Origin of the sequence: Flexithrix dorotheae DSM 6795 (assembly GCF_000379765.1) — a bacterium.
GTDB lineage: Bacteria > Bacteroidota > Bacteroidia > Cytophagales > Flammeovirgaceae > Flexithrix > Flexithrix dorotheae.
The window spans coordinates 230,686-288,356 of sequence record NZ_KB903432.1 but is presented as its reverse complement, the minus strand read 5'-3'; the positions used below and the strand labels follow the sequence as shown (position 1 = coordinate 288,356).

Below are 57,671 nucleotides of genomic sequence, written 5' to 3'. Positions count from 1 at the left end.
ATATAAAATAGGGCCCAGAAAGGACTTGGCCCTTATGATAATTTTGAAACTTTTAAATCACTTTTTTAGGTAAGACGCCAATACTATTGGCAGGAATCATTTACTTCCTGGTAATCAGATATTGACAACGATGGAATAATTTGACCACTTTCTATTTTAATACAGTTTAAATGGGGATTTCTATCCACCTTTAAATCAATGAGGTTTAGATTGTTACTCACATCTAAAGAAGTAAGTAAATTACTGGTTATATATAAGTAGGTCAAGTCATTATTCTCTGCAAGGTTTATGAATTGCAATTGATTATCAGAAACTAACAAGGTTTCTAATTTTTTATTTGAAGAGATGTCTAAACTAGTAAGCTTATTAGAAGTTAATAATATGTTTGTAAGATTTAATGCAGCGCTGAAATCCATAGAAATCAAATCATTATTGCTCATGTGTAGGATTTCTAAGGATTGGTTGTCAATATTAATTTCTTCAAAATAATTAAATGACAAATCCAAGTCTTTTAATTTTATCAACTCAGACAATCCACTTATGGCAGTAAGCTCATTAGCTCCCAAATCTAAAAGTTCTAGATTGGTATTTTTACTTACATCAATCTTTGAAATATAATTTCCAGCAAGATAAACTGTGTCTAAAAGAATATTAGAACTCAAATCAATTTGCTCTATATCGTGTTGATTAGCAATTAGCTTTTTTAAGTTGCTAAAACCTTCAATTCCAGATAAATCATTAATAGCACCATGTTCTAAAGTACCTAAATCTAATTCGACTACAGCTTCTGCCTCTACTCTCAACATTTGTTGATTAATAGTACTGTCTGAATCTATTCCTTTATTTATCAATATAGCCTCAAAACTAGCATCTTGTATTTTTAAATATTTATTGGAATCAGAGTTGTTTTCAATATCATTTGAACATGAAAATAAAAAGCATAGTGTTGTTAATAAAATTGTAATTAAGGCGATATTTTGTTTCATATTATTATAATAAAGTTATAGATTAACCTTTAAAATGGCGTTAAAAATTAAAGCTTATTTATAGGGAAGTGAACTAAACTCTTCTCCGGTAAAAATACATTGAAAAATCTCAAAAAAAGGCTTCAACTTCAATTAAAATCTCCCTACGGAAAAAGTATTACTGCAAACAAGAAAGAATTGAAATTACAATGGATCTATTTAGGACCTAATCCCCATTAGGTTTGTTCAACAGTAGGAAAAATTAAGTAGAGTCCCCAGGACCACTTGTATTTGATCCATTTTGATTGGCAGTAGTTTTTTTTTCTTTACAATTTGACCTTTGTTTGTAAAGTAGGTTTAGTTCATTTTATACTTTTCCCTGTATGCTGTAGGACTAATGCCTTCTTTCTTTTTGAATAATCTTGAAAAATATGGTGGGTATTCAAAGCCCAAATCGTAGGCTACCTCTGCGATAGTTTTCTTGGGGTTTAACAATAAATCCTTGGCTTCATCAATAAGGTATAGATGCAGATGCTCAGTTGTAGTTTTTCCTGTTTCCTTTTTAAGTGTATCGCTCAGATAGCGCTGTGAAACAGACAGCTTATCTGCAATTTGCTCAATGCTGGGAATACCGTTTTCTTGTAACTGGCCAGATTCAAAATAGTCTTCCAAATGATGATTAAAGCGGTCCAGTAAGTCATTTGAAAGTTCCATTCGATTGATGAATTGCCTTTCATAAAAGCGTTGAGCATATTTCAACAGCGTGCTGAGATGAGAAATAATGATGTCCTTGCTAAATGAATCTTGATTGTTCTGGTATTCAAGGTCGATATTCTCTATGATCAACTCGATTTGTCTCTCTTCTTTGGGTGAAAGATGCAGGGCTTCATTTGCAGTGTATGAAAAGAAACCGTACTTCTTGATCTGATGAGCCAGCTCAGTTCCTTTCAGAAAGTCTTCATGAAAGTTGATGGAAAAGCCTTTTTGCTCAAATACTGCGCTGCCATCCCATTGTAGCACTTGTCTTGGGGCGATAAAAAACAAAGCACCGTTGGTAAAATCATATTTTGTTCGTCCATAAACTAAATCGCCCTTTACGAATTTCTTAAAGCTAATGGAATAACAGTCGTTTGTAATGGGAGGCGAGCTCTCTTTTGGACATGGCAGATAATTTTCACCCATAGCAGTGAACATACTAAACATGGGGTGCTCAGGCCGAGGAAGTTCTAGGTAATCTAAGTAAGCTGATAAGGTTTTGAAATGCTGCATCTTAACTCTTAGTTTCTTGTTGGGCCTTTAGTAATTGTTTGTTGTATTCATCAATTCGGGCCTGGGCCAAGCCGTCAATAAACAAAATAACCGCCAGCATAGCAATGGCGGAAATCATACTTGCACGCCAAATAGGGGTGTTTACAAAGAAAAGGACCATTGCACAAGCCATTATGATGAGCGGAATCGCAGTAAAAACAATGTTTTTATATTCCTTTAATGTAGCATCCGCACGCTCCAATTCTGAAGTTACAAATGCCACTGCATCTTCGTGGTAGTCTTTTTCAAACTGAGTAATTCTGGCCTTATTGGTAAAGAACAATCCAAGACCTATAATCATCAATAAAAAACCTGCTACTAAGGTAGGTATGATGTAAGCTTTGGCTAAGTCAGTTTTACCTAATTGCCAAAACCCCAGGCTTGCTGCCATAAAAGCCACTCCAAAAAGAATGAAGAAGGGTGTTGAAATAAGTTCGGCTTTTGCCCAATCTGTAGCTGCTTTTAAGATGTCCATATCTAATATTTTTTAAGGTTTCTAATTTAAAAGTTCCACTTAACCCCCGTTTCTTTTTCCGAAAGATCCCATAATTTTTTGGCTACCGCATTATCTTTAGCATGTGGTTCAATATGATGTGCTCCAACCGGACCAACCCAATTGCTCCTTCCTGTAGGGCCATAAAAAGCTTTCTGATCCAAATTCACTTCGGTAGCACACATTAATTCAGGGTAAGCACCTTTTTCAGCTGATTGAGTTAATGGTGTCATTAAGTAGAATAAAATTCTCATCATTATACTACCACTTGTACTAATAAGGGATGTTCTGGAAGCACCTGGGTGACATGCAAAAGCTTTAACATCGGTTTTACCTGCTTTTTCCAATCTATTCTGTAATTCGTAGATAGACATGATCTGAGCGAGTTTACTTTGGCTATAGGCATTGTTAGGAGTGTAATTCTTATCCCAGTTTAAATCATCAAACTTGATGGTTTTGATACCCATATCATACCCCATACTACCAACTGTTACAACCCGTCCTTTTGATTTTTCAATCAATGGATATAGTAGGGCTTGCAGTGTAAAATGTCCGAAATAATTCACTCCCATCTGACTTTCCCAACCATCCACAGTTTTCTTTTGAGTTGGCACTTGTGCTATTGCACCATTACATATCAAGGCATCAATACGTGTAACTTTCTCCAAAACTTCTGTGGCTGCTTTTTTTACAGAAGCTTGTTCGGCTAAGTCCATTTGAATATTTACAACATCAATAACATTACCAAGTTTTTGTTTCAAAGCTACTAGGGTATCCTCGGCTTTTTTAGGGTTACGGTTTAGCATCACCACTTTAGCGCCCTTTAAAAGAAGTATCCGTGAAGTTTCAAACCCCGTTCCGCTTGTAGTGCCAGTAATTACATATGTTTTACCACTAAGGTCTTTTATTCTGTCGGGGGTCCAACCATTGGTCCCAAATTGATTCGTTTTCATGTTTGCCTATTTTTTTAATAATTAAAAGAATAAGACAAAGGTCGGATGGAAGTAGCCTTATGTCCCTATACAGATTTTCGAATGTCGTATACTTTTTGGTTGATTTTAACCCTAAGATAAAAACTGTGTGGGTTTAACAGCCTCAAAAGCCCCAGACACAAAAACATTAAGTTAAAAAAAGCTTTCCAATTCGATCAAGCCCAGCATGTTTTTAGTATTTGTTGATCCAAACCTAAAGGTAGCAAAACTGGGTAAAAACTGAAATTACATAAGGCTTATTCTGGACCTAAACTCTATTATAGGACTGTTCTACACAAGGAAAAACTCTGTGGAGTTCCTAGGCCTCACCTGAATTTAATCCTTAAATAATTAGGCTTAGTTTTTTATTTATCAATTCTTATTTTGTCGAAAAATGAAATCATTTGTTGTAAATACTCAGGAATCAAAACGCCAGGCCCATGTTTACCCCCTTCAACTGTAATAAACTCACAATAAATATCAGATTCATTTAATTTTTCATATAAATATTCACTCTGACAAAAAGGGACTAAAGGGTCCTTGTCTCCATGAATAATTAGAAAAGGAGTGGCGTTTTTACTGATATACGTTACCGGGTCAGCTAAATGACATTTATTTTTATTGGACTGAATTGCTCCTCCTACTAATGATGATTCTGGTGATGTATCATTATCATGTTTCATAGTGCTACCACAGTTATCCATTACCAGAAAGTTTGTAGGACCAAACCAATCCACAACGGCATCTACCTGGCTACTGAATGAGGTGTGATTACCTAAACTTCCTTCAATATCAATAGTGTTTCCATTGAATTCAAAAGTAGTGATATTGTTACTAGTACCTGCAAATGCAGAAAGATGTCCTCCTGATGACCAACCTGTTATTCCTATAAAACTTGTATCCAAAGAAAATGCTAAAGCATTCGCCCTAACAAATCGAACAGCGGCTTTTACATCTTGTATTTGAGCAGGGAATTTAGCATCAGAACTAGCTCTGTGATTAATAGTGACGACTGCATATCCTGCTTTTAATAATGCTTGCCCTATACCTACTGCGAAGGTGGCTCCTTTTGAGTTATTGCTGAACCAGGCACTGCCGTAAATACTGATAACAACAGGATATTTATCAGACTCTTTATCAGGAAGATGAATATCCAGCCTATGTCCAATGTGTCTATCACCAACATAATCTAAATCAAGCCAATGTTTTAATGAAATAATCTCAGAACTTTTATAATCGTTTTGCAGATGTTGAGCACTTAAAGTAATAGGTAATATTAGTCCGACAAAAGTAATTATCCAGCTGGTTTTTCCTTTAAATAGGTTCGTCAAGGTCATTTTCGGTTTAAATTAAGTGTAGCATTTATGTAAATCATATGTAGTTAATTTTCCATACTACTATGCTCAAATATCTAAATGTTCCAGAGGACTTACAATCTTTTAATCCTTTTTTGGGGTGAAAGGTTACAGTTGGAGCCCGCCTTAGAATTATTTATTTTTAATTATTCCTTCATTAGTCATTTCTATAAAACTACTTCTACTCAGGGCATTTTTGAAAAGTAATTAGTTTTTACGGAAAAGCTCATATACCTGGCGATTCCTTTGGCTTCCAGTAGTGATAAGAAACAAATTTTTTGGTTTGCCCAATGTCTTGAGGGAATAGAAAAAAGCGAAATCCCTGGTAACTAGAATGAGCTATTGTTGATCGGGAAATGGGGTAATTTCTAAATCAATAGTTTTAGGGTTTAAAAAAATATTCTATAGGGTTATCAGAATAAAAAAGGGTTCAAGGTATCAATGGAAATATATGGAACATTTTCAAAAAGAATAAAACGACATTGTAATAAAAAACCTCCATCTGAAATAGTCTTGTTACTTTTTACATATTTTGTCAGCTAACCACACTAAAATATTGTTCTGATTTTATGTTACTTTTCAAAATATAATTAAATATTAGATTGAGTTGGATTTTGTCTGATTTGGATCCTCTATAAGGCTGATAATTATAAGAAAAATGAGTTGTTGCTTTTAAGCAGTTTTTTGAAGATTTTACGGAGAAGCAAAAAGGACTTTTGTGTCACAAATGTCAATTTTTTGCTTAAAAAAAGCAGCTTTAATGCCGTAATTTTATTTTACTGTTTTGGAATACAATCCCATAATTATTTTCCTGAATTTAAAAAATAAAGGCAGAATAATATTCTTTAAAAACTAATATACCGGCAAGTTTAAATGCAGATCTATATGAGGCAGCATTACTTTTATCATATTTAAATCAATATCTGAAATTTGAGTTTGAATTAAATACAGACTTTTAAGGTTAGTGAGGTTTTTAATTCCATTAGGTACAATTTCTATTTTTCCATAGGAAATTTCCAGCATTTCCAACCCCGACAATTCCCCAATTGTTTCTGGAAGCGTTCTTAGTTGTAAACCATCCAATCTTAGCCGCTTTAATTTTTTAAGATGGGATATTTCTTCAGGCAATTCGTGAAAACGATTAAAGCTTAGTTGGAGATAAACTAAATTTTTAAGCTGTCCAATTTCAGGAGGAATTCGGTCGATTAGGTTAAAACTGATATCAAGACTTTCAAGATCGGTCAACTTTAATATGCAGTTGGGAATTTCTTCAAACCGATTTCCATCTATTTTTAAAGAGGTCAGGTTTTTCAAATTACCAAAATGTTCGGGTAAATCCTTTAATCCGGCATTATTGGTAATTATGGGGTCATATGTTCTTCCTTCCATTAACATTTCAAGGTAGGCTTCCATTTCCGGTCTTATCAAATCGGAAGCACTGAATATTAGTAATTCTGAAAGATTACCTATTTCCTTTGGAAGGTATTCAATCGGGTTGTCTGATAAATCCAAAAATTTGAGGGATTTAAGCTCCCCTATTCTTTTGGAAACTTTTTTAATGGCATGATTCTTTATACTTAAAATTTCTATTTCCGATAGATTAGTGAAGTTTTGGAATGGAATTTTTGTCAATTTAATGGCTTTTGATTTGAACAAATCATTATCTAGTCTGATGTACCGAGGATCCTCTTTGCCGAAACTGGCCATCATCTCCTCAAAAAATTTGTCCATTTTTCCCACCGAACAATTTATTTTTTATAGATTAAAAATTCCAACTTTGTTCCTAAACTGAATTTACCGATTTGCCTCGCCTTTTATCAGTTTTGAGAGTTAGATGTTAGTAAGTTTATTCCATTTTTCACGCTGATCAGGAATATAAAAATAACAATATTCACTGTGTTATGAAACTGGCCTTGTCTTACCTCCTTCATTTTTAAAGGGTCAAAATATTTTTCACCCTAATTATAATTTTTGACCTTAATGAAAAATACTATTTTTAAAATACCTTCATTTTATTTTATCATTTCCTAAAAGCACCTCAAAAAAAATTAACAAGGGGTAAAATTACTTTTGAATACCTCCGTTCATCAAAAGACTAACCGTAAGGAATTTACACTTATTAAGACTTAACCAGACCTCTTCAAACAAAATTGAAGAATCAATTACTACTACTTATTTCAAAAAACTAATTCAATTTTTAATTGACTGATTTTGAAGACTTTTTCATTTAATATAATCTAATTACTACTAACATTTTTTTAATTTTTTTGAAATAACCTAATGGAAAATACTGTAAAGCGAAGCAGAACCAGAAATGCTCAAACCAAAAATTCTGGAAAGGAAAAAGATGATCTATTCCTGGAAATGTCTGCTCAAATAAATGCCATTAACGCTGCATTTGCACTTATAACTTTCGATCTAAAAGGCAATATTTTATCCGCTAATGATACTTTTTTGGAAACCATGGGATATTCCTTAGAAGAGATTGAAGGAAAACCTCACAGTATTTTTGTCAATCCATCTTACGCTAAAAGTATTGAATATAAAAACTTCTGGAACGACCTGAAAGCAGGACAACCTAAATCAGGAGAATTTAAAAGATTTGCCAAGGGGAAAAAAGTAATCTGGCTTCAGGCCTCATATTCCCCGGTAACTGACCAAAATGGGGATATTGTTAAAGTGGTAAAACTAGCCTCTGATATAACCGCACAAAAATTGATTTCCGCTGACTATGGAAGTCAGGTTGATGCCATACAAAAATCAAATGCAGTAATTGAGTTTAACCTGGATGGTACTATAATTTCTGCAAATCAGAATTTTCTAAATGCGTTTGGCTATAAGTTATCTGAAATTGAAGGCAAGCATCATCGTATGTTTTGCGATCGGGAAACAATCAATTCTCCTGAATACAAAGCTTTTTGGGAAAGTCTAAATCAGGGAGTATTCGATAGTGGTGAGTATTTGAGGTTGGGGAAAGGTGGAAAAGAAATCTGGATTCAGGCTTCCTATAACCCTGTTTTTAATCTTGAAGGAGAACCATATAAGGTAGTGAAATATGCCACTGATATTACCAGACAGAAAGAGATTGAGAAAGATACTCAGGCAATGAATGAGAATCTTCGGGCTACGGAGGAAGAATTAAGACAGAATATGGAAGAGATGAAAGCCACACAGGAGGAGATGGAAAGAAGACAGACGGAAATAAACGGGCAGATGGCGGCAATCAACTCCACTTCAGCATTTATCGAATTTGATATTAATGGAAATATTCAAAATGCTAATGATATTTTCCTCAATGCGGTTGGTTACACACTAAATGAAATTCAAGGAGAACATCATCGAATTTTTTGTGAAGAAGGCTATGCTCAATCTGGTGAATACCAGCGTTTTTGGAAAAAGCTAAGTCAGGGTTTTCCACAAACCGGTGAGTTTAAAAGATTTAAAAAGTCTGGTGAAGAATTGTGGTTAAATGCCAATTATACTCCAGTGAAAGATAAGGATGGAAAAGTGGTGAAGGTGATTAAACTGGCTAATGATATCACAGTTGCTAAGTTGGAGCAGTTGGATGTAAATGGAAAAATTAGTGCGATCAATCAATCAAATGCAGTTATCGAGTTTACTCCAGACGGTCATATTTTAAACGCCAATGATAACTTTCTGACTTTAACCGGATATGATTTTAGTGAAATTGAGGGGGAACATCATGAGATTTTTTGTGAGGAAAAATATGTGAAAAGCCAGGCTTATAAGAATTTCTGGAAAGCATTGAAAAACGGAGAATTTCAGGGTGGTGAATTCAAAAGATTTACCAAAAAAGGCGATAGTTTCTGGATTCAGGGTACTTACAATCCCATTTCCGATTTAAATGGGAAAGTGATAAAAGTAGTGAAAATTGCCAGTGATATTACCAGCAGAAAAAAACTGGAATTTGAAGCCCATAAATCTGCTGAAAATCTAAAGGCACAGGAAGAAGAATTGAGGCAAAACATGGAAGAAATGCACGCCACTCAGGAAGAAATGGCCAAAAGACAGGTGGAAATGGATGGACAAATGGCAGCGATTAATTCCACTTCAGCATTTATTGAATTCAATATGGATGGAACTGTTGTAAGGGCGAATGACAACTTTCTGTCGGCAATGAAATATAGCATTGATGAAATTACAGGAAAGCATCATCAAATGTTTTGTGATCCGGATTTTATCAGAACAGCTGAATATCTTAACTTCTGGAATGATTTAAGAAATGGGAAACCACAATCAGGTGAATTTAAGCGGGTGGATAAAAATGGAGAGGAAGTATGGATGATGGCCAATTATACTCCGGTTTTTGATCAGGCGGGAAAACCTGCCAGGGTAATTAAACTGGCCACAGACATTACAGAAAGCAAACTGAAAAATGCCAATTATGAAGGTCAGCTCAAAGCGGTAAATATATCTTATGGCGTAATTGAATTTAATCTGGATGGGACTGTAATTGAGGCAAATGACAATTTTCTCAACCTGATAGGATATGATTTGGATGAAATTAAAGGAAAACATCATAGAATGTTCTGTGAGAATGAATATGCCAATTCATATGAGTATAAAGCTTTCTGGGAAGCATTGAACAGAGGAGAGTTTAATTCGGGTACGTTCAAAAGGTTAGGTAGAAATGGAAAAGAGATTTTTATCCAGGCGACTTACAACCCAATTTTCGATTTGGAAGGAAAGCCTTACAAAGTGGTGAAATATGCTACAGATATCACCGAATTTACTGTAGCACTAAATGCAGTAAGTGAGTTTGTAAGTGAATTAAAACAAGGAAATTTTGAAGCTCAATTAGATTTGAAGGCTGAAGGAAATGTGGGAAAAATGATTGAAGATAATATTAGCCTGAGAAATACCCTGAAGGAAATTGTAGGAGAAATAAATAGGGTGGTAAAAAAGGCGGGTGATGAAGGAGACCTGAATACCCGATTGAATTTAGAGGATGCAGAAGGGACTTGGAAAGATTTGGTAGAGTCCTTAAATAGTTTGTTACAATCCATTGCCGAACCTGTTTTGGAATTTAATTCTATTATTTCCGAAATGGCAAAAGGAGACCTTACACATCAGTTCAGGATGGCAGCTAAGGGAGATATCAAGAATATGGCTGATTCGCTGAATACGGCAATTGCCAACCTCAACCAGTTATTAGGTAAAATTGGAAATACTGCCGAAGAAGTAAGTGGTTCTTCTGAACAGGTATTGAGCAAAAGCGAGGTTATCAACAGAAGCACTTCTGAAGTAAGTACAGCTATTAGCCAAATGGCTCAGGGTGCTCAGGATCAGGCTGCTAAAACAGATGCTTCTTCCAGACTGGTAAATCAGGTAAAACTCTCTGCAAATGAAATGGAGCATAAGGCAAGTATTATCAATAAAACTGCTGAAAATGGCAAGAAGAAAAGTGAGGAAGGGTTGAGGACAATTAAGGATTTGGTGGAAAACATGAGTAATATTAGCACTTCTGCAGGGCTTACTTCAGATTCTATTAATGTATTAACGCAAAGGGCAGAGGAAATTGGGAGAACGCTTAATGTGATTACCGATATAGCTGCCCAAACGAATTTACTGGCACTAAATGCTGCAATTGAAGCTGCCAGAGCTGGTGATGCAGGAAGAGGGTTTGCAGTAGTAGCGGACGAAATTCGGAAACTGGCTGAAAACTCCCGAAAGTCGGCCGTAGAAATAGAAAAGATTATTTCCGATGTACAAAAAGATACCATTTCTGCAGGGAAAGCTATAGAGACTATGGGCTTGAATGTGGATAATGGAAATAAAGCTACCCGGGAAGCCGAAGAAATCTTTGTGGAAATTTCCAAATCTAGCGAATATACTTTTAGTTATTCAGAAGAAATTAAAAATGCGACTGCACTACAAAAGAAATCAATTGATTCGGTGGTGACTAATATTGAGCAAATTGTGGTGGTGGCAGAGCAAACTGCTGCCGGATCGCAACAAGTTGCAGGTTCTGCCCAGCAGTTGAATATTAATATGGATGAGATTACCGCTTCAAGTACCAGGTTATCTGAAATTGCAGCTGATCTGAAAGAAGGAATTAACCAATTTAAATTGTCAGGAGAATAAGTATTATAAACTGATTTCTGGAAGATCAACAGATTATATCAGTTTTTCCTAACTAACATTGAGATTTAAAAACTATGGAATCAACTCAATTAAAAGAATCGGTTAATCAACTTTCGGAGGAAGAAATTAAACATTTGAAAACCTTCCAGCTTATTGTTTTTCGATTGGGTAATGAGGAATACGCACTCTATATCCATCAAATAAAAGAGGTGGTCCTTACACCCAATATCACCAAAATGCCGCAAACTCCTGAGTATATAAAAGGAGTGGCAAATATTCGGGGAAATATCATTGCCATTCTCGATCTGGAAGAAAAGCTGGGAATAGATAAGGCAGAAGGAAATGCACCGCATGGATTTTATACCCTTGTGGTGGAAAGTGAAAATTTAAAGTTGGGTATTCTTTCAACCGAAGTCCCAAATACCCTTACGGTTACTGAAAATAATATAGAAGAAACCGGAAATCTGGTGCAGAATGAGCAGGGAGGTGGATATATACAAGGAGTAGTGAAGTTGGAGGAACGGTTGATAATACTCATTGATATTTTCAAGGTAATTTCCGAAAATGAGCTGAAAAATTTGCAGTAATTCTGAATCAGTTTACTTATAGAACATGACCAGATATTTTCCAGAATATATACTTTCCATGGGTGAAATGAAGGTTACAACAGAACCTAGTTATATTACCTGTTTCGGGTTGGGTTCCTGTGTTGCTTTATTTTTATTTCATGCCGGAAGGCAAATTGGAGGAGGAATTCATTTAATGGTTCCGGAAAATGCTACGGGCAAATCAAAGCTTTCTTCCACCTGTTTTGTACAACCAGGGATAGAGGCATTACTCAAAAAGTTTAATGATTTTGGAATAAAACCCGAATCCTTAAATGCAAAAATTATTGGTGGAGCCAATCTTTTTATTAAGTTGGATAATAACATAGGACAACGGAATATTCAGTTCACTAAGGAGGTTTTGATAAAAAATAAAATTTATATAAAAGCTATGCATACTGGAGGTAACTATCCAAGAACAGTCAAATTTAATACACTCTCGGGAATGGCTGCGGTAACTATCAATGGTAAGGAACAGGCTTCAATGATTTAATTATTGATTTTAAAAAATATGAGTATGTCTAAAAATGTATTAATTGTCGATGATTCGCTTTATATGCGGACCGTAATTAAAGATGCCCTGGAAAGCAATGGTTATACCGTAGTAGGTCAGGCTGCTAATGGTGAAGAAGCTATTGATCTGGCATTTGAACTTGAACCAGACTTTATTACTCTTGATAATATCCTTCCTGATATGATTGGAACAGATATATTGAAAGTATTCAAAGATGAGGGATTAGACTTTAAGGTGCTGATGATCAGTGCTGTAGGTCAGGACAATGTGATTCAGGAAAGCCTGGAGCTTGGAGCAAAAGGATACCTGGTAAAACCTTTTACTTCAGAACAATTAATTGGGAAATTAGCTGAATTATAATTGGGTCAATTGATATAAATTCTAATGGCAATAAAGGAAATCAGGACAGTTTTAATTGAAGATTCGGGGCTCATGCGCATCATGATAACCGATATCTTAAGGCATCAGGCTAATCTGGAACTTATTGCCACGGCTAAAAATGGAAAAGAAGGGGTAGAAAAAGTAGCTCATCTACGTCCAGATTTGGTAATTACTGATATGGTCATGCCAGATATGGATGGATTGGGGGTTGTGAAAAAAATTATGAAAGAATTTCCTACTCCTGTAATCATCCTTAGTGCATTGGATAAAACCGATCCTTTAGTATTTGAAGCCTTAAATGCTGGAGCTTTTGATTTTATTGATAAGCCCCGGTTTCAGACGACAATTCATCGTCAGGAAATGGGGAATTTATTAAATTCCATCGCTCAGGAAGCTGTAAAAAACCGGCAGAAAATACATCATCAACCTCAGTTAAAAATCAACCAAAATGATCATGTTTTTGACAGAGCGTCTAATTATGAAATTTTGGGAATTGGAGCATCCACTGGTGGCCCTAAAGCAGTAGAAAGTATTATCAAAAGACTACCCGGAAATTTGCCTATTCCGGTAGTGATCGCCCAGCATATGTCGGAGCATTTTATAGTTTCATTCGCGGAGAGGCTGAATCAACTGACCCCTTTAGAAGTAAGGGTTCCGGCTTCTGGGGAAATCATAAAAAAAGGAATGATATACATGGTTCCGGGACATAAGAATACAAAAATCATAAGGAAATTGAGGACCAATGAGCCTGTTGTCAGATTTACAAATGAGACTTTTGAGGCCTTTAATTATCCCTCAGTAGATTGTTTGTTTTCTTCACTGGCTTCCACTTATGGTGATAAAACTCTTGCTGTAATCCTAACCGGAATGGGAAAAGATGGAACAGAAGGATTGCAGGAAATAAAAAAGGCCGGAGGTTTTACTATTGCCCAGAGTGAAGCTTCTTCCCTGGTTTTTGGTATGCCCAAAAATGCCATTGAGCAAAACGTAATTGATCGGGTGATCGATTTAAATGAAATACCAGTATTCGTAGTAGGGTGTTTATAAAAGGGTAAATTTTTTTAACCTATGAAGTCAAAAGAAGAAGAATATAAAGAGATTTTTTTAGCAGAAGCCCATGATAACATTGAGGAACTAAATAAACTGCTCACCCAACTCGAAAAAAATAAAAAGGACAAAAAGATCGTAGATTCTATTTTCAGGATTACTCATACGCTTAAAGGAAACGCAGGTGGAATGGGTTTTTCTGAGGTGAACGAACTTACCCACACTATGGAGGATTTCTTTGATGAAATCCGAAAAGACATTATTCCACTCGACCATGAAATTTTTCCGGTAATTTTTAAATCAATTGATGTCCTCAGTAATTTAATTGATTCCATTTCCAGCAAAAAAAGAGTGCAATTCCGGGGACTGAAAACCCGGTTAGAGGTAATTATAAACAGGCACAGAAAAGCAGCCGGACTGGAAGAGGTAGATCATGCCAAAAAGAATCCCGACAGGAAGGAAACAAAAAAAGCCTCAAAAGCCTCGGGAAATCCTACTCCTAAAAAAAGAACAGTTCCTGATACAAAAGAACAAATAAAAACACCATTACCTGAAGTAATAGAAGAGGTCAATAATGAAACGGAACCCGAGGAAGAAGTTTCCGAAATCAATAATAAAATCACTTTTTCTGATTTGGTGCAGGTTCCTGTAAGAAAGTTGGATCAACTGCTTAATTTAGTTGGTGAATTAATTATAGAAAAGGACAGGATAATAACTTCCAACCCTGAATTGGCTGCTTCTAATGAGTATTCCATGCTTAGCCGTATTTCTTCTGAATTGCAATATTCGGTTATGGATGTTAGGCTGGTACAGGTGGGATTTTTGTTCAACAAATTTCACAGGGTAGTGAGAGATGCGGCCAATCTGGAAGGAAAGCAGGTTAATTTAAAACTGGAGGGAACGGAAACGGAGATTGACCGAAATATTTTACAAATAATAAGTGATTCATTAATTCATTTAATCAGGAATGCGATTGGGCATGGAATAGAAACAGCCGATAAAAGAATATCTGCAGGCAAAAAAGCTGAAGGTATCATAACTCTGAGTGCACAGGCGGAAAGTGAAGGAGTAATCATGAAAATCATAGATGATGGGAAAGGAATTGATGTAAATGCCATTAGGAATAAAGCCATCCAGCGAAAACTGGTAAATGCCGATACTGCCAGACACCTCAGTCATTCAGAAATTATTTCCTTTATTTTTGAACCAGGATTTTCTACGGTGGAAGAAATCAATGCCATTTCAGGAAGAGGTGTAGGGATGGATGTGGTAAAAAATGCGGTGGAGTCGGTAGGCGGGAGTATTTTTGTAGAATCTGAAGTGGGAAAAGGGACTACCTTTACACTAACCCTGCCTTCGTCAATGGCCGTGAAGGGCACTTTGCTTTTTGAACTGGGAAATACCGAATATGCCATTCCGCTGAATTATACTGAGGCAGTTGTAGCAGTGTCAAAATCTCAAATCAAAAAATTAAACAGGGGACTTGCAACAGTTTATTCGGGGAAAACTATTAGTGTGGTATTTTTGAAGTCCATTTTTAATCCAAACCTGCCAGAAAATGATCCTGACCTGTTATTCAATCAGTTAAATGAAGAAGAAAAGTTAAACCTGGTAATTGTAGCACACAATAACAGAATGGTTGCAATAGTAGTGGACAAATTATTACAGCAAAAGGAAATAATTGAAAAACCCCTGCTTAAACCTCTCGATCATGTAAAATATATCAGTGGAGTAACCATAATGGGAAACGGACATGTTTGTCTGGTGTTGAATGTGCCTGGAATTTTGAATAATCTTTTTAAAATGACCATTAAAAAGGAAAAACTAAAAGAAATTACAGAAGATAAAGTTTAACTACTAAAGATTTGATACCTATGGAAACCATTGATAGACATAAACAGAACATAACTCTGGAAATTATTGAGAAAGGGTGTTATAAGGCTGCCCAGGCATTTGGGAAAATGCTGGATAAAAATATAGTTTGTAATGCTCCAAACGTAAAAGTTTCTACTTTACCTGGTTTGAAAGCAAAAGGAAATGAAATACACCTGCTTACTACGGAAGTTATTGGTCAGATTCAGGCGAAAAGTTATTTGATTTTTTCCGAAAAAGAAGCTGAAGAAATTGTGCGTTATTGTTCGAAAAACGGAATGGGTTCCGTTGATTTTGAAATGAGTATTGAAATCTTAAAAGAGATAGATAATATTTTGTCGGCAACGGTAATAACCGAAATATCCAATCATTTCCAATTAAAATTATATGGAGATGTTCCTTTTCATTTTAAAGGAACTTCAAAGTACATCGAAAAGGTGATTTCCCAGGAAATAAACGAGAAACAGGATAAATATAACCAGGTATTGTTCGTTGCTCATACAAATTTTAACATTGAAAACAATCTACATTTTAAGCCATATTTTTTCTGGATTTTTTCAGATGAATTTATGAAAAGTGCTTGCTAGGAATAATCACCGAATCCATTAGGAAATGTTTAACGTCAGAAGAAAACAAATAAGACCGGAAAAACTACTGATGATTTTCATCAGTCTTATGGTGATAATAATTGGTATTTCCCCTTTTACCTCTTTTTCTGATAGTCCCTTTTTTATTCCACTTTTGTCCTTGATTATAGGTGTTCTTGTTTTTTATTTAAGAAGAATAAAAAACAGGGAATTTAGTAGAATTGCTAATTTAAGTAAGCAACTTGCAGGTGAAGTTAAGTCGGAAACAAGCCACACCATTTCAGATAATTTAAGCAAAATTGCGGAAAAACAATCTCATTTGCTGGAGATAGTAAATAATCTGCAAAATCCTGGGTATAATTTTATTCCTTCCAAAAATTCTCCCATAGAAAGTGCGCTTTTTGAGTTAAATGAAAAATTAAAAAATTATACCAAAGAGGAAAAAATAAGAAAATGGAATATTGAAGGAGCGAATATTTTAAATAATATTCTAAGAGCCAAAAATAACGATGTGGAAAACCTTTCCATTGAGGTGGTAGGCCAAATGGTGAAATTCCTGGAATGTGCCCAGGGCGCAATGTATATTGTGGATTTTGAATCTGAAGATGAGCCGTTTCTGGAATTGAAGGCCTGCTATGCTTATGGCAAAAAGAAACATGTTACAGATAAACTTTATGCAGGAGAAGGGTTGATTGGACAAAATTTACTGGAAAGGGAAACGGTTCTTTTAACTGAAGTTCCGGAAGATTATATCCAGATTACCTCAGGATTGGGAGAAGCTTTACCCAGGTGTATTGTAATTGTTCCTTTATTATTAAATGATAAATATTATGGCGCATTAGAACTTGCTTCTTTTAATGAATTTACAGACTACCACATTTCTTTTTTGGAAGAATCCTGTAAAAATCTGGCTTCAGTAGTGGGGTCGGTATTGATGAATTCTAGTACCAAGTCCTTATTGGAAGAAGCCCAGATCCTTACCCAGGAATTGGAATCTAATGAAGAAGAAATGCGGCAAAATCTGATGGAACTTGCTGCTACCAAGGATGAAATCCACCATAAACAACAAGAGCTTAATGGCATTTTCACCTCTCTTGATAATTCTATGGTAACTATGGAATTGGATGGTGATGGGAAGGTCATGAAAGTCAATAAGAATTTTGTTGATTTATTGGAATTTGAAGCTGTAGAGCTAATGGAAAAAACTACCGATATATATTGGTGTGAAAAGGATCAGTTTCAAACTTTATGGAAAAATCTGATTGAAAACAAACCGCAAAAAGGAGATTTTAAGTTCAGGTCAAAATCAGGGAATGAGTTGTGGCTGGATGCCTCATTCACCCCAATTTTAGGGAAAGATGGGGAAATTGATAAAATCATGATGATGGGCCATGATATTTCTGAAAAGAAGATGGCCGAAATTGAATTTGAAAAGTTATCTCTTGTGGCTGATAATACGGATAATTCTGTGATCATTACCGATAAGGATGGATTCATTGAATTTGTAAATAAAGGTTTTACCAGGCTAACGGGCTATACCTTTGAAGAAGTTAAAGGGAAAAAACCGGGATCATTTCTTCAGGGAAAAGGGACTAACCAGGAAACCGTAGAAAACATTCGGAAAAAGTTGAAGGAGAGATCTTCTATTAATGAAGAGATATTAAATTATACCAAAACAGGTGAAAGTTATTGGGTTTCACTTGCTATTAGTCCAATACTAAATGAAGCAGGAGAGTTGGAAAACTTTATTTCAATTCAGGCGGATATCACTGAAACAAAAAGAAAATCACTTGACTTTAGCAATAAACTAAAGGCTTTTGACCGATCTAATTTAATCGCTGAATTTGATACCGAGGGAGAAATTCTTGAAGCCAATGATAATTTCAAGTCTAAATTTCAAATTTCCAATGCATCATTAAAAAATTACCATCACCAAAGTTTTACTGCTCCACATTTGTTGCCTGAAAATGCTGAAAAAATTGCTGCAGGACAATATGTTTCAGGAGAATTTGAATTTGTATTATCCAATAATACCAAAATCTGGCTTAGAGGTACATATAATCCCATTCAGAATATTTCTGGGAAAATTTATAAAATCATCTTGTATGCCTCTGATATTACAGCAGAAAGACATTTGGAATTAGACCACAAAAAGAAAAAAATAGAATTGGATGGTCATATGGAAGCCATCCATAAAACAATAGCCTCTGTTGAATTTGATCTTTCTGGGAAAATTCTTGGGGCCAATAATATATTTTGCAGCATTACCGGATATCAACCGGCAGACCTTATTGGGAAAAGTGAAAGTGTTTTACTATCTGAGGAAGAGCGGTTAAAACCTCAGCATAAAATAATGTGGGAAAACCTGATTGCCGGGCAATTTTTCTCTGGAGAGTTCAAATTTCTGAGCCAATCGGGTAAGGAACTGTGGCTAAACGGAACATTCAATCCAATTCTTGATATTGAGGGTAAACCTTATAAAATCATGATGTTCGCCCAATTTACTACAGATGAAAAAGAAAAACTTCACGAGCTGAATGCCACCCTGAAATGTTTCAACAGGTTAATTCCTATTCTTGAATTAAACCCAAATGGAACCATCAAATCCTGTAATGAATATTTCTCGGAAAAGCACGGTTTTAAAAAATTCTCTCTGAAAAGAAAATCAATCTGGGATTTGACAGATGGAAGGTTTTCTCAGAAAGCCTTTGAAAAGGTAAAAAATGATCCCAATCCTGCATTTAAAATCAACTTACAGACTAAAGATGGAGAATTCCTCACCTATGATAAGGTCTCGGCTTATCTGGTGACTAACTTTGAAAGTCAGGTGGTGAAAGTCATCTTTGCCCTTCAGTAATAAGTTTAAGTTTCTCATACATTCTACTCCATTGTTTCATTTTTTAGTTGGTTGGGGTTTTGGAGTTAATATAGTTCAAAAACCTAGTAAATAAGTGAAAGCTTTTCATTTTCATCCCTGATAATTTTAGGAAATTTTAGCTTCCTGGCACTTCTATCCGTTTTGGGTCTTAAAACTTGAAAATGAAAAAAGCACACAATTTTATCCTTAATTGTATTTTATTTTTGGTATCCTTCAGTGTACATTGTCAAAGTCTGCCAACACTTCAGGACTATTCTTTAGGGAAATTTTACAAACAATACTGGTACCAGCTTGGAGAGGAACATCATAACCCTAAAGCGCTTAGAAGGATGCGTATTAATGCTCCCGAAACTGGATTGGGTAAATTCCGGGACCGGATTGAAGCAAAGGAAAATGGATTGGTTATTATCCCTTTGGAAGAGGATTTGGTTAATTTGGAAAGTGCTTTCCTTTATGCTGAGGTTTGGGGAGGTCATCCTGGAACGTTAAATAAAAGGTTTTCCCTTAATGCCAGAAATATTTATGAATTACCAAACGTAGGCACCGAACACGAAAACTGTACTTACAACTATCCTCTTGTGCCTTTAAAAATCACTGATTTGATTAATGGGCTGAATGCTCTGCAATTTACCTGTGATCAGGGAAATACTTTTTGGGGGCATTTTTTAGTAGATAATGCTTGTTTGAAAGTAGGGTTGAAAAAGGATCATCCTGATTTGGTAAAAATGAATTTGGTTGATTTTAATGCGGAAGTAATGGTGATACCATTGAAAGGCAAAAATGAAGAAGGATTTGAATTATTCCTGGAGTCTAATTTTCCGAAAAAAATTGCTAAAGTTGATTTTCTTGGATTTTACAAAGGTTATGATGAAAATGGTAATACGGAGTGGAAAGATTGGCACGGCTTCACAAAGGCAAAAGCTTATGAGGGACACATTGGATCTATTACAGGCGCAGGGAAATTAAAATGGAGTACAAAGATGTTGATTGCCCAGGAGGATGTGGCGGTGAGAGCAGTGGTTACCTTTAAGGGTAACAGCAAATTATCTTTTGAAACCAAAGCAACTTTAATTGATATTCCTATGAGGAAGAATGAATTTGTTTCAGTTATTAAATCTGAAAATGTCCCCGCTCCTTTTTGGTCCCGTGCTGGAAACTTGAAAACTTGTACACTTAAGTTAGAAACGGATCCTAAAAATATTCAAGAAGCTGAATTGCATGTTGTAATTTGGGATGGAGGTGCCGGAGAAGTAAAAGAATATTTTAAGCTAAATAATTCGTTTTTACCCATTTTGGATGGAAAATCATCTCATGATTTATTTTATAGAATTCTAAAAATTGATCCTTCTCAGCTTAAGAAAGGTGAAAATAAAATTGAGTTGCTTTCAGATACCCACCACCATGGGATTGAAATTATTTTACCTGGCCCTGCTTTAGTGATAAGATGCAAAAGGAATAATTGATTTTAATCATACTACAGCGGAAAACCTGTATTCTTTTCGGTATTCCATTGGAGAAAACCGGGTAATCTCTTTAAATTTTCTGTTGAAGTAAGACAAGTTGTTATAGCCACATTCAAAACAGACCTCAGAAACTGTAAGGCCTTTTTCCATAAACAATCGGCAAGCGTATCCAATTCTCAGTTCATTTAAAATTTGGGAGAAGGTTTTCCCGGTTCTTTTTTTTAGAAATTTACAAAAAGCTGAATTACTCATATTTACATGATCAGCCACGTCCGACAAACAAATGTCATTTAAGAAATTTTTGAGTAAAAATTCAAAAACAGCATTTATTCTTGGAGCATCCTCCTGGTTAAAAGTATTCTGATAACCTATTGAAGAAAGGTGTTCCAGTTTTTCAGCATGGGAAATTTCCTGTAGAATATTAAGCAAACTTATAATTCTGTGGTAGCCATTCTGCACCAAAAGTTTTTCAATTTTAGGAGCAATTTTTTCTCTGGTTTTTCCGCTTATACGAATTCCTCTGGAAGCCGATTGCAGTAGTTTTTTAATGGAAATCATTTCAGGTAAATGAAAAAACTCATCTCCAAGAAAGTTTTCTGAAAAGTGAATAACCACAGCCCTGATACGCAAATTTCGATCATTTTGATAGAAAATCGGATCATTTCTCATAAAATGGGATAAATGAGGACCAATTAGAAATATATCCCCGGGTTGAAAATAATCAGTGTAATCTCCAATAAACAGCCTGCCGGTACTTTCGGTGAAAAGGGTAAGTTCGAATTCAGGATGGAAATGCCAGCCAATTTTGATGTAGGGCAAAATTTCTTCCTTTACAGCAAAGGAATGTTTAGAACTTATAGTTACTTTTTCTAATACGGGATCCATAATTTCCTTATCCTCTAAATTCCGCTTTTCATTTTCAATCTATTTTATTGTTCGCATTATCATCTGAACAATATTGCTGAAAATATAGAATACTTTTTTTAAATCCTTCAATATAGTTCAAAAATAACACAAAAAAGTGTGTGCAATTGGGACATAACTTATATAAATTTACTTTATCTGTTGGATATGCTGATAAATAGAAAACTGGTTGGGCAAAATTCAAAAGACATCTTTTTTAATATTTTGCTTATTTGAAAATGAAAATAATTCAAGATTCCTGGGGGTTTCTCTCTCAATTTCCTAGCGACCTGCCAGGCAATGAAAATTCAGGATTTATTAACCACTGGTCACTGGGCCTTGGTTTTAAAGGCATAAAAAAATCTATTTTCTACCTCAACAAAGCAGTTTCCTCCTTAAACTTTTGTGATTAGATAAGTATTAATTCAAAATTAACCGAGTATTATTTTGCCATAAAAGACTGATAGAGAGATTACTTTTTCTCGAAAATAATATTACCTGGAGTGGTCCACTGGTGCTTAAACGGACAGCTCAAATAAAACAACTATGAACATGAGTAAAAACGCAGCTCAGATAAAAGTGGGGCTTATTGGAACGCAGTTTATGGGAAAGGCCCATAGCAATGCCTACATGAAATTGCCTCATTTTTTCGATCTTTCCGCCAATCCAGTATTACAAGCAGTTTGTGGAAGAAATGAAGCAAATCTTAACAAACTCAAAAATCAATTTAATTGGGTAGGTGGAGAAACAAATTGGCAAAATCTGGTTAACAGGAAGGATATTGATCTGATTGATATCAGTACACCTAATGATCTCCATTATCCCATTGCCATTGAGGGGGCTAAAAATGGCAAGCATCTATTATGTGAAAAACCAATGGCATTAAATACTGATGAAGCATTTTCTATGTATGAAGCTGCAGAAAAAGCAGGGGTAGTTCATATGATGATTTTTAATTACCGTTTTGTCCCTGCCATTGCCTTGCTGAAAAAAATGATTAGTGAGGGCAAAATTGGGGAAATCAGACACTTTAATGCCGTATATTATCAGGATTGGCTGGTTGATCCGGAATTTCCCTACCTCTGGCGACATGATTCAAAAACCTCTGGCTCTGGAGCTCATGGTGATATGAACGCCCACATTATTGATCTGGCGAGATTTCTTGTTGGCGAATTTGAGGCTGTAAACGGAGAACAAAAAACTTATATTAAGGATAGGAAAAAACCAGATGGATCGGGATTTGGAAAAGTAACCACGGATGATGCCACCGCATTTATGGCCCGATTTCAAAATGGAGCGATGGGTTCATTTTTGGCTACCAGAATGGCCACAGGAAGGAAAAACTTTTTGAGGTTTGAGCTATTTGGAAGTGAGGGAGCAGCTGTTTTCAATCTGGAAAGGATGAATGAATTACAATATTTTTCCAGAGAAGATGAAGGAGATATTCAGGGTTACAGAACCATTCTTGTTACAGAAACCTCACAACCATTTATCGATGCCTGGTGGCCACCGGGCCATATCATTGGATGGGAACATACCTTTATCCATCAGTTTAAAATTTTGATGGAAGGCATTTCGAAAAAAGAAAAAGTCAGCCCGGATTTTTATGATGGTTTCCGTTGTCAACAAGTGCTTGATGCCGTAGAGCACTCTGCAAAAAGTGAAAAATGGGAAAAAATTGAGCCGGTGGACAGAATTAAATAAACAGATTCAGGTGACTATAAATAGATTGAAAGAAATCAAATGAAAAAGGCATGGATTATTCTCTTACAAAGACTTCTGGTTCTGATTAGCTTATCAGTAATCTCAGGTTTTATGGTCTTTTATTCATTGGAAAAGGAGCAGGTAGAAATCGAATTCTGGTATGGTAACAATCAGTATTTTGGAAAATTAGGACAGCCTCAAAAGTGGATCAATATTCTTGGAAATATTTCCGGCAAAAATATGGTGGAAAAGGTAACCTACACCCTAAATGACGGGCCGGAAAAAGCTCTTTCCCTAGGCACAGATCTCCACAGGTTAGCCTTTGAGGGTGATTTTAATATAGAAATGGACTGGGAAGAAGTTTTGAAAGGAAAAAATAGGCTGGGCATTTTAGTTAAAAAAATAAACGGTGGCAGTCTGGCAAAATCAATTACTTTTTATGTAAAAAAAGGGAACAATTGGCCCCTGCCCTATTCAGTAAATTTTGCTAAAGTGAAAAACCTGCAGGATGCAGTACAGGTAGTGGATGGGCATTGGAAATTAGTACCAGATGGTGTCAGAACAGTCCAAAAATGGTATGATAGAGTATTAGCCATGGGAGATACTTCCTGGAAGAATTACGAAACAATCACAAAAATCACGATCCATGATTTTACTCCTCCGGAAAAAGGGCCTCCTACCTACAATGTTACTCATTTTGGAATGGCAATGCGGTGGAGAGGGCACAGTAAGGATAACCTTCAACCGAGTAGGAAATGGTACCCCTTGGGTGCCCAGGGTGAGTTTTTAATCAGGACTAACCCTGATAGTTGCCAATGGAGAATATTGTTTCATGGAGGAAAGGAAGCCCCTCCCCAAGTTTTTGCAAAGGGCCTTCTAAATTCAAATTTAGGGAAACCAATATGGCTCAAATGCCGGGTGGAAACCTTGCAAAATGGAAATACACAATACAGTTTTAAAAAATGGAATGAGGGAGAAAATGAGCCGGATAAATGGGATGTAACTGGCATAGAAAAGCCGGATTTGGATTACCCTTCAGGAGCTCAGTGCCTTGTTCCTCACAATTCGGACGTAACCATTCATGAAGTAAAAATTTCGACATTTTAATAATATGTAAATTATAAACCAGCTATTTCAGCTTTTACAGAAGTTTAAATGCTCAAACTAGGATCAATGGAAAAAGAAAAAACTGACTTGCTCAAAGAAAAGGCAAATGGGATTAGAAAAGATATAGTAACTATGGTGCACAGGGCTAATTCCGGGCATGTTGGTGGTAGTCTGGGGGCTACAGATTTAATCGTAGCACTTTATTACCAAATCATGAAGCATCGGCCATCTCAACCAGACTGGAATGAAAGAGACAGGTTTATTTTATCGAAAGGCCATTGTACTCCAGTGATTTATGCAGTACTTGCTGATTGTGGCTATTTCCCCAAATCTGAATTAGAAACTTTCAGAAGGCCGGGATCACATCTTCAGGGCCATCCTTATCAACCAAAAACTCCTGGAATTGAGGCTTGTACCGGGACTCTCGGATTAGGTATTTCCACGGGAGTAGGTATGGCATTGGGTGCTAAATTAAGGGGCGATAATCACTATTATTATATTCTTTGTGGAGATGGGGAAATTCAGGAAGGACAGGCCTGGGAAGCAGCTATGTTTGCCAATAAATATAAACTGGACAATGTAATTGGTTTTGTGGATAGAAACTACTTACAAACAGATGGTAATTCAGAGGATATAATGCCTCTTGATCCCCTTGCGTCAAAATGGGAAAGTTTTGGTTGGAAAACATATACCATGGATGGCCATAACTTTGAGCAAATTGTAGATACGGTTGAACTCGCACAGAAAGATACCCAACCGGTGATGATTATTGCTAATACAACCAAGGGAAAAGGTGTTTCCTTTATGGAAAATGAAGTGAACTGGCACGGCACTCCCCCGACAAAAGATGATTTTGAGAACGCCATAAAAGAACTTGAAAATGGAATTTAAGCATACAAGACAAGGTTATGTGGATGGGCTATTAGAACTTGCCGAAGAATACCCTGAGCTTTTGGTTTTAGATGCGGATGTGGCCAAGGCTACAAAAACAGTTGATTTTGAAGCAGCTTATCCAAAGCGGTTTTTCAATTGTGGCGTACAAGAACAAAATATGCTTTCTGTAGCAGCAGGACTGGCGTTGGAGGGTTATATTCCATTTGCATCTACTTTTGGAGTTTTTGCCACCTGCAGGGCTGGTGATCAATTGCGAAATTCTATTGCCTATCCTAAATTAAATGTAAAAGTTGGTGCCACACATTGTGGTATTACTACTGGCGGGGATGGGGCTTCTCATCAGGCCAATGAGGACATTGCAATTGTACGGTCATTGCCCAACATGACCATTTTAGTACCTGGTGATTACGAAGAAGCCAAACAAGCAACAATAGCCGCTGCAAAATTTGTTGGACCGGTGTATTTGAGATTTGGAAGGGATAAATATCCGTTAATCCCCGAAATCCATGGCGGTTTTACCATAGGGAAAGCAAAAGTTTTGAAACAGGGAAATGATATTTCTATCATAACTACGGGAATCATGGTGGATGAAGGCTTAAAAGCAGCTAATTCTTTGGAATCAGAAGGTGTTAGTGTAAGGTTAATTCATATGCCAACTGTAAAACCTATTGATAAAGAAGTAGTGCTAAATGCCGCCAAGGAAACTAAAGGAATCGTAACAGCGGAAGAGCATTCAATTATTGGCGGTCTTGGGGAAGCTGTGGCTGGGATAGTAGCTGAAGAAGCGCCATGTATGGTGCATAGAATTGGAATGCAGGATGTTTTCGGAGAATCAGGTCAGGCAGGGGAACTGATGGATAAATTTGGTTTCCGGGCGAAAAATATTATTGAAAAAGCACGAAAAATCATGAGAAATTGAAAATGGAAGCATTAGTAAAATACCAGAAAGGTTATGGAAATGTGGCCTTGCAAGATGTTGATCAACCTAAATGTAGTGATGATCAGGTTTTACTCGAAATAGATTGTTGTGGAATATGTGGAACCGATTTGCATGTGTTTCATGATACTTTCCGAAATTATCCCCCTGTGATTTTGGGGCATGAATTTTCTGGAACTGTAGTGGAAACCGGTAAAAAAGTAACATCTGTGCAAAAGGGAGAAAAATTTTCCGTGCTTGGAGCAACTGCAGTGAAGTGTGGAGAGTGTAGTTATTGCCAAAGTGGGGAATTTATGTTTTGTAAAAATCGCAGGGGAATGGGGCATGGCGTAAACGGTGCTTTTACCAAATATGCGGCCGTTCGTCCTGACCAGTTATTTGTGATTCCTGAAGGAGTCTCGATGAAAGAAGCTGCTCTGGTAGAGCCAATGGCAGCCTCTGTGCATGCGGTTTGTGAGATAGCCAGCTTTAAACTTGGGGACACTGTTTTGGTTTCTGGTCCTGGTCCTATCGGGTTACTTTGCGTAAAACTACTTTCTACTCAGGGAATAAAAACATTGGTTGCAGGTACTTCTGAAGATGGATTTCGGTTGGAAAAAGCCATAGAATATGGAGCTGCCCGAACAATTGTGATAGATAAAGAAAGCCTATCGGAAATTATTGAGGAAGAAACCAATGGCGTAGGTGTTGACCTGGCCATTGAGTGTGCAGGAGCGGAAGGATCAGTAAAAAATTGCCTGGATTCGCTAAAGGCGCTTGGTCAACATGTGCAGGTAGGACATTTTGGAAAGGATTTGCAAGTACCTTGGGATCATGTCGCTTTTAAACAACTTCGGATTAATGGTTCGGTTGGGTATACTCGAGCCACATGGGACCAGACGATCAAAATTTTAGGACAGGGTAAATTTAAGGTTGGGGATGTGATTACACACCAAATGATGCTATCAGAATGGAAGAAAGGATTTGATTTAATGGAGACTAAACAAGCGGTGAAGATTATCCTTGATCCGAATTGAGAGAGAAAGCAAAAGCTATTAAAAGTCTTAATTGTGAAAAAAATTTAAAATTAAAAAGTTCTGAGGCCATATTCATTGAAAAAGAGGTTCGAAAATAAAGTTGCCCTGATAACCGGTGCCGGGAAGGGAATTGGTTTGGCTATTGCTCAGCAACTGGCCTCAGAGGGAGCTACAATTATTTTAAATGATATAGAAGAAAATTGTGCCCACCAAGCAGCAGAAAAAATAAATAAAGTTTCTAAAGGATCTTGTATTCCGTTCGCTGGTGATGCAGGAGATATAGCTTTTATTGGAGAGATTGTTACCTTCACAATTGAAAAATTTGGACGAATTGATTTTGCTATTGCCAATGCGGGAATTACCCATTTTGGTAGTTTTCTAGAATACAGTGAAGAGGACTTTTTCAAGGTAATTAATTTAAATATGACAGGCGCCTTCTTTCTGGCACAGAAAAGTGCTCAGCAAATGAAAAAACACAGAGAGGGGAAAATATTATTGATGTCTTCGGTAATTGGTATGCAGGCCTATCCCAACCTATCGGTATATAGCATGACGAAAGCTGCTTTGCGTATGTTAGCTAAAAATCTGGTAGTTGAGCTGGCCCCTTTTAATATTCAGGTAAACTGTATTGCACCCGGAGCAACTCTTACAGAAAGAACCCAGTTGGAACAGGAAAACTATGAAGAGAGTTGGTCAGCCGTTATTCCCGATAAAAAAACAGCCAGCCCGGATGATATTGCTTCTGCCGCTTTATTCTTATTATCCCCTGAAGCCATTCACATTACAGGGCAAACATTGGTGATTGATGGAGGCTGGACCAGTTTTAGCCCTTATCCTGGGTTTGGTAAATAGGAATAAAAACCCCAAAAAGATCACCAGCTGGCGATCTTTTTGGGGATTAAAGGATGTCGGGAAATTGCTGGTGTTGGATTAAAAGTCATCTCCTCCATCACCACCGCCATCTCCTCCTCTACCACCTTTCTTGCTCTTGTAGTTGTTAAACCTGTAATTTAAGGTTACAGAAAACTGTGGTGCATAATTATATTCTTCTTCATAAGCGTAAAAACCCACTCCACTTGATTCACTATCTCTAATAACTCTACCAAAAATATCTCTAATTTGAACAATACCGGTCATTTTTTTATCCCAGAATTCCTGACTCAAAGCCAGGTCTGCTGTCCAGTAGTCACCTCTCATCCCCTGAGCAGTAACTGTGGCACTATTGTACCTGGAATTCAATTGGATTCTATTTCCTTTAAATGGCCTGAAGGTATTACTCCACCTTGTATTCCAGTTAAAACTTTGTCTGTTAAAAGATTGCTCTTCCAAGGCTCCTTCCAGTTTATAATTGTAGAAGTTTCCTGATATATCCATTTTCCACCATTCGAACAGGTTCAAACTCAAAACCATTTCTCCACCAAGTGCAAAATCTTTTCCCACATTTTCCGGTCTGGAAAGCATCACATTTTCATCATAAACACTTTGGATTCTTTCCGTCTTGTTATTGGTTATCCGATAATATCCTTCAAAGGAGAAAGAATGCTCACCCAGTCCTTTCAGATAATTCAATTCCATGGCATCAATGTATTCAGGTTTTAAAGCAGGGTTTCCCTGTCTTACATTAAATGCATCGGTCCAGGTAATAAAAGGTTCCAGGTAATATGACCTTGGTCGCTCAATTCTTCGTGAATAACTCGCCATTACTTGTTGCTCTGATGGCAGTTTATAAGAAGTATGAAGGGTAGGAAAATAGTCGAATCGATCTATCGTAAATTCCTGAGCGGCAGTAAAAGAATTAATGACCCTATAGGTATATTCTCCACGAAGACCTACCTGATAGCCAAAATTCCCTTTTTCACCACCATAAATTCCATATAATGCGTGGATGTCACGGTCGTAATCGGTATCATTACTAAAATCAGGCTGGATCTCATATTCACCATTGTCTGGGTTATAAAAAAATAATTTAGTGATGTCTGCACTTCTGCCTATTCTTGCCTGATAACCTGTTTCAAGTTTGTTTTTTTCACCAAAAGGACGGGTATAATCCAGGTTTAATTGTAAAACTTCTCCAGGACCATCCTCTGTATTCCTTTGTCCGCTGGTAATGGTATTATCTTTATTTAAAAGCTGATTTATAGATTCCTCTGTGGATTGTCTTTTTCTAAAGCTTGCCTGTGCAATCAGGTTATGATTTTTACCAGGAAAGTCGTGCTGGTAAGAAGTATTTATGGAATAAAAATTTCCACCTCTATTTCCATTTTGCTCGCTAATATATTCATTGATTTCATTTCCGGGATTTACAGTTTCCAGGTAATTCAGTGAACCATATCTTTCAGAATTACTATAACCGTAATTAAATTCTACTGTTAAATTATCATTATCAGTAAAGTTATAACCTAAGCCACCTCTCAATACCCAGAAATTTCTTTGCCCGTTTTTTTCCCCTTCACTTCTGGTGTAAAAAGTAGTATCATTTTTTTCAGTTGTCCTCTCGCTAAATTCATATCCTGGTCTTGTACCAAAATTGTAATCACCTCCAAGAAAAGTAGTGAGTTTTTTATTGGTGTAATTGATCAGAAATCCGGCTCCTTTTCTTTCGTAATTTCCCAAATTTAAATTACCTGTACCCGAAAAGCCCTTCAGTTTATTTTTCTTGGTTACGATATTTATGATTCCTGCTGTTCCATCGGGATTATACTTTGCAGATGGGTTAGTAATTATTTCTATATTTTCTATGGTATTGGCGGGCAGCTGTTGTAATGCTTCAGAAGATTCCAAAACAGTTGGTCTTCCATCAATAAGAACCATAAAGCCTGTGCTTCCTCTTAAAGCCACATTTCCTTCTATATCCACTGTAATAGAAGGCAAGTTTTCCAAGATATCTACAGCAGTTCCGGAAGCTGCAGTCAGTTGCTGGCTAACATTAATGACTTTTCTGTCAATCTTGTATTCTACTGACATTTCATCCGCTACAATTTCTACTTCATCCAGTTCGGAAACCACTCTGGGTAGGATAATTTCGCCTAAATTGATTTTGGAATTGCCTGCGTTCAGGTTAATATCATCTATTACTTTCTTGTCATATCCAATAAATGTGATTTCAAGGTAGTAATTACCATTATCCAGACCTTTAAGTAAAAACTTGCCTTCAGGTTTGGTGATAGTACCAGTTACAAGTTTTTTATCGGCTTTTCCGTACAAAGCAACCGATACAAATTCCAGGGGTTCATTATTTTCTTCATCGATTATCACTCCCTGAATGGTTCCTGAACCATTATCGGCATATCCTTTAAAGCCATTGCTTAAAAACAATATAAATAGTAAAATACTAAGTTTTCCAATTGGTTGAAGAGTAATTTTGCTCATAATTTTTCAGCGATTTTTAAAGCATTTTAATGTTGGTAATAATTAGATTTGGGGAAACTCACCCCAACTTACACCACAAAACTAACAGGCAAATCTGTGGATAGTTTGAGGAGAATTTGAAGGAAATCTGATTTTTCACGCAATTCTATAGAAAAAATGCACCCTAATTTTAAATACTTAATCAAAACAGGATACAAAATGTTTAAAACCGGATTGAAAGGTTATAAAATAAGAATGAAAATTCACCAGGCAGAATGGTAAAATAGTGAATGTTGTATTTAGTGTTATAAAACACTTATTCGTCAGATTTGAACCTATAACCCATTAAAATACGGTAGGTGGAACCATATTAATCACTGCGATAGGATTTTTAAAGGCGAAACTCCAAATTGTAATATCTTTTTCCCCTTTCCTATGTTAATTAAATAAGAAAATTTTCCAGATAAAAATTTCATATAAAAACTACCTTATCAATTAGAAATTTTACTTGTGAAATTGTATAATTACAATAATAAAGTTATGATATTTTGTCTTTCGCCAGACTATAAAGTATTCATTCTAACTTCAAAAGCGCTATAAAAATGGCAACAAAGTCCGACATTGATTATTCTTATAGCACCATGGACAAAATCTGGAGGTTGAGTATCGGGGAAATGGCTGATTTTACGGGTGCAAAATATGATGGCGATTTTTCATTAAGCCTGGAAGAAGCCCAAAAAAGAAAACATCAGTTTATTTCAGAACATCTCAATATAACTGGAGGGAGCCGAGTGTTAGATATGGGTTGTGGCTGGGGACCATTTTTAAATTATCTGAGAAGTATTGGTGCGAAAGGTTTGGGATTAACCCTATCACAAGGGCAATTTGAGGCCTGTAAAAAAAATGGATTGGATGTAAGGATTAAAGATTGCCGAACTCTTAAGACTGAGGATTTTGGCACCTTCGATGCGGTTGCTTCTGTAGGTGCATTTGAGCATTTTTGTTCCATTGAAGAATATAAAGAAGGCAGGCAGGATGAGATTTATCAACAACTTTTTAAAACAATTAGTGATCTTTTACCCAAAGGCGGAAGGTGTTTTATACAAACTATGGTTTTTGGAGAGGGAATGATAGATCTGGATAAAATTGATATAAAAGCCGATAAAAATTCCAATGAATATTTAATGGCACTAATTGTAAATGAATTTCCGGGTTCCTGGTTGCCTTATGGACAGGAGCATATTATTCGATCCGCACAACCTTATTTTAAATTTGTTTGCGGCCATTCTGGTAAGGATGATTATATAGAAACTATAAAAGTCTGGAGAAAAAGACTAAAACAATTTAGTTGGGAAAAATATGCTGCTTATTTGTCATTGGCCCCCAGATTAATTTACGATTCGAAAATGAGAAACCGACTGGAAAATTTAAAAATTGCTCCGATTCGGGTTGCCTTCGAGCGGGGTATCTGGGATCATTTCAGGCTGGTTTTTGAAAAGGTTTAAAAAGCGACAGACTAATTTAGTTTCAACAACTTTTCTTGTTCAACTCATTAGAATTAACCCTAATTATCTTTAATATTAGTTAAAAATCATTCAGGACATTATCCTTCCTTTATATCTGCCGTAAATAAAGATAGACTTCTTTCAAGTCTCAATGATCAACTTGTTTTTTTCAAATAAGGCTTGCAGAAACAATCTCTTAAATTAATAGCTGAAAAGGAAAATCAGCCTTTTCCAATCTTTTTTTAACTAATCACCTTCCAAAAATGAAAAGCGTATTATTAGTTCCCCTAGTAGTATTTATAAATCTACACTTAACCGGACAGTCCCTTCCTCAACATGTTGATTTTCAGGAATTAGGATTCAGTTTTGATATTCCGGATGGTTGGACTGGGCAAATTGATGGCGATTATGTTTTATTGGGTCATCATACTATCCCGGGTATAATGATATTATTTCAAAATGATAGTAAAGATGCTGCTTCCTTAAAAAGGAGGGCTATGCAGGGCATTTATGAGGAAGGTGTCAGTCTTTCAAGTGAGGGAGATTTTAATTTAATTGGGGAAAACAGGGTAGAAGGAATTTATACCGGGAACTTTCACGGAACAAATGCAAGATGCTTTGCGATAGGATTAATTAATGGTTTGGGCAGCGGATTAAGTATTATTTTGGTGACGGAGCCAGACAAATTTAATGATCGTCACATTCAGGAAGCTAAAAAACTGGCTGAATCAGTAAAATTTTATCAGGTAAAAGAATCTGAAATAACACTACAGTGGAAGAATAAAATTGTGGGGAAGCAACTTAAATATATGTATACTAATTCCAGTAATGATTACACTGGTGGTTATTCAGGAGTCTCTGAAATAACCACAATTGATTTATGTCCAAACGGAAATTTCAGTTATTATTCAAATACACATTCCAGTTTTTCTTCCGGGAACAGCAATGCGGAAGCAGGATCTGTAAATGCACAAAGTGGATTTGGCTATGGAAATAGCAATACGAACAATCAAGGGACTTACCAAATCACTTCAGGACAAAACATTACCTATCTTATTTTAAATTTTAGTAACGGAAATACTTTGGAATATCAGCTATCCCAATCTGATGATGGAAAAACATATCTGGATGAAACACGGTATTTCATCATTGAAAGTGAAAATTGTTATTAGAAAAAATAAGTTGGCTTTAATTATTTCTAACCTTTCTATCTCCGGTATGATCAACCCCTTGCTTTCTTTCCAGTGTTATCATTTCCAAAGGTCTGAAATTAAGGATTAGCGCTCTTCTCTGACTGGTAGTCGAATTTCCATTGCTGTAATGAAGGGTAAATCCATCGTGGAAAGTACAACCTCCTGGCTGAAGTGGAATGGGTTGGGCCTGGCTTGTATCTGTTTCACAATAAAGGGCTCCACCTTTTGAATAAAACTGATGAGGGTGTATGGTTAAATCGGGTCCCTTAGGAATGAACCACATACAGCCATTTGCCTCAGTAACTTTATCCAGGGCAATCCAGCAACTCACAGCTCTTTTATCAGGCAGATTTATCCAGTAAGCTGCATCCTGATGCCAGGGTGTTGGAGTATTGGTAAAAGGGGCTTTGTTGATGAGCATATCGAAGTCGAGTTCCATATCCTTTCCTAAAAGTTGTTTAGCCCATTTTAAAGCTTCTTTGTAGGCAGTACTCTCTAAAAGCCTCGATTCAATTATTCCTGGCCGCATGATTTGGGTAATTTTTTCAACTTCACTATTTTCTTCAGCATCACCACCCAAATCACTTCTCAAGCCAATTGTTCTTTTTTTATCCTTTAAAAGCTGATCATAAAGTAGTTTTAATTTTTCAACTTCTTCTTCGGAAATCAGCTTTTCCAATTTTCCAAACCCATATTTTAGAAAGTGATTTTTCATTAAAATTAAAATTGTTATTGGTTTGGGTACCAGTTTTTCAATCTGACCTCAATTTTTGGATTTCCATCATTGACCAATTTTTTAAATCCTTCTACGTCACTTAATCCACCCTGACCCCTATAATGGTAGGGATAAACAATACCTGGCTTAAAATCCAAAACCGCACTGGCTGCCTGATTGATATCCATGGTGTAGGGTAAATTCATGCACACAAAAGCTACATCGATATTTTTCAAATTTCTCATTTCTGGAATATCTTCCGTATCGCCTGATAAATAAACCTTTTTACCTCCCATAGTTAAAATATAACCATTTCCTCTTCCTTTGGTGTGCCTGGATGTAGCATCTTCTGGCAGGTTGTACATAGGAATTGCTGCAATATTTATCCCGGAGACATCTTGGTTTTCTCCATTGTTAAGGACGGAAGCCTGGCTTTTCAATTCCTCTGGTAATTTTTCCATAACTGCCTGAGGAACAATCAACTTTGCCTTGGAAATATTCAAATCATTTAGGGTTTTTACATCCAGATGATCTCCATGAATATCGGTAATCAGAACAATATCCGGATCATTTAACCCTTCAAAACCAGCTGAACCACCATAAGGATCCACAAAAATGGTAAGTTTATTCCAGGTAAAGGCGACAGTACCATGAGTGATTGGTTGCACCACTAAATCCCCTTTTGTGGTTTTAATTTGATCTGGTGTGGCTTGTTGTTGCCCAAATGTTACGGAAGAAAGGAACAATAATAATAAAGCTAAATTTATCTTCATGGCAATTTGGTTTTATAGTCAGTTAATTACTTATTTTTAAAGTAAATTTAATAAAAGATTAAAAGCTAAATAAATTTAACACAAAATCGAGAGAAGAGTTTAGGTACACTTTATAAAGGGTTTAGAAAAATATGGAAAATGAAAGGTTTTTGCTGCGAATAAAAATATTTTTTTAGTGATGTTTCAATTTTCTTTAAAGTGCAAATATGCGTGTGGAAACAAGCCTAATTGCATATCTGGAAATTTAGGGCTATATTCTGATTATAAATTTTTCTTAATACAAAATTTCATTTAAACTAACCAACCCTTAAAAAGAATACTTTTTAATACCAAATTTTAATGCGTACTGAAAATATCCAAAACCTTAAAAACTTAAGTTTTCAAAAAATTATTGGTGAGATAGAGGATTATGCCATCCTTTTACTAAGTAAGGATGGGATAATTGAAAACTGGAATTCCGGAGCTGAGAAAATAAAAGGTTATAAATCGGAAGAAATAATTGGGAAAAGCTTTAGTGTTTTTTATACTGAAAAAGATAAGAATGAAGGAAAACCTCAAAAATTACTGGCTTTGGCCAAAAATGAAGGAAAGGCAAGAGACGAAGGATGGCGGAAACGGAAAAATGGGACATCTTTTTGGGCAAGTGTACTAATTACAGCTATCCATGATGATTACGGTAATATTATTGGGTTCACCAAAGTTACCAGAGACCTGACTTTAAATAAAGCTGAGGAGTACCTTAACAAAGTTTATACGCGGTTTAAAATAGCTACGGATGCTGCAAAAATTGGAATTTGGGAATTGGATTTACCTAATCATATCCTTTACTGGTCGGAAGAAATAAGTAAAATACATGAGGTATCCGCAGATTTTGAGCCTGAATTGGAAACTGCTATTAATTTTTATAAGGAAGGAAATAACAGGGATCGGATTAGAGAAGCTGTAAATGTATGTATTCATAATGGGACTCCATTTGATTTAGAGTTAAAAATAATTACGGCAACAGGAACGGAAAAGTGGGTGAGAGCAATGGGTAAAGGAAAATTTAGAGATGGAAAAATTGTAAGGCTGTATGGTGCTATTCAGGATATAAATGAAAAAAAGTTAATTACCCGGCAACTGGAAAAAAGCCAACAGGAATATAAGTCTCTTTTTGATCAACATCCGGATGCTGTATTTGCGCTGGATAGGAAGGGATATTTCATTTCTTTTAATGAGCGGTTGTTAGAACTTATTGGTATTTCGCCTGAAAAGCTGAAGAAAATTTCATTCAAACCATTTTGTGCTCCTGAAGATTTGGACAGGGTAATGGGCAATTTTCTTCAGGTGTTGGAAGGTAAGCCACAGACATATCAGACCGGTATGATAACCAATAAGGGAAAGCGTTTGGAGTTGAACATCACTAATATGCCAATAGTAGTGGATGGGGAAATTGTTGGGGTTTATGGAATTGCCAGGGATATCACGGAACATAAAAAGGCTGATTTAGAATTGAAGCAGAGTCAGGAGAATCTGCAAAAAATAATGGACCATTCACTCGACATTATTTGTACCATCGATAGAGAAGGTTTGTTTAAACAAATAAGTCCGGCATCGGAAAAAATCTTGGGTTATTCTCCTAAAGAACTTGTTGGTATTCCTTATATCTCCCTGGTTTATGAGGAAGATCGGGAAATTACTACTAAAGCTGCTGAAGAAATAGCTGCCGGCATATCTACTACCAATTTTATGAACAGATATGTTAGAAAAGATGGTAGATTGGTACCTATAATTTGGTCAGTTTATTGGGACAATGAAGATGAATTGTTCTATTGCATTGCCCGGGATGCCACTGAAAAGAAAAAAGCAGAAAGTTTATTGCGGGAAAGTGAGAAAAGAATTACGGATTTGGCCCAGAATGTTCCCGGAGTGGTTTATCAACTTTGTATCAGATCAGACGGGTCTTCTTATTTCACTTATGTAAGTGATAAAATGGAAGAAATTTTTGGGTTTTCCACCAATGAACAAAGTGATGAGTGGGAACTTGGCAACCGGATACCGGATGAAGAAAAGGAAGCATTTTTTAGTTCAGTCCAGAAAGCTGTAACTGAATTGAGCAACTGGGATTATGAAGGTAGAATAAGATGTGGAAATGGAGAAATGAAATGGTTTCAGGGAAAATCGATTCCTTTAAAAGTAGGTGATGAAGTAATTTTTAATGGAATTATGCTAGACATTACCAAGAGGAAAAAAGTTGAACTGGAAAGAGAACAACTTATTAAAGAACTTTCCCAAAATAATACAGAACTGAAACAATTTTCTTACATCACTTCTCACAATCTACGTGCACCTTTAACCAATCTTATTGGAATTCATCAACTACTGGATCATACCAGAATAGAGGACGAAAAAATTAGACGGTTGGTTAACGGATTAAAAGCATCCACATCTAATTTGAATGAAACACTGAATGACCTTATTAAAATTTTAATCATAAAAGAAAATACAAACCTGACAACCCGGATGATTGATGTAAATGAAAGATTTAATGAAGTGAAAAATGCTATTTCCTCCTTCATAAAACAATCTGGAGCCGAAATCAATTATAATTTTAGGGAAGTGCCAGAAGTCAAATTTAATAAGGAATACATGGACAGTATTTTACTTAATTTGATTACCAATGCCATAAAGTATGCGCATCCGGACCGGTATCCCCTTATCAATATATCTACCAGGAAAAGTGAAGGTAAAGACCAGTTGGTGGTTCAGGACAATGGCTTAGGTTTTAATATGGCAAAAGTTAAGGATAAAATTTTTGGCCTTTACCAGCGCTTTCATAATCATCCTAATAGTAAAGGGATTGGATTATATCTGGTGCATTCCCAGGTGACCTCCCTTGGTGGAAATATTGAAGTAACCAGCGAAGAAAATATAGGAACTACGTTCACCATTACTTTTAAATAACAAGATTAATATGATTCCAAATGTGATGTGCATTGAGGATGATACTACAACTTTAATGCTTTTTGAGTTTTTGTTTAAAGATGAAAATTTTTGCCAGAATTTTATTCCGGTTGAAAATGGACAATTGGCTTTCGATTATTTTGAAACTTACATGAAAAATAAGGCGGATCAAAAAATAATCCCCAACCTGATTTTTCTAGATTTAAACATGCCTGTGATGGGAGGTTGGGAATTTCTTGAAACCATGGAGAATATTTTTCCCGATTTACTAACTCAGTTAAATATCATTGTCTTATCTTCCAGTGTTAACCCTAAAGATCAGGATTTGGCAAAAGAAAATAAGTTCGTGATGGATTTTCTCGATAAACCTCTGGTGAAAGATCAATTAAATGCTCTGAAACAGAAAGCTGTTTTTAAAGATTATTTTTCTTCGTAACCTGCATGTATTGCAAAAAGTATTGCCGGTAAACCTACACAACAGGACAGGTAAATTAGATTAATTCAATAGTTTGGTGGTCAATTTAAAACTTTACAAGTTTTAAAAATCGAAAAACGAGAGATTTCAATACCAAACTCTAAATATGAAAAGACAAACAATTCAACAGGTGGGCAAATTTTTATTCATCACATTACTTTTGATTCGGGCGCTTTCAGCGTTTGGTCAACAAAATAGTAATGAAAAACCCAACATTATATTTATTCTGACCGATGATCAGAGATGGGATGCTTTGGGATATGCTGGAAATAAAATTATCCAGACCCCGGAAATGGATAAACTGGCCAAAGAGGGGACTTATTTCAAAAATGCTATTGTTACTACTCCAATTTGTGCGGCAAGCAGAGCGAGTATTTTCACAAGTTTGCATGAGCGGACACATAAATATACATTTCAAACTGCTCCCATTCTCGAAGAATACATGAATCGGGCTTATCCTAAACTTTTGAAAGAGGCGGGTTATTACACAGGTTTTTATGGGAAGTTTGGGGTAAATTATCCCGGGAAAGAAGAATTATTCGATGAAATTGAGGATTACGATAGAAACAACCAATTTAAAGATTATCGGGGATATTATTATAAAAAAATTGGGAATGATACTGTGCACTTAACAAGGTATACAGGGGAAAAGGCACTTGAATTTATAGAGCAATCCAATTCAGACCAACCATTTTGTCTGTCTTTAAGTTTTAGTGCACCTCATGCACACGATGGCGCGAAAGAACAATATTTTTGGCAGGATGAATCAGGGAAATTGTACCAAAAAATGGACATGCCCGGTCCTGCATTGGCAGAGGACAAATATTTCGAACAATTACCCCTACCAGTTCAGGAAGGATTTAACCGATTGCGATGGACATGGAGATACGATACACCTGAAAAATATCAGCACAGTGTGAAAGGCTATTACCGAATGATAAAAGGAATAGATCTGGAAATTGCCAAAATCAGAAAGAAGCTAAAGGAGAAAGGGATTGATAAAAACACGGTAATTGTACTCATGGGAGATAATGGCTATTTCCTCGGTGAAAGACAACTGGCGGGAAAATGGCTCATGTATGATAATTCTATTCGCGTGCCTTTAATCGTTTTCGATCCCAGGGAAAAAGGCCAGAAAGATGTAGAAGATATGGCTTTAAATATTGATGTGCCTGCCACAATTTTAGATCTTGCAGGGGTTTCCCAACCAGATTCATGGCATGGGAAAAGCCTTTTGCCTTTGGTCAAAGGCAAGCAAAAATCGATGGACAGGGATACTATTTTGATTGAACATCTCTGGGAGTTTGAGCACATTCCTCCAAGTGAAGGGGTGCGAACAGCTAAATGGAAGTATTTGCGCTATGTGAATGATAAAACTGCTCCGGAATTGTATGACTTGGAAAAGGATCCTCAGGAACTTAACAATCTTGCCGGAGACGCCAAATACAAGGATGTTCTGACTGAATTGCAGCAGAAATGTGACCAGCTGACTCAGAAATTTGCGGATCCTTATTCTGGAATTCCCTCCAACTTAACAGTTGAAACTATCCGGGAGCCTGGAAAAACCATTATTAATGATCCCCAACCTGAATTCGGATGGCAAGTTCCAAAAGAAGCTGTAACTCAAAAAGGATATCAGATATTAGTAGCTTCAAGTAAAGCATTATTAGCGAATAATATTGGTGATATATGGAATAGTGGAAGGGTGCAAACGAGTGCTTCCTCCAACGTAGAATTTGGAGGAGAGCCTTTGAATTCAAATACTGAATACTTTTGGAAAGTAAGAATATTTGATCAGGATAACAGATTGACAGAATATGCTGAGCCACAGGCTTTTAAAACAGGGACTTTTGAAGGAAATATTTCAACCCATAACTTTTTCCAGATAGAAAAAATTAAACCTGTTTCAATTACTAAAAAAACGAATGGCTGTTATTTTGCAGATTTTGGAAAGGATGCCTTTGGTACACTTCAGTTAAATTACAAATCAGATAAGAAAGAAACGTTAATTATCAGGCTGGGAGAAAAGCTATTGGAGGGAAAAATTGATCGTAATCCTCCGGGAAATGTTCGGTATCAGGAAGTGAAACTGGAAGTAAATCCTGATAAACAAAACTATCAGATTGAACTGGTTCCCGATGAAAGAAATACAAAATCGGTTGCAGTGGCTTTGCCTGATTCCTTTCCGGTAATCCTCCCTTTCCGCTATTGTGAAATAGAAGGGGCAACTTCTTCCATTAAAAAAGAGGATATAACCCAGGTAGCCTATTTTGGTTATTTTGATAATCATACCAGTAGTTTTGAAAGCACCGATGACATTTTGAATCAGGTTTGGGATCTTTGTAAATATTCTATCAAAGCCACCACTTTTGCCGGCTATTATGTGGATGGAGACAGAGAACGAATTCCCTATGAAGCAGATGCGTATCTCAATCAATTGAGCCATTATTGTGTGGATAATGAATATGCCATGGCAAGAAATACCATAGAATATTTCATGGATTATCCTACCTGGCCTACTGAGTGGCAATTGCATGTGGCCTTATTGTTTTATCAGGACTATATGTACACAGGAAATACCGAACTGATTGAGAAATACTACGAACCCCTGAAGCACAAAACTTTGATAGCTTTGGAAAATGAAGAAGGTTTCATCAGTACTCATTCTCCAAAGTTGAATGGAAAAGTGATGGCCGATTTGGGTTTTGCCGATACTACCCAGAGATTAAGAGACATTGTAGACTGGCCTCCTGCTCAGAAAGACACAGGTTGGAAACTAGCTACAGCAGAAGGAGAAAGAGATGGTTTTGTTTTTAAGCCCATCAATACTGTGATCAATAGTTTTTATTATCAAAATATGAAAATTATGGCAGAGTTCGCCAGGGTATTGAATAAACCAGAGGAGGAACTTGATTTTAAATTGAGGGCTGCTAAAGTAAAAAGAGCCATTAATGAAAAATTATACTATGAGGAAGGAGGGTATTACAGAGATGGTGTTGGGACAGATCATGGATCAGTTCACGCCAATATGATGCCTTTAGCCTTCGATATTGTACCAGAATCCAGAAAAGCAAAAGTAGCTGCTTACCTCAAAACCAGGGGAATGGGTTGCAGTGTTTACGGAGCACAATTCTTAATGGAGGCTTTGTATAATGCAGGATCAGCAGATTATGCTTTGGAGTTAATGACGGCTACGCATGACCGAAGCTGGTACAATATGATCAAAATCGGGTCAACCATTTCCTTGGAAGCATGGGATATGAAATACAAACCAAATGCGGACTGGAACCATGCCTGGGGAGCAGCTCCGGCTAATATTATTCCAAGAGGCTTATGGGGAATTCAACCCATTACTCCAGGTTTTGGGAAGGTGAGTGTAAAACCACAAATGGCGAGTCTTAAAAGTACATCAATCACCTACCCTACTCCATTGGGACAAATTAAAGGTGACTACGAAAAGGTTAACAACAGACTGACTCGATACTCCATTACATTACCAGCGAATATGGTTGGAGAATTTAGTGTGGATTTTTCTCCAAACCATGTAGTAAGTCTAAATGGAGAAAAAGTGAATCTGGCATTTGGTACCCTCCGCTTACAGCCGGGGGAAAATGTAATTCAAATTCAGGTGAATTCATTTTAATGGGAAAAGAACTCCTCCTTGTTTCGCTTCGCGAAACAAGGAGGATATGGATTCACTCCCCAGAGATTGGAAAATTATCAACTTTTTAGCCTTATAATTATCTAAACTAATTAACCATGATAGACCCCCACCCCCGCTTATTTAGAGGAATCTTTTTTTCCATTTTCCTTCTGGTTTTAAATTCTTGTCAACAGCCTCCAAAGGTTAAAATTGATGGAGAACTCAAAAAATGGCATCGGATTACACTCATTTTCGATGGGCCGGAAAGTAGCGAAATGGCAGATGACAATCCATTTCTGAATTACAGACTTGATGTTACTTTTACCAATGGCAATGAAAAATTTGTAGTGCCAGGATTTTATGCAGCCGATGGAAATGCGGCAGAAACCAGTGCTGACAAAGGAAATAAGTGGATGGTCAGGTTTACTCCCAACCAGACTGGAGAATGGAATTATCAGGTTTCTTTTAAAAAAGGAGAAAAAATTGCCATAGCCGATGATATTACCAAGGCACAAAGCGGGGAATATATGGATGGGGCAAAAGGTGAATTTTCTATTAGTCCCAATGATAAAACAGGAATAGATAATCGGGCAAAAGGCAGGCTAAACTATGTAGGAGAGCCTTATTTAAAGTTTGAAGAAACCGGGAAATATTTCATTAAACTAGGAGTAGATGCTCCGGAGAATTTATTTGCCTACGCAGACTTTGATGCCTCTACAAATGTTTTTGATTTTCAGAAAAAATGGGCAGCACATGAGAAGGATTTTGAGCCTTCAGCTGAGCCATTCACCTGGCAGGGCAATAAAGGAAAAAATTTGCTGGGTGCCATTAATTATCTGGCTGCTGAAGAACTGAATGTGTTTTCATTTCTTACTTTTAATGTGGATGGAGATGACCGGAATGTATTTCCCTATCTGCTAAAAGTTTCCGAATCGGAATATAAGGAATATGCAGATGTAAAAAAGAATAAAAATGCCTGGGATTCCCTTTTTCATAAAACCCGGTTCGATATTTCCAAATTAGAACAGTGGGAAAGGGTACTGGAATACGCAGAAACGAAAGGTATGTTTTTACATTTTAAAACCCACGAAACCGAAACTGACCACTTAATGGATAAAGGCATTTTCGGAACGGAGGGGAAATTGTATTACAGGGAATTGATTGCCAGGTTTGGTCATCATCTTTCTATGAACTGGAATTTGGGAGAGGAAAATAATCAGCCAATTGAGGAGGTGATTAAAGTGGCAAATTATGTTTACAATCTCGATCCATATAAGCATCACCTAGTGATCCATACTTTCCCCAACCAGGATGATCGCTATGCTTCTTTTATTGGAGATCAGTCCCCACTTACGGGAGCCTCTTTACAATTGAGTCACCCTGATTTTATTGATGTACATCCCCGGGTGCTGAAATGGAAGAAGAAATCTGATGCTACTGGAAAGAGATGGGCTTTGGCAGTTGATGAACCGGGAAAAGCCAATATTGCCCTTCTGCCGGATGCTGAAGATATGGAACACAACCTGGCACGAGCCAATGCCATGTATGGTACTTTAATGGCAGGTGGATTTGGGGTAGAATGGTATTTTGGATATGCGAGTCCCCATTCCGATTTAACCTGTGAGGACTTTAGAAGCCGGGATTTATTCTGGGATCAGAACAGATATGCATTGCAGTTTTTTGAAAACCACCTGCCTTTTTGGGAAATGGAACCAGCGGATGAATTAACTTCTGATACCTTATCATTCTGTCTGGCCAAAGAAAATGAAGTTTATGCCATTTTTATCCCTGAAAACCTGGAAACTACCGAAATCAATTTTAAAGATACTCAGGATGAATTTTCTGTTCAGTGGTATAATCCCAGAGCGGGGGGAAATCTTCTGTCAGGCTCAGTTGAAGCTATTGAGGCCAAGGGAGTAACTTCTATAGGTTTTCCACCCGAAGATAAGGAAAAAGACTGGTTGGTTTTGGTGAAAAAGAAGTGATATAAAAATAGAAATACCATACCTGGCTTAAGTATAAAGCGAAGCGGTTACTTAAGCCTTTTAATAAAGAAAAGTTTGAAACTTTCTGTAAATTGTACAATTTAACTTCACACGTCCAACCTCTAATATGAAAAAAACACTGGCTTTTAAAATGAAACTTCATGAAGGCATGAAGGAAGAATACGAAAAAAGGCATAATGAAATCTGGCCCGAGTTAAGACAGCTTTTAAAGGATAATGGAATAGAAGAATACCATATTTTTCTTGATGAGGAAACCAATATCCTTTTTGCCTTCCAAACTGTGTCCGGAGATAGTAATTCCCAGGATTTAGGAAATACAGAAATCGTGAAAAAATGGTGGGCTTATATGAAGGATATTATGGAAACAAACCCTGATAATTCCCCTGTTTCAGTAGAATTGGAAAAAGTTTTTACCCTGTAATGAAAATCAATCTTTTGAAAAGGCTAAATTATGCTGATTTTCTTCAACTTATCCTTTTACAAATCCTAACTACCAAATACTAGTGGATATGAAAATTTTAGCTTCAATTTTAATATTGAGTCTTTTAACACTGAGTAGTTTAACTTTAGAAAATGAAAACCTGCTTCAAAAAAAGGCGGATGAAGTTAATTTTGAGCGTCAATTAATTCAAAATTTTTCTGAATTAAACTATCCTACATACCACAATCGTGAATTTTGGGAAAAGGTACCTCTTTCAATAAAAAAACAATATATTGAGAATGCTTCAGGATATCTTGATTATGACTGGCCGGTTGTAAAAGCCACTGATTATTTGGAAATTATTCGGTCTGGAGGAAGAAACCAACAGGCTTTTGCAGCTCCCAGAACTGCCTTATTAGCCCTGGTAATGGGAGAATTAATCGAGGGTAAAGGTCGATTTATCGACCAGATCGTAAATGGCTCCTGGTATTACTGCGAGCAAACCTGGTGGGGTTGGTCCGCTCACCTAAAGCATCAAAAATCACCTCATGGATTGCCGGATATAAACGAACCTTTGGTTGACCTTGGTGTTGGTGAAATCACTAATATTCTTTCCTGGACCTGGTACCTTTTTAAGGACGAGTTCGACCATATTCATCCTTTGATAGCCGAAAGGCTAAAAGATGAAATTATGAAAAAAGCCGTGATCCCTTATTACCAGCGAGATGACTTTTGGTGGATGGGGTTAACTAGCCCCAGACAAGTAAATAACTGGGTTCCATGGGTCAATCACAATATGTTAACTGCGATACTAATTTTAGAAGATGACCAGGAAAAACGGATCGAAGGAGTAAAAAAAGTAATTCGGTCATTGGATGTATTTTTAAATCAATATCCAGAAGATGGAGGTTGTGATGAAGGCCCGACTTACTGGGGGCATTCAGGTGCCACTATGTTCAAAAATTTGGATCTGCTTAAAAGGGCTACTAATGGTGCATTTGATCTCTTTGATGTTCCAAAAATAGAGAAAATGGGAAGCTACATTTATAAAGCTTATATAGCCTACCCCTATTTTATCAATTTTGCAGATGCAGATGCCTCTACAGGTAGCTATCCCGATGTAATTTATAGTTATGGAAAAGCTATTGATGATCCAAAAATGCAGGAATTTGGGGCCTATTTAGCGAAGAGACAAGACTTTGGAGAAAAAGCTCCTCATGGGAAAATTGACGAACAAATTTCGCAATTAATGTGGCTAAAGGAATTAGAAGAAGTTCCATCTAAGGACGTACTGATTAGCGATTTTTGGTTACCACAAACCCAAATTGCCGGAGGAAGAGATAAAGAAGGGAGTTCTCAAGGTTTCTTTTTTGCTGCCAAAGGTGGACATAATGGTGAAAATCACAATCATAATGATGTTGGTTCCTGTGTGATGTATTACAATGGAAAACCTTGCTTAATAGATTTAGGTAGGGAAAAATATGTAGCCAAAACATTTAGTCCACAACGTTATGAAATTTGGACCATGCAGTCTCAATTTCATAATACACCAAGGATAAATGGACAGGACCAATCTCCCGGAGCTGAGTTTAAAGCGGTCAATTCTACCTTCAAGTCAGATTCCAAAAAAGTTATATTTGCTACAAATATTGCAGGAGCTTATTCCGAATTAGCAGATGTAAAAAAATGGGAAAGGACTTATTTGCTGAAAAGAGGGAAAAGTTTTACCATTCAGGATGATTTTGAATTGGTTAAAAAAAGTCAAGATGAGACTACCTTAAATTTAATTACGTATTGCAAGGTATCTAAAACTTCTCAAGGAAACCTCCAATTGGAAGGAGAGGATTTTAAATTGGCATTAAAGTATAATCCCAATATTTTATTACCAAAGATTGAATTTATTGAGGTGACAGATGAAAGCTTAAAAAAATATTGGCCTGATGGTGTAACCAGAATTGTTTTTACAATCCAAAATCAAGAGCTTAAAGGAAAAACTGAATTACTTTTTACTCAAATTAATTGAGTTAACTTCCGGAAAAAATTTAATTAATCACTTCAAGCCTTTTTTTCAGAATTGTTTTTCTGAAGACGCATTTGCTCACTATCCCAATGGTGATCGGCTTCAATAAATCCTCGTTTAAGATCTTCTTCCAAAAGCTTTTCCTGTTCAGCGATTTCTTCTTTTGCCTGGAAAATATACTCACGGCTATCCTTTGGTTTATCAGCCAGTCTTTTCAAACTGTCTTCATCATATTTAATAAAATTCTGGGCTTGTCTGTATACGCTGTATTTTCTAAATCCCATTTGAGTAAGCACATCCGCGGCTAGTTTTACTGAGGTATCCAGGGACTCGCGATAGACATGCTCAATGCCTGAGTTCAATAATTCGTAGGCATCGTACCTGCTTTTAGCTCTTACCATAAGTTTCACATGTGGATATTTTTCCTTTACAATTTCTACAAGATTCATGGTAGTGTCCGGGTTGTCAACTGCACTGATTAATAAATCAGCCTCATTTATGCCAGCCGACTCCAACAAGTCAATCCGGGTGGCATCCCCATAATAAACTTCGAATCCCATTTTTCTCAGCAGATCTACCCGATTGGAATCGTGATCGAGTATAGTGGCCTCAACCCCATGTGACCGTAAAAACCTTCCAATTGTACTTCCAAAATGACCAAATCCAACCAGAATGATTTTATGTGATTTGGCGATGTGGTCAATGGGTCTTTTTTCAGATTCTTTTGTGCCCACCTTTGGCAGGATTACCCTTTCATTAATGATTCCCAATATTGGGGCAAGTGTCATGGATAAGGCGGTTACTACCAACATCATATCTAGGTATTCTCTTGTCAGAATATTTAGTTGAAATGCAAATGAGAGCAATACAAAAGCAAATTCTCCTATCTGTGCCAATCCTATGCTTAGAAGTAATCTCTGATCCATTTTTAACTTAAAAAGGAGGGCAATGAGATATATCACTAATGCCTTTAAAAGGATCACTCCGGCAACCAACCCACCTATCATTATAGGATTTTCCCGAATGACAATAAAATTAATGGAAGCTCCCACAGCCATAAAGAACAGACCAAGGAGCAGTCCCTTAAATGGTTCAAGGTTGCTTTCGAGCTCATGTTTAAACTCACTGGTTGCCAAAACTACTCCGCCCAGGAAAGCCCCTAAAGCCGGGCTTAACCCTACTAATTCCATTGCAAAAGACAGACCTAATATGATAAGCAAAGCAGAGGCTGAAAGTAATTCCCTTAGTTTGGTGGTGGCGACCAACTTTAACATAGGTACAATCAGGTAACGGCCGGCAAGTATTACAATGGCTACAGAAAGGATTACAGCCAGTGTTTGAACTCCTATTGGTAAACCTTCTAATAAGTAGGTTTGTACTTCCCCTTCATGAGTATCAGTTGAAGCAGCCGGGTTGGAATTCGAAAGCAAAGGAATCACGGCCAACATAGGGATAACAATAATGTCCTGAAAAAGGAGAATAGAGAATGATGCCGTGCCATAGGAGGTGTTCATTAATCCTTTTTCCTTGATGGTTTGTAGGACAATTGCAGTGGAGGAAAGGACTACAGCCATGGAAACGACAAGAGAAACCTTCCAGTCAAATCCTAGAAATAAGAAAGCGATATGGGATAATGCCAGGGTGAATACAAGCTGGGACCCACCCATTCCCACAATGCTTTTTCTCATATGCCAAAAGCTCTTTGGTTCTATTTCCAGACCGATAAGAAAGAGCATGATTACTACTCCAAATTCCGCAAAATGGAGAATATCTTCTCCCTCTTCCCCCACAAAACCAAATACATAGGGGCCTATAAACATTCCTGCAATTAGGTAGCCCAACACGGAACTTAAACCAAAACGTTTGGCTATCGGAACAAAAATAATAGCTCCCGCAAGAAAAATTATGGCTTCAAATAGAATACTGCCGCTCATTTTATAATGGAATTATGAAGTTGTTTTAGATCATTCAGGTAGTCACATCTTCCCAGTTTTTGGGCAGTAATTCCCTGTTGCAGTAAGGAAATTGCTTTATCATATTGTTCACTATAGTTTTGAAGTTCCTCTTCAGCTAATAAATGTGTTCCCATTACAGTAAAGGGAGGCAGATATGTCATTCCGCAAAGTCGGGCTGTCTGTTCAAAAGGCCTCATAAATTCATTGACTGAATAATTATTGTTTCCTTCAGCACAATACACTGCACGCGAACCTCCCGCAGTGATCACACTCAAAACCTGTTTTCCTTTCAGGGCATTTCCATCAGGACCATAAGCCCATTTGTACTCCAGTACTAAATCAATCCACTGTTTAAGTATTGGAGGGCAGCTATACCAATAAAGCGGATGATGCCAAACAATCACATCATGCTCCAACAATAGTTTTTTCTCCTTAATAATGTCAATATTAAAATCAGGATAATGCTCATAAAGATCATGGAATGTTACTCCCGGTCTCTTCTTTATTTTTTCAACTAATGCTTTGTTTACACGTGAACTTTCAAATTTAGGATGAGCAAATAGGATGAGAACCTCGGCCATAGGGATTATCTTTCTAAAATTTCATTTGTAACTTTCATGAGCTTACCAATTTTCAGATTGTCATAAGCATCAGGATGTGCCTGGGCAAAGTTACCACTATCATTGTTAAAATACTTTCCAGACACACTTTTATATTTTTCGGAAATTGCCAGGGCGTACAAAATATCAGCACCTTTTTCTGCAGGTGACCAAAAACTACCAAAGGCCTCCAAAGCCATTTTTGTATGTAATAGGGAACCAGGATTTACGGCTATCACATTTAAATCTTTTTCGTTTTCTGCCAATTGAAAACTCCACATAATTAACGCCAGCTTACTTTGTGCATAAGTATCTGGTTCAGATGCTTTTCTTCTTCCCATTAATACTTCAAGATCAACGGGAGCCTGAGCAGCAGATGCCAGATTAATTACCCGTGCATCATTTCCGTATCTAAGTAGGGTCAATAATTCCTTTGTCAATAGATACGAGGCCAGATAGTTTACGACAAAGCGCGTATCTAATTCATCTTCATTTTGAGGAACAGAACTATTATATACCCCAGCATTATTAATCAGGATGTCCAATGATTCCAGGTCATTTTTCACCTCATCACTCATGCTTTTTACCGCAGATAAGTCAGAGAAATCAGCAACAAAACCTGATACATTTTCATTTCCTGAGTCAAATTTGGCTTCCTCAATTGCCTTGGTTAATTTCTCTTGGTTTCTGCCATGCAGATATATTTGGTGGCCATCTTTAGCAAGTTTTATTGCCACTAATTTTCCTATACCATCTGTGCTTCCAGTGACTAGTATTTTTTTCATAATTGAATTTCTTTTTCTGTTTGGTGGATTTGATTCAAAACTTTATTCGCAATTTTTTGGAGTGTTGCTTCCATAGGCATGGAGTTAAACCTAAGATTGATCGCTACATGGTTGACTCCAATTTCTTCCAATTGTTGAAAATAATCCAGCAAATACTTTGGCCCAATTCTGAAACCCAGTGGTATGGCCTGAGGTTTGGCGTCATCATTTTCTTCCAGAATTACATACAAAGGTTGCATAAATGGTTTATCGTATTCAAAGTCTCTGGAAATCAATTCCCGCCATTGAAGGATGTTGTTATATTGTTGATATAAATTTCTGGGATAATTCATCCATCCGTCTGCATTTTTGGCATTCCATTCCAGTGTTTGTCTGCTACTCCCTGTGATCAATAAAGGAATTTTATTACCATAAGGTTTTGGCAACATATCCATATTGCCATTCAGGTTGCCATAATTTGTATTTCCACCGATGGGAAAATTTCCCTGTATATTTCGGATATAGTCAAATGCATCACGAAATAATTCCTCACGTTTTTCAAATTCGATGCCCATAGCCGGATATTCGTCAGGTCTGTCTCCTGAGGCCACCCCCAAAATCATTCTACCCTCAGAAAGTTGATCTATGCTGGTAGCTGATTTAGCTATATGAAGTGGATGATGAAGGGGTAAAGCAATACTGGAAATGCCCAAAGCAATCTCAGAAGTATGAGCTGAAAGAAACCCGAGGTAAGTAAAAGGATCAAACATTTGCCCAGCATCTCCAAAGGAAGGAACATTAAAAGGGATATCCCGAACCCAAAGAGCTTTAAACCCAAGTTCTTCCACAAGTTTGACTTTTTCCAGGTGATCTTTCATTCCTGGGATGGGCCCACTTTCATAATTTTCAATAGGGATGACAATGCCCACACTGAGCTTTCCCGGCCTGAAAACGCGATTAAATCCCTTATTTATTTTTTTAAAATCTTTCATCTTTATAGAGGGGAAATAAATAGGCTTCTCAAATTAGAAGAAGCCTATTTTACCATGAAAATTCAAAAGTTTAAACCCAGTTTATTTTAGCTTAAATCATTTAATGAGGACTTACCTAACAGGCCATTTCTGAATTCAATAAATATGATTTTCAAAGCTGAGAGAAGGATATAAGTTTTTAAGAAATAGGTAGTCACTACTAAAATTGTATGACAGTCTTACCAATGGTTTTTCCTGATTCCTGCATCTCATGGGCTTTTTTGAGGTTGTCTGCTGATAATCCTTTCAGGGTAGTTGTCAGGGTAGACTTTAATGTTCCTTCTTCCAGCAATTGCGCTACATGATTTAAAATCTTGTGTTGCTGGTCAATATCTTCTGTATGGTACATAGATCGGGTATACATCAATTCCCAGCTAAAGGAAACACTTTTACTTTTAAGAATATCCAGGTTTAGTGGTTTACTACTGGCAGTAATTGAAACAATATGGCCCTGGGGTTTTATAATTTCAGCAATGCTATCCCAATATCCTTCTAAATCTACAAAGTCCAGGATATAATCTACCTGCGGATAGCCAATTCGCTCCAATTCTGATTGCAGGTTTTCTCTATGGTTGATTACATGGTCAGCTCCCATTTCCAAACACCAATCGATTGTTTCCTGGCGGGAGGCGGTTGCTATCACGGTAAGTTTAGCCAATTTTTTAGCTAACTGAATGCCTATAGATCCTACACCACCGGCACCTGCAAGTATAAGTACTGATTTCCCTTTATCCTTTTCAGGATCAATCTTTATCCGGTCAAAGAGAGATTCATAAGCAGTCAGTCCGGTAAGTGGTATGGCTGCTGCTTCCGCATCAGTTAAATTTTTTGGCTTAAAGCCCACAATGCGTTCATCTACCAACTGAAACTCTGCATTGCTGCCACTTCTGGTGATATCCCCAGCATAGTAAATCTCGTCCCCAACTTTGAATCGGGATGTTTTTTCCCCTACAGCCTCTACTGTTCCCACTGCATCCCAACCTATAATTTTAGGAACTTCTAAAGTTTGATCTTTAGCCGAATTCAGTCTTATTTTATAATCGACCGGGTTAACTGAAATTGCAGAAATCTTTATTAGCAGATCATAACCATCTGGGGTTGGTTTCTCTGTTTCAAATTCAATGAAACTGTTTGCTTCATTAATTGGTAATGATTGTTTAAACCCTATTGCTTTCATTATTATTAATTGCTTTGTTAAATTACTTGTTTGATTATTATGTCAAAGATCGGTGTCAAACTTTAATATTCAGTTGTATCACTTTCGGTTTTTATGGTATGCAAACAGGATTGTGGTCTGTGATCATAAAATTTGGAATAAAATATTGGCATTTTTTAGGGAAATTATCCTATAATTGTCATCTAAAACCAATATTCTTACAATGATTACAGAGGAAGCCCAAAAAATTTTCGAGATTCATGTAGAAGAGATAACTGAGTGGAAAAAAAGACCCCATAAGCACAATTTCTTTGAGATCGTTTATGTGGATGAGGGAAGAGGGCATCAGTGCATTAACCAGCATGAATTTGATTATGAAGCAGGAAATATTTTTTTACTCCCCCCACTGGATTGCCATTCATTTAAAATTAAGGAGTTCTCCAGATTTTATTTTATTCGATTTACCGATCATTACTTTTTGAATAACCATAAGCTTGCAGACTACAAGGAATGGTTTGATCGAATGGCCTACATACTGGCGAATTACAATAAGGTCCCAGGAGATATAATCAGTTCAGATCGGGAAAGGTCATATATTATACAAACTATTAAGTCTATTTATCAGGAATATCTTCATGGGGATTCTTATTCAGATGCTATTATAACAGGAGCAATAGCCAGTATTCTGAATATTTTAGCCAGAAGTATTGAAAAAAGATATGTTGATCAGGGGAATGAATCAGAAAGAAGATTTGGAGAGGTTTTACGCTTCATCAATACACATATTAGTAATACTGATAATCTCAGAATCCCTGTGCTTTCAGAGAAATTTGGGATTTCCCCTACTTATTTTTCAGAATATTTTAAAAAGCAGGCCGGGATGAATTTGAATGAATATATTACAAAATCGAAGTTAAAACTGGTGGAAACAAAAGTGCTACATACCGATCTGACTTTAAAGGAAATTGCCTTTGAATTAAATTTCACTGATAGTAGCCATCTGGCCCGGACCTTCAAAAATTCTTATGGCATGACTATTAAAGAATTTAAGGATAGCGGACAAAGGTGTTGCTCCTGATTTTGTTGAATTTTATTTTATTCCCTGGTTCTTACCCATAAATGTTTCAAAAGCAATAAGGGACATTTATTATTTCTGGTGAAGAACATTCTTTTAGTAGCTGAACCGGACCTGAAAGCAAAGTGTCTCCCCAAGGTTTTACATCTGAAATAAATTTTTGTAAAGGAAGACTTCCGCTATACAAAGAAAGCCGGAAGTAAAATACTATCCGGCTTAATAGAGTGCGATTATCTCGATTGCATTATCAAGCGCCAACTTTATCATGCAAATTGAGAATTCATTTTTGAAAATCAGTACTGATTACAAAAACAGTTAAAAATATAAAATTGCCGTTATTATGGCAAATTTTAAATCAGGTGACTTTACAAATATCCTGTAATATTGTTCTATTTTTATTCCCCTGTAATTTAGCAAAAGCAATTAATCTATAGGTATCTTCCAAGCCTTACAAGAGATGTTATAGCAATTTTTTCTATTTACCATTTCATTCTTTCCCTAAGGGAAGTAATATGGGCAATATGATGTTTTCCGTGCCAGGCATATAATCCAAGGTTATAGTCCAGGCTAACAGTGCCATTTTCCGGATGATAGAACCTTTTTTTGAAATCATCTTCTTGTAGAGAACGCAGTAAAATAACCCACCTTTGATGTAGACATTCCAGTAATTTAAGGGAAGTTTCTAATGGGGTTTCCTTATAGTCACAAAGCGTAGCCCAGGCCGCTTCATTGTATGCTTTAATTTGAGGGCAGTCTTCCGTAAGTGCAAGCTTAAACCTTGCGAAACTATTGAGATGGCTATCAGGCAGGTGATGCACCACCTGACGTACACTCCAGCCTCCAATCCGATAGGGAGTATCCAGTTGTTTTTCAGATAATCCGGCTACGGCTTCATATAATTTTTTTGGAGTGTCTTCAATTTCAGCAATCAGTGCTTTCCTTTCCTGATCATTATATCCACCTGGATATTGATATTGTCCTATTGGGTATTTTTGATTTTCCATGAGTATAGGGATTTTTTACAAGAATACAGGATTTTTGGCTTCATGTAAAACGAAAAGTTTTCATCACCATCATGAGATAATTTCATGACAAAAAATGGATGATAATTTAAATCCCGTTGTTATTTTGGCAATTGTGAAGATTAACCAGATTTAGTTTTCCGGGAAAATCCAAATAAAAATTTATGGAAATCAGGCATTTAAAACTCATAAAAGCGGTGGTAGAAGAAGGAGGCATTACCAATGCTACGGAAAAATTACACTTAACCCAAAGTGCAATTAGCCATCAATTGAAAGAGGCGGAATCACAGCTGGGAACACCAATTTTCTATAGAATTAATAAAAAACTTGTATTGACACCGGCAGGAGAAAAAATGCTGGAAGCATCCAGGGTTATTTTAAGTGAATTAAAAAAGGCAAAATCTGAAGTGAAAGCCCTTACCAGCGGAGAAAAAGGAAGCCTTTCGGTGAGTACTGAATGCTATACCTGCTACCATTGGTTACCACCTTTGCTAAAGCGGTTTAATCATGACTTTCCCAGTATCGAGGTGAAAGTGATGTTTGAATTTACGCATCATCCAATGGAAAATCTGTTGAATGGAAAATTGGATTTGGCCATTACCAGTGATAAAGTAGAAAATGACAAAATTGAATATATCGATCTTTTTTGTGATGAATTGATGGCTGTTGTTGGGGAAAATCATCCCTGGACAGATCTGGATTATGTAACCGCAGAAGATTTTTGTGATGTCAATCTTATTATCCACTCTTTGCCTCTGGAAAGCGTAACAGTTTATCAAAAAGTGCTTTCTGTCAACAACATCACTCCTGAGAAGATTACCATCATTCCTTTGACAGAAGCAACTATTGAGATGATAAAGGCAGAAATGGGAATTGCCGTACTGGCCAAATGGGCCATTAAATCCTATTTAGCCCAAAATAGTGTACAGGCCATTAAAGTTTCTCCTGAAGGTCTTCATCGGAAATGGTATGTGGCGCGGTTAAAAGACCGTACTTTTCCCTCCTATTTCGATTGTTTTATAAGTTTTCTTCGGCAGGAAATTCAGTTTTAGTCCTAAAATCCATTTTTGGGGATAAAATTCCCCAGTTAATCCACACTTTGCCCGGGGACTTAATTCCTTCTTTTTTGTTAAACCATTGTAAACCAGCTCATTAATATAATTTTATTTTTTGGTATTAAATTTTTACCGTAAGGAATCATCTGACCTTGATTAATGATCAAATAAACCAAAATAGGTAATTTCCCGGTTGGAATTTAATTGCCAACCGGGAATTGCTTAAAACATACCTCTAACCAAAAAACTTTTTAGCTATGAAAAAACACATGCTTTTATTTTTCGGGCTTATTGCATTAATTAATATTTTCCATTTTGCTTTTCAGAAATCTGAAAAAGAAGTACTTGTAACAGATGAAAATGGACAACTCATCAAACTGGATTCTATTGAAAATCAAAAACCAGCCATAAAACTATTTACAAAAACATTGCTTTCGTCCCGATAAAATAAATAAGGCTTAGCTTTAATTTCCTACTTCTTTTTCAACTGAGAACTTATAAACCGTAGAAGATTCATATTTTTCTCCAGGTTTTAAAACAGTAGATGGAAAATCTGGGTGATTGGGAGAATCAGGAAAATGTTGTGTTTCCAGACATAAGGCAAATCTTTGGTTATAGACCTTGTCCATTTTTCCGGTAATTTTTCCATCGAGAAAATTTCCAGTATAAAATTGTACAGCAGGCTCTGTGGTGAAAAGCTGCATTACCCTTCCACTGGTCGGCTCCTTTAATTCACCCAAAATTTCCAGGTCATTAGGAGTCTGACGATTGAAAACCCAGCAATGATCATAACCGCCTCCAAGTTTAATTTGCTCATTACTGGCATTAATTTCCTCACCAATTTTTTGAAAGTCTTTGAAATTGAATGGAGTTCCTTCCACATTTCTTAACTCTCCGGTTGGGATAAGTCCTTCATCTACTGGTAAATAATGATCTGCTTTCAGCATAAGGGAGTGATCAAGAATATCTCTTTTTACATCTCCTGTTAAGTTAAAATAGGTGTGATTTGTGAGATTAACATGAGTGGTTTTATCTGTGGTAGCTATATAATCAATGGCAATCGCATTTTCATTGTCAATGGTGTAAATAACTTCCACATTAAGATTTCCAGGGTATCCTTCTTCCATGTCTTTACTCAGGTATTTCATTTTCAAGGCTACCGAATTTTCCTTTTTTTCAATTTCGGTTTCCCATATCACCTTGTCAAAACCTACTAATCCTCCATGTAAATGATTTTTCCCATTGTTCACAGCCAATGGATATTCCTTACCATCCAGCATGAATTTTCCATTGGCAATTCTGTTTCCATATCGCCCGACAATAGCCCCAAAGTAGGGTGAGCTTTTCAGATAGCCTTCAAGGTTGTCATAACCTAAAACAACGTCTTCCATTTTCCCATCTTTATCCGGAACTAAAACAGAAGTGATAATTCCACCATAATTGGTAATTTTCACTTCCATATTGTCCTGGTTTTTAATGGTAAATAAGGTGGCTGTATCCCCAGATGGAAGTGTTCCGAAAAAGGAGGTATTTACAGTGAGATTACTCTTAATTTCTTCGGGTACCTCCACAGTTTTATCTTCTTCTTGTTTTGGCTGGCAAGAAAAAAAGCCTAAAGAAAGGAGGTAGAATAAGGTACAAAAAATCGTTTGTTTCATTTGTTTAATTATTAGGACGTTAGATTTTTGAAATCTGTAAAATGCTCTAATTTAATGATTTGAGAAAGAATATACTTTTCAAACCATTAATTTTTTTGAGAGGGGAAGTAAAATTAGAAATAAATCAATATTTCTATTAAATGCGCAAAAAATATCCTTTTCCATGAATTTCAGCAATTGCTTTATATTTCAAGTTAAAAGGGAAGTTTCCAGGAGTTACCAAAAGCATTAATTGTATCGAATTTCCAAAAAGCTGCCTGTTACACTTACATTTTCGCCTTCATTCTCGCTGCGAATGGCCAGACCGATTTTTATTTCTTTATTTTTTGGAAATGAATTAATCAGGTTTTCAGAAAATCTATTTTGCACAGTGATGCTGTTTTTATCGGTGATAATGTTTGAGTTTTTCACAAACTTTCCCTCTGTATGATTGTAAAGCGCTACTTCACAGGCATTCATAATTTTGTTTGTTCTAATTACAGTATGAAACACGATCTCTTTGGCATTCTGATGTCTTTTGGAATCGAAAACAGTGTTATATCCAGGGCCTTCCAGTATCTCCCAATTATCAGAATTAGAAGTGTACAAATCATTCATCCACAGGGTTTTAACTTGGGGGTTTGGAGGTTTTACCGGTGCAAGTTGTGGCGGTAATTCATAAACCGGCTCACAGGAATTAAATAAAAAAAATGAACCTGCCAAAGCACAAAGGAATAAAAGTATTTTCATGTTGGTGGCGTAATTTAAATAATCAAAAAAATAGGGTATTTAAGAATGTCCTGAGTAGGTAAAAAACTTGCTGGCTATAAAAATAACTGGAAGTGAGACTGGTTGTTATGATTGGCTAATTTATCTACAATATTTTAGAGAAATTGATTCCAAAATTGTGACACCGCACATTAAATTTCTAGTCCTCAAACTCAATTTGAACTGCCTTACCAATAGGCAAAAGTTTCCCGGCAATTTCTACATTTTCATTGTTGTAAGACCTGATGTGGTTTTTATTGATAATGTAGGATTTATGAATTCTCAAAAAATGCGCGGGCAGATTTTTTAAGGCCTCTTTCAAGCTGGTATAGGCAATCAGTTTTTGATCACCTGTCAGTTGATAAGTCACATAATTACCCAGTCCTTCAAGGTACTGTATCTCATCTGTTGAGATCCTGAAAATCCTTTTATCCGCCTTAATGTCAATTATCTGATCTGGTT

The 57,671-nt window shown here is 36.5% G+C and carries 46 protein-coding genes (1 of these 46 running past the window's edge); 27 read left to right on the top strand and 19 right to left on the bottom strand.

The window, feature by feature from the left end; genetic code table 11:
- Positions 1–83: 83 nt before the first annotated feature.
- From A3EM_RS0108505 to A3EM_RS0108475, 6 genes are all read right to left on the bottom strand, one after another.
- Entirely contained in the window at positions 84–986 is a 903-nt protein-coding gene (locus tag A3EM_RS0108505) for a leucine-rich repeat domain-containing protein (protein ID WP_020527770.1), read from the bottom strand.
- A gap of 336 nt (positions 987–1,322) precedes the next feature.
- Positions 1,323–2,234, bottom strand: a complete 912-nt coding sequence (locus A3EM_RS0108500; protein WP_020527769.1) for a helix-turn-helix domain-containing protein — start codon at positions 2,232–2,234, stop codon at positions 1,323–1,325.
- A 1-nt stretch (position 2,235) separates the two neighbouring features.
- The gene (locus A3EM_RS0108495) at positions 2,236–2,748 is read right to left on the bottom strand and encodes a hypothetical protein (RefSeq protein WP_020527768.1); all 513 of its coding nucleotides are present in this window, start codon (positions 2,746–2,748) and stop codon (positions 2,236–2,238) included.
- Positions 2,749–2,774: 26 nt separating this feature from the next.
- Positions 2,775–3,719, bottom strand: a complete 945-nt coding sequence (locus A3EM_RS0108490; RefSeq protein WP_020527767.1) for an SDR family oxidoreductase — start codon at positions 3,717–3,719, stop codon at positions 2,775–2,777.
- 383 nt (positions 3,720–4,102) lie between these two features.
- The gene (locus tag A3EM_RS0108485; protein ID WP_020527766.1) at positions 4,103–5,074 is read right to left on the bottom strand and encodes an alpha/beta hydrolase; all 972 of its coding nucleotides are present in this window, start codon (positions 5,072–5,074) and stop codon (positions 4,103–4,105) included.
- Between the two features lie 870 nt (positions 5,075–5,944).
- Complete coding sequence (locus A3EM_RS0108475; protein WP_020527764.1) at positions 5,945–6,823, bottom strand: leucine-rich repeat domain-containing protein; 879 nt, start codon at positions 6,821–6,823, stop codon at positions 5,945–5,947.
- 549 nt (positions 6,824–7,372) lie between these two features.
- Here A3EM_RS0108475 and A3EM_RS45645 point away from each other — a divergent pair.
- From A3EM_RS45645 to A3EM_RS0108430, 9 genes are all read left to right on the top strand, one after another.
- Entirely contained in the window at positions 7,373–11,197 is a 3,825-nt protein-coding gene (locus A3EM_RS45645; protein ID WP_020527763.1) for a methyl-accepting chemotaxis protein, read from the top strand.
- A gap of 74 nt (positions 11,198–11,271) precedes the next feature.
- On the top strand, positions 11,272–11,784 hold the full coding sequence (locus A3EM_RS41880; RefSeq protein WP_020527762.1) for a chemotaxis protein CheW: 513 nt from the start codon (positions 11,272–11,274) through the stop codon (positions 11,782–11,784).
- A 25-nt stretch (positions 11,785–11,809) separates the two neighbouring features.
- Positions 11,810–12,295: a chemotaxis protein CheD gene (locus tag A3EM_RS0108460; protein ID WP_020527761.1), complete on the top strand. Its 486-nt coding sequence runs from the start codon at positions 11,810–11,812 to the stop codon at positions 12,293–12,295.
- Positions 12,296–12,319: 24 nt separating this feature from the next.
- Complete coding sequence (locus A3EM_RS0108455; protein ID WP_020527760.1) at positions 12,320–12,676, top strand: response regulator; 357 nt, start codon at positions 12,320–12,322, stop codon at positions 12,674–12,676.
- 24 nt (positions 12,677–12,700) lie between these two features.
- On the top strand, positions 12,701–13,744 hold the full coding sequence (gene cheB / locus A3EM_RS0108450) for a chemotaxis-specific protein-glutamate methyltransferase CheB (RefSeq protein ID WP_020527759.1): 1,044 nt from the start codon (positions 12,701–12,703) through the stop codon (positions 13,742–13,744).
- Positions 13,745–13,765: 21 nt separating this feature from the next.
- Positions 13,766–15,598, top strand: a complete 1,833-nt coding sequence (locus A3EM_RS41875; RefSeq protein ID WP_020527758.1) for a chemotaxis protein CheA — start codon at positions 13,766–13,768, stop codon at positions 15,596–15,598.
- 20 nt (positions 15,599–15,618) lie between these two features.
- The gene (locus A3EM_RS0108440) at positions 15,619–16,203 is read left to right on the top strand and encodes a chemotaxis protein CheC (protein ID WP_020527757.1); all 585 of its coding nucleotides are present in this window, start codon (positions 15,619–15,621) and stop codon (positions 16,201–16,203) included.
- Between the two features lie 25 nt (positions 16,204–16,228).
- Entirely contained in the window at positions 16,229–19,060 is a 2,832-nt protein-coding gene (locus A3EM_RS0108435; RefSeq protein ID WP_083925197.1) for a PAS domain S-box protein, read from the top strand.
- Between the two features lie 182 nt (positions 19,061–19,242).
- Positions 19,243–20,544: a hypothetical protein gene (locus tag A3EM_RS0108430; RefSeq protein WP_020527755.1), complete on the top strand. Its 1,302-nt coding sequence runs from the start codon at positions 19,243–19,245 to the stop codon at positions 20,542–20,544.
- A 6-nt stretch (positions 20,545–20,550) separates the two neighbouring features.
- Here the strand turns inward: A3EM_RS0108430 and A3EM_RS0108425 are convergent, their stop codons facing one another.
- The gene (locus tag A3EM_RS0108425; protein WP_020527754.1) at positions 20,551–21,429 is read right to left on the bottom strand and encodes an AraC family transcriptional regulator; all 879 of its coding nucleotides are present in this window, start codon (positions 21,427–21,429) and stop codon (positions 20,551–20,553) included.
- Positions 21,430–21,686: 257 nt separating this feature from the next.
- On the opposite strand from A3EM_RS0108425, the gene A3EM_RS47480 reads away from it, so the two are divergent.
- From A3EM_RS47480 to A3EM_RS0108385, 7 genes are all read left to right on the top strand, one after another.
- Positions 21,687–21,860 (top strand): hypothetical protein, encoded by a 174-nt coding sequence (locus A3EM_RS47480; protein ID WP_020527753.1) that lies wholly within the window; start codon positions 21,687–21,689, stop codon positions 21,858–21,860.
- A gap of 139 nt (positions 21,861–21,999) precedes the next feature.
- Complete coding sequence (locus A3EM_RS0108415) at positions 22,000–23,151, top strand: Gfo/Idh/MocA family protein (RefSeq protein WP_020527752.1); 1,152 nt, start codon at positions 22,000–22,002, stop codon at positions 23,149–23,151.
- A gap of 39 nt (positions 23,152–23,190) precedes the next feature.
- On the top strand, positions 23,191–24,258 hold the full coding sequence (locus tag A3EM_RS0108410) for a hypothetical protein (protein ID WP_020527751.1): 1,068 nt from the start codon (positions 23,191–23,193) through the stop codon (positions 24,256–24,258).
- Positions 24,259–24,324: 66 nt separating this feature from the next.
- Complete coding sequence (locus A3EM_RS0108405; protein ID WP_020527750.1) at positions 24,325–25,149, top strand: transketolase; 825 nt, start codon at positions 24,325–24,327, stop codon at positions 25,147–25,149.
- Complete coding sequence (locus A3EM_RS0108400) at positions 25,139–26,071, top strand: transketolase family protein (protein ID WP_020527749.1); 933 nt, start codon at positions 25,139–25,141, stop codon at positions 26,069–26,071. The genes A3EM_RS0108405 and A3EM_RS0108400 overlap by 11 nt, the downstream gene beginning before the upstream one ends.
- Positions 26,072–26,073: 2 nt before the next feature.
- Positions 26,074–27,105 (top strand): zinc-dependent alcohol dehydrogenase, encoded by a 1,032-nt coding sequence (locus A3EM_RS0108395; protein WP_020527748.1) that lies wholly within the window; start codon positions 26,074–26,076, stop codon positions 27,103–27,105.
- 75 nt (positions 27,106–27,180) lie between these two features.
- Positions 27,181–27,957: an SDR family NAD(P)-dependent oxidoreductase gene (locus tag A3EM_RS0108385; RefSeq protein WP_020527747.1), complete on the top strand. Its 777-nt coding sequence runs from the start codon at positions 27,181–27,183 to the stop codon at positions 27,955–27,957.
- A 78-nt stretch (positions 27,958–28,035) separates the two neighbouring features.
- On the opposite strand, the gene A3EM_RS0108375 is transcribed toward A3EM_RS0108385, so the two are convergent.
- Positions 28,036–30,474, bottom strand: a complete 2,439-nt coding sequence (locus tag A3EM_RS0108375) for a TonB-dependent receptor (protein ID WP_020527745.1) — start codon at positions 30,472–30,474, stop codon at positions 28,036–28,038.
- Positions 30,475–31,055: 581 nt separating this feature from the next.
- On the opposite strand from A3EM_RS0108375, the gene A3EM_RS0108365 reads away from it, so the two are divergent.
- Both A3EM_RS0108365 and A3EM_RS0108360 read left to right on the top strand, forming a co-directional pair.
- Complete coding sequence (locus A3EM_RS0108365) at positions 31,056–31,958, top strand: SAM-dependent methyltransferase (RefSeq protein WP_020527743.1); 903 nt, start codon at positions 31,056–31,058, stop codon at positions 31,956–31,958.
- A 263-nt stretch (positions 31,959–32,221) separates the two neighbouring features.
- Positions 32,222–33,130: a hypothetical protein gene (locus A3EM_RS0108360; protein WP_020527742.1), complete on the top strand. Its 909-nt coding sequence runs from the start codon at positions 32,222–32,224 to the stop codon at positions 33,128–33,130.
- A gap of 16 nt (positions 33,131–33,146) precedes the next feature.
- On the opposite strand, the gene A3EM_RS41870 is transcribed toward A3EM_RS0108360, so the two are convergent.
- Together A3EM_RS41870 and A3EM_RS0108350 are read right to left on the bottom strand one after the other, a co-directional pair.
- On the bottom strand, positions 33,147–33,866 hold the full coding sequence (locus A3EM_RS41870) for a phytanoyl-CoA dioxygenase family protein (RefSeq protein ID WP_020527741.1): 720 nt from the start codon (positions 33,864–33,866) through the stop codon (positions 33,147–33,149).
- Positions 33,867–33,880: 14 nt separating this feature from the next.
- A complete protein-coding gene (locus tag A3EM_RS0108350; RefSeq protein ID WP_020527740.1) occupies positions 33,881–34,639 on the bottom strand; it encodes an MBL fold metallo-hydrolase in 759 nt (252 codons plus the stop codon).
- A 339-nt stretch (positions 34,640–34,978) separates the two neighbouring features.
- Here A3EM_RS0108350 and A3EM_RS47035 point away from each other — a divergent pair, with 339 nt between their 5' ends.
- The 6 genes from A3EM_RS47035 to A3EM_RS0108320 all read left to right on the top strand — a co-directional run bounded on the left by A3EM_RS47035 (position 34,979) and on the right by A3EM_RS0108320 (position 46,150).
- Complete coding sequence (locus tag A3EM_RS47035) at positions 34,979–37,582, top strand: PAS domain-containing sensor histidine kinase (RefSeq protein ID WP_020527739.1); 2,604 nt, start codon at positions 34,979–34,981, stop codon at positions 37,580–37,582.
- 10 nt (positions 37,583–37,592) lie between these two features.
- A complete protein-coding gene (locus A3EM_RS0108340; protein WP_020527738.1) occupies positions 37,593–38,018 on the top strand; it encodes a response regulator in 426 nt (141 codons plus the stop codon).
- A 145-nt stretch (positions 38,019–38,163) separates the two neighbouring features.
- Positions 38,164–41,700, top strand: a complete 3,537-nt coding sequence (locus A3EM_RS0108335; protein WP_020527737.1) for a sulfatase-like hydrolase/transferase — start codon at positions 38,164–38,166, stop codon at positions 41,698–41,700.
- A 116-nt stretch (positions 41,701–41,816) separates the two neighbouring features.
- The gene (locus A3EM_RS0108330) at positions 41,817–43,685 is read left to right on the top strand and encodes a DUF5060 domain-containing protein (RefSeq protein ID WP_020527736.1); all 1,869 of its coding nucleotides are present in this window, start codon (positions 41,817–41,819) and stop codon (positions 43,683–43,685) included.
- Positions 43,686–43,812: 127 nt separating this feature from the next.
- Complete coding sequence (rhaM, locus tag A3EM_RS0108325; protein ID WP_020527735.1) at positions 43,813–44,127, top strand: L-rhamnose mutarotase; 315 nt, start codon at positions 43,813–43,815, stop codon at positions 44,125–44,127.
- Positions 44,128–44,215: 88 nt separating this feature from the next.
- The gene (locus A3EM_RS0108320) at positions 44,216–46,150 is read left to right on the top strand and encodes a heparinase II/III domain-containing protein (RefSeq protein WP_020527734.1); all 1,935 of its coding nucleotides are present in this window, start codon (positions 44,216–44,218) and stop codon (positions 46,148–46,150) included.
- A gap of 32 nt (positions 46,151–46,182) precedes the next feature.
- On the opposite strand, the gene A3EM_RS0108315 is transcribed toward A3EM_RS0108320, so the two are convergent.
- The 5 genes from A3EM_RS0108315 to A3EM_RS0108295 form a co-directional block, all read right to left on the bottom strand.
- Positions 46,183–48,081, bottom strand: coding sequence for a monovalent cation:proton antiporter-2 (CPA2) family protein (locus A3EM_RS0108315; RefSeq protein ID WP_020527733.1), 1,899 nt, complete (start codon positions 48,079–48,081; stop codon positions 46,183–46,185).
- Positions 48,078–48,683, bottom strand: a complete 606-nt coding sequence (gene kefF / locus A3EM_RS0108310) for a glutathione-regulated potassium-efflux system oxidoreductase KefF (protein ID WP_020527732.1) — start codon at positions 48,681–48,683, stop codon at positions 48,078–48,080. Before kefF ends, A3EM_RS0108315 begins: the two co-directional genes overlap by 4 nt.
- A 5-nt stretch (positions 48,684–48,688) precedes the next feature.
- Positions 48,689–49,486 (bottom strand): SDR family NAD(P)-dependent oxidoreductase, encoded by a 798-nt coding sequence (locus tag A3EM_RS0108305; RefSeq protein ID WP_020527731.1) that lies wholly within the window; start codon positions 49,484–49,486, stop codon positions 48,689–48,691.
- Positions 49,483–50,457, bottom strand: a complete 975-nt coding sequence (locus A3EM_RS0108300) for an LLM class oxidoreductase (RefSeq protein WP_020527730.1) — start codon at positions 50,455–50,457, stop codon at positions 49,483–49,485. Before A3EM_RS0108300 ends, A3EM_RS0108305 begins: the two co-directional genes overlap by 4 nt.
- A gap of 199 nt (positions 50,458–50,656) precedes the next feature.
- The gene (locus A3EM_RS0108295) at positions 50,657–51,673 is read right to left on the bottom strand and encodes a zinc-binding alcohol dehydrogenase family protein (RefSeq protein ID WP_020527729.1); all 1,017 of its coding nucleotides are present in this window, start codon (positions 51,671–51,673) and stop codon (positions 50,657–50,659) included.
- Between the two features lie 202 nt (positions 51,674–51,875).
- Here A3EM_RS0108295 and A3EM_RS0108290 point away from each other — a divergent pair, with 202 nt between their 5' ends.
- The gene (locus A3EM_RS0108290) at positions 51,876–52,730 is read left to right on the top strand and encodes an AraC family transcriptional regulator (protein WP_020527728.1); all 855 of its coding nucleotides are present in this window, start codon (positions 51,876–51,878) and stop codon (positions 52,728–52,730) included.
- A gap of 476 nt (positions 52,731–53,206) precedes the next feature.
- Here the strand turns inward: A3EM_RS0108290 and A3EM_RS0108285 are convergent, their stop codons facing one another.
- Entirely contained in the window at positions 53,207–53,731 is a 525-nt protein-coding gene (locus A3EM_RS0108285; RefSeq protein ID WP_020527727.1) for a YfiT family bacillithiol transferase, read from the bottom strand.
- A gap of 182 nt (positions 53,732–53,913) precedes the next feature.
- Between A3EM_RS0108285 and A3EM_RS0108280 the strand changes: the two genes are divergently transcribed.
- On the top strand, positions 53,914–54,801 hold the full coding sequence (locus tag A3EM_RS0108280) for a LysR family transcriptional regulator (protein ID WP_020527726.1): 888 nt from the start codon (positions 53,914–53,916) through the stop codon (positions 54,799–54,801).
- Between the two features lie 260 nt (positions 54,802–55,061).
- A complete protein-coding gene (locus tag A3EM_RS0108275) occupies positions 55,062–55,250 on the top strand; it encodes a hypothetical protein (RefSeq protein ID WP_020527725.1) in 189 nt (62 codons plus the stop codon).
- 18 nt (positions 55,251–55,268) lie between these two features.
- Here A3EM_RS0108275 and A3EM_RS0108270 read toward each other — a convergent pair whose 3' ends face one another.
- The 3 genes from A3EM_RS0108270 to A3EM_RS45635 form a co-directional block, all read right to left on the bottom strand.
- Positions 55,269–56,462, bottom strand: a complete 1,194-nt coding sequence (locus A3EM_RS0108270; RefSeq protein WP_020527724.1) for an aldose epimerase family protein — start codon at positions 56,460–56,462, stop codon at positions 55,269–55,271.
- Positions 56,463–56,690: 228 nt separating this feature from the next.
- Positions 56,691–57,191 (bottom strand): hypothetical protein, encoded by a 501-nt coding sequence (locus tag A3EM_RS0108260; RefSeq protein WP_020527722.1) that lies wholly within the window; start codon positions 57,189–57,191, stop codon positions 56,691–56,693.
- A 178-nt stretch (positions 57,192–57,369) separates the two neighbouring features.
- A protein-coding gene (locus tag A3EM_RS45635; protein ID WP_020527721.1) for a LytR/AlgR family response regulator transcription factor crosses the window boundary here: on the bottom strand, positions 57,370–57,671 show its end. Its footprint extends 442 nt past the window's final position; only the last 302 of its 744 coding nucleotides appear in the window; the start codon falls outside the window, past its right edge — the gene reads right to left on this strand; the stop codon is at positions 57,370–57,372.

What these genes read in the sequence shown, in the direction of transcription:
- A3EM_RS0108455 (WP_020527760.1), top strand. Translation starts at nt 12,320, where the DNA reads ATGTCTAAAAATGTATTAATTGTCGATGATTCGCTTTATATGCGGACC.
- A3EM_RS47480 (WP_020527753.1), top strand. Translation starts at nt 21,687, where the DNA reads ATGAAAATAATTCAAGATTCCTGGGGGTTTCTCTCTCAATTTCCTAGC.
- A3EM_RS41880 (WP_020527762.1), top strand. Translation starts at nt 11,272, where the DNA reads ATGGAATCAACTCAATTAAAAGAATCGGTTAATCAACTTTCGGAGGAA.
- A3EM_RS0108295 (WP_020527729.1), bottom strand. Translation starts at nt 51,673, where the DNA reads ATGAAAGCAATAGGGTTTAAACAATCATTACCAATTAATGAAGCAAAC.
- cheB (WP_020527759.1), top strand. Translation starts at nt 12,701, where the DNA reads ATGGCAATAAAGGAAATCAGGACAGTTTTAATTGAAGATTCGGGGCTC.
- A3EM_RS0108485 (WP_020527766.1), bottom strand. Translation starts at nt 5,074, where the DNA reads ATGACCTTGACGAACCTATTTAAAGGAAAAACCAGCTGGATAATTACT.
- kefF (WP_020527732.1), bottom strand. Translation starts at nt 48,683, where the DNA reads ATGGCCGAGGTTCTCATCCTATTTGCTCATCCTAAATTTGAAAGTTCA.
- A3EM_RS0108280 (WP_020527726.1), top strand. Translation starts at nt 53,914, where the DNA reads ATGGAAATCAGGCATTTAAAACTCATAAAAGCGGTGGTAGAAGAAGGA.
- A3EM_RS0108430 (WP_020527755.1), top strand. Translation starts at nt 19,243, where the DNA reads ATGAAAAAAGCACACAATTTTATCCTTAATTGTATTTTATTTTTGGTA.
- A3EM_RS0108260 (WP_020527722.1), bottom strand. Translation starts at nt 57,191, where the DNA reads ATGAAAATACTTTTATTCCTTTGTGCTTTGGCAGGTTCATTTTTTTTA.
- A3EM_RS0108500 (WP_020527769.1), bottom strand. Translation starts at nt 2,234, where the DNA reads ATGCAGCATTTCAAAACCTTATCAGCTTACTTAGATTACCTAGAACTT.
- A3EM_RS0108320 (WP_020527734.1), top strand. Translation starts at nt 44,216, where the DNA reads ATGAAAATTTTAGCTTCAATTTTAATATTGAGTCTTTTAACACTGAGT.
- A3EM_RS0108460 (WP_020527761.1), top strand. Translation starts at nt 11,810, where the DNA reads ATGACCAGATATTTTCCAGAATATATACTTTCCATGGGTGAAATGAAG.
- A3EM_RS0108315 (WP_020527733.1), bottom strand. Translation starts at nt 48,081, where the DNA reads ATGAGCGGCAGTATTCTATTTGAAGCCATAATTTTTCTTGCGGGAGCT.
- A3EM_RS0108305 (WP_020527731.1), bottom strand. Translation starts at nt 49,486, where the DNA reads ATGAAAAAAATACTAGTCACTGGAAGCACAGATGGTATAGGAAAATTA.
- A3EM_RS0108440 (WP_020527757.1), top strand. Translation starts at nt 15,619, where the DNA reads ATGGAAACCATTGATAGACATAAACAGAACATAACTCTGGAAATTATT.
- A3EM_RS0108475 (WP_020527764.1), bottom strand. Translation starts at nt 6,823, where the DNA reads ATGGACAAATTTTTTGAGGAGATGATGGCCAGTTTCGGCAAAGAGGAT.
- A3EM_RS0108350 (WP_020527740.1), bottom strand. Translation starts at nt 34,639, where the DNA reads ATGAAGATAAATTTAGCTTTATTATTATTGTTCCTTTCTTCCGTAACA.
- A3EM_RS0108290 (WP_020527728.1), top strand. Translation starts at nt 51,876, where the DNA reads ATGATTACAGAGGAAGCCCAAAAAATTTTCGAGATTCATGTAGAAGAG.
- A3EM_RS0108505 (WP_020527770.1), bottom strand. Translation starts at nt 986, where the DNA reads ATGAAACAAAATATCGCCTTAATTACAATTTTATTAACAACACTATGC.
- A3EM_RS0108395 (WP_020527748.1), top strand. Translation starts at nt 26,074, where the DNA reads ATGGAAGCATTAGTAAAATACCAGAAAGGTTATGGAAATGTGGCCTTG.
- A3EM_RS0108375 (WP_020527745.1), bottom strand. Translation starts at nt 30,474, where the DNA reads ATGAGCAAAATTACTCTTCAACCAATTGGAAAACTTAGTATTTTACTA.
- A3EM_RS0108425 (WP_020527754.1), bottom strand. Translation starts at nt 21,429, where the DNA reads ATGGATCCCGTATTAGAAAAAGTAACTATAAGTTCTAAACATTCCTTT.
- A3EM_RS0108340 (WP_020527738.1), top strand. Translation starts at nt 37,593, where the DNA reads ATGATTCCAAATGTGATGTGCATTGAGGATGATACTACAACTTTAATG.
- A3EM_RS0108415 (WP_020527752.1), top strand. Translation starts at nt 22,000, where the DNA reads ATGAGTAAAAACGCAGCTCAGATAAAAGTGGGGCTTATTGGAACGCAG.
- A3EM_RS0108270 (WP_020527724.1), bottom strand. Translation starts at nt 56,462, where the DNA reads ATGAAACAAACGATTTTTTGTACCTTATTCTACCTCCTTTCTTTAGGC.
- rhaM (WP_020527735.1), top strand. Translation starts at nt 43,813, where the DNA reads ATGAAAAAAACACTGGCTTTTAAAATGAAACTTCATGAAGGCATGAAG.
- A3EM_RS0108300 (WP_020527730.1), bottom strand. Translation starts at nt 50,457, where the DNA reads ATGAAAGATTTTAAAAAAATAAATAAGGGATTTAATCGCGTTTTCAGG.
- A3EM_RS41870 (WP_020527741.1), bottom strand. Translation starts at nt 33,866, where the DNA reads ATGAAAAATCACTTTCTAAAATATGGGTTTGGAAAATTGGAAAAGCTG.
- A3EM_RS0108490 (WP_020527767.1), bottom strand. Translation starts at nt 3,719, where the DNA reads ATGAAAACGAATCAATTTGGGACCAATGGTTGGACCCCCGACAGAATA.
- A3EM_RS0108360 (WP_020527742.1), top strand. Translation starts at nt 32,222, where the DNA reads ATGAAAAGCGTATTATTAGTTCCCCTAGTAGTATTTATAAATCTACAC.
- A3EM_RS47035 (WP_020527739.1), top strand. Translation starts at nt 34,979, where the DNA reads ATGCGTACTGAAAATATCCAAAACCTTAAAAACTTAAGTTTTCAAAAA.
- A3EM_RS0108400 (WP_020527749.1), top strand. Translation starts at nt 25,139, where the DNA reads ATGGAATTTAAGCATACAAGACAAGGTTATGTGGATGGGCTATTAGAA.
- A3EM_RS0108365 (WP_020527743.1), top strand. Translation starts at nt 31,056, where the DNA reads ATGGCAACAAAGTCCGACATTGATTATTCTTATAGCACCATGGACAAA.
- A3EM_RS41875 (WP_020527758.1), top strand. Translation starts at nt 13,766, where the DNA reads ATGAAGTCAAAAGAAGAAGAATATAAAGAGATTTTTTTAGCAGAAGCC.
- A3EM_RS0108330 (WP_020527736.1), top strand. Translation starts at nt 41,817, where the DNA reads ATGATAGACCCCCACCCCCGCTTATTTAGAGGAATCTTTTTTTCCATT.
- A3EM_RS0108285 (WP_020527727.1), bottom strand. Translation starts at nt 53,731, where the DNA reads ATGGAAAATCAAAAATACCCAATAGGACAATATCAATATCCAGGTGGA.
- A3EM_RS0108335 (WP_020527737.1), top strand. Translation starts at nt 38,164, where the DNA reads ATGAAAAGACAAACAATTCAACAGGTGGGCAAATTTTTATTCATCACA.
- A3EM_RS0108435 (WP_083925197.1), top strand. Translation starts at nt 16,229, where the DNA reads ATGTTTAACGTCAGAAGAAAACAAATAAGACCGGAAAAACTACTGATG.
- A3EM_RS0108405 (WP_020527750.1), top strand. Translation starts at nt 24,325, where the DNA reads ATGGAAAAAGAAAAAACTGACTTGCTCAAAGAAAAGGCAAATGGGATT.
- A3EM_RS0108275 (WP_020527725.1), top strand. Translation starts at nt 55,062, where the DNA reads ATGAAAAAACACATGCTTTTATTTTTCGGGCTTATTGCATTAATTAAT.
- A3EM_RS45645 (WP_020527763.1), top strand. Translation starts at nt 7,373, where the DNA reads ATGGAAAATACTGTAAAGCGAAGCAGAACCAGAAATGCTCAAACCAAA.
- A3EM_RS0108410 (WP_020527751.1), top strand. Translation starts at nt 23,191, where the DNA reads ATGAAAAAGGCATGGATTATTCTCTTACAAAGACTTCTGGTTCTGATT.
- A3EM_RS0108495 (WP_020527768.1), bottom strand. Translation starts at nt 2,748, where the DNA reads ATGGACATCTTAAAAGCAGCTACAGATTGGGCAAAAGCCGAACTTATT.